Source organism: Pseudoalteromonas sp. 1CM17D (assembly GCF_023161805.1).
Classification (GTDB): domain Bacteria; phylum Pseudomonadota; class Gammaproteobacteria; order Enterobacterales; family Alteromonadaceae; genus Pseudoalteromonas; species Pseudoalteromonas atlantica.
The window spans coordinates 48198-92352 of the sequence record NZ_JALNTP010000011.1 but is presented as its reverse complement, the minus strand read 5'-3'; the positions used below and the strand labels follow the sequence as shown (position 1 = coordinate 92352).

34 protein-coding genes, 1 tRNA gene and 2 pseudogenes are annotated in these 44155 nt (G+C 40.6%); 15 read left to right on the top strand and 22 right to left on the bottom strand.

Annotated features, from left to right (window positions below):
• From MSC25_RS17230 to nth, 9 genes are all read left to right on the top strand, one after another.
• A tRNA-Asn gene (locus tag MSC25_RS17230) sits at positions 1-76 on the top strand.
• Positions 77-224: 148 nt separating this feature from the next.
• Entirely contained in the window at positions 225-2168 is a 1944-nt protein-coding gene (locus MSC25_RS17225; RefSeq protein WP_024034192.1) for a GGDEF domain-containing protein, read from the top strand.
• Between the two features lie 214 nt (positions 2169-2382).
• Complete coding sequence (rsxA, locus tag MSC25_RS17220) at positions 2383-2964, top strand: electron transport complex subunit RsxA (RefSeq protein ID WP_004589478.1); 582 nt, start codon at positions 2383-2385, stop codon at positions 2962-2964.
• A 1-nt stretch (position 2965) separates the two neighbouring features.
• Positions 2966-3520: an electron transport complex subunit RsxB gene (gene rsxB / locus MSC25_RS17215; RefSeq protein ID WP_004589479.1), complete on the top strand. Its 555-nt coding sequence runs from the start codon at positions 2966-2968 to the stop codon at positions 3518-3520.
• 8 nt (positions 3521-3528) lie between these two features.
• Complete coding sequence (gene rsxC, locus MSC25_RS17210; RefSeq protein ID WP_248444038.1) at positions 3529-6081, top strand: electron transport complex subunit RsxC; 2553 nt, start codon at positions 3529-3531, stop codon at positions 6079-6081.
• Entirely contained in the window at positions 6078-7136 is a 1059-nt protein-coding gene (gene rsxD / locus MSC25_RS17205; protein ID WP_248444036.1) for an electron transport complex subunit RsxD, read from the top strand. Before rsxC ends, rsxD begins: the two co-directional genes overlap by 4 nt.
• On the top strand, positions 7133-7771 hold the full coding sequence (gene rsxG / locus MSC25_RS17200; RefSeq protein WP_004589482.1) for an electron transport complex subunit RsxG: 639 nt from the start codon (positions 7133-7135) through the stop codon (positions 7769-7771). The genes rsxD and rsxG overlap by 4 nt, the downstream gene beginning before the upstream one ends.
• Complete coding sequence (locus MSC25_RS17195) at positions 7768-8466, top strand: electron transport complex subunit E (protein ID WP_004589483.1); 699 nt, start codon at positions 7768-7770, stop codon at positions 8464-8466. Before rsxG ends, MSC25_RS17195 begins: the two co-directional genes overlap by 4 nt.
• 44 nt (positions 8467-8510) lie before the next feature.
• A complete protein-coding gene (gene nth / locus MSC25_RS17190; protein ID WP_096739366.1) occupies positions 8511-9143 on the top strand; it encodes an endonuclease III in 633 nt (210 codons plus the stop codon).
• A gap of 289 nt (positions 9144-9432) precedes the next feature.
• On the opposite strand, the gene MSC25_RS17185 is transcribed toward nth, so the two are convergent.
• Both MSC25_RS17185 and MSC25_RS17180 read right to left on the bottom strand, forming a co-directional pair.
• On the bottom strand, positions 9433-10545 hold the full coding sequence (locus MSC25_RS17185) for a nuclear transport factor 2 family protein (protein ID WP_248444035.1): 1113 nt from the start codon (positions 10543-10545) through the stop codon (positions 9433-9435).
• Between the two features lie 102 nt (positions 10546-10647).
• A complete protein-coding gene (locus tag MSC25_RS17180; RefSeq protein ID WP_248444034.1) occupies positions 10648-11676 on the bottom strand; it encodes a helix-turn-helix domain-containing protein in 1029 nt (342 codons plus the stop codon).
• Positions 11677-11908: 232 nt separating this feature from the next.
• Here MSC25_RS17180 and MSC25_RS17175 point away from each other — a divergent pair.
• Positions 11909-12131, top strand: a pseudogene (locus MSC25_RS17175) (endonuclease III); the annotation flags it as partial.
• A gap of 133 nt (positions 12132-12264) precedes the next feature.
• Here MSC25_RS17175 and MSC25_RS17170 read toward each other — a convergent pair.
• Together MSC25_RS17170 and MSC25_RS17165 are read right to left on the bottom strand one after the other, a co-directional pair.
• A complete protein-coding gene (locus MSC25_RS17170; RefSeq protein WP_248444033.1) occupies positions 12265-13347 on the bottom strand; it encodes a serine hydrolase domain-containing protein in 1083 nt (360 codons plus the stop codon).
• 150 nt (positions 13348-13497) lie between these two features.
• Positions 13498-14625 (bottom strand): helix-turn-helix domain-containing protein, encoded by a 1128-nt coding sequence (locus MSC25_RS17165; protein ID WP_248444032.1) that lies wholly within the window; start codon positions 14623-14625, stop codon positions 13498-13500.
• A 252-nt stretch (positions 14626-14877) separates the two neighbouring features.
• Here MSC25_RS17165 and MSC25_RS17160 point away from each other — a divergent pair.
• Positions 14878-15123, top strand: a pseudogene (locus MSC25_RS17160) (endonuclease III); the annotation flags it as partial.
• A 49-nt stretch (positions 15124-15172) separates the two neighbouring features.
• On the opposite strand, the gene MSC25_RS17155 reads toward MSC25_RS17160, so the two are convergent.
• The 3 genes from MSC25_RS17155 to MSC25_RS17145 are packed head-to-tail and all read right to left on the bottom strand — an operon-like array spanning position 15173 to position 16495.
• Positions 15173-15832: a hypothetical protein gene (locus MSC25_RS17155; RefSeq protein ID WP_248444031.1), complete on the bottom strand. Its 660-nt coding sequence runs from the start codon at positions 15830-15832 to the stop codon at positions 15173-15175.
• A 1-nt stretch (position 15833) separates the two neighbouring features.
• A complete protein-coding gene (locus MSC25_RS17150; RefSeq protein ID WP_248444030.1) occupies positions 15834-16340 on the bottom strand; it encodes a sigma-70 family RNA polymerase sigma factor in 507 nt (168 codons plus the stop codon).
• Entirely contained in the window at positions 16337-16495 is a 159-nt protein-coding gene (locus tag MSC25_RS17145; protein WP_248444029.1) for a hypothetical protein, read from the bottom strand. Before MSC25_RS17145 ends, MSC25_RS17150 begins: the two co-directional genes overlap by 4 nt.
• A gap of 346 nt (positions 16496-16841) precedes the next feature.
• Here MSC25_RS17145 and MSC25_RS17140 point away from each other — a divergent pair, with 346 nt between their 5' ends.
• Positions 16842-17345: a hypothetical protein gene (locus tag MSC25_RS17140; protein ID WP_248444028.1), complete on the top strand. Its 504-nt coding sequence runs from the start codon at positions 16842-16844 to the stop codon at positions 17343-17345.
• 87 nt (positions 17346-17432) lie between these two features.
• Here the strand turns inward: MSC25_RS17140 and MSC25_RS17135 are convergent, their stop codons facing one another.
• Together MSC25_RS17135 and MSC25_RS17130 are read right to left on the bottom strand one after the other, a co-directional pair.
• Positions 17433-17798, bottom strand: coding sequence for a DUF4345 family protein (locus tag MSC25_RS17135; protein ID WP_248444027.1), 366 nt, complete (start codon positions 17796-17798; stop codon positions 17433-17435).
• A gap of 2 nt (positions 17799-17800) precedes the next feature.
• Positions 17801-18766 carry an AraC family transcriptional regulator gene (locus tag MSC25_RS17130; protein ID WP_248444026.1) on the bottom strand — a complete coding sequence of 322 codons (966 nt, stop codon included), beginning with the start codon at positions 18764-18766 and terminating at the stop codon, positions 17801-17803.
• A gap of 209 nt (positions 18767-18975) precedes the next feature.
• On the opposite strand from MSC25_RS17130, the gene MSC25_RS17125 reads away from it, so the two are divergent.
• Positions 18976-19926, top strand: coding sequence for an SDR family oxidoreductase (locus MSC25_RS17125; protein WP_248444025.1), 951 nt, complete (start codon positions 18976-18978; stop codon positions 19924-19926).
• 111 nt (positions 19927-20037) lie between these two features.
• Positions 20038-20595: an alpha/beta fold hydrolase gene (locus MSC25_RS17120; protein ID WP_248444024.1), complete on the top strand. Its 558-nt coding sequence runs from the start codon at positions 20038-20040 to the stop codon at positions 20593-20595.
• Positions 20596-21180: 585 nt separating this feature from the next.
• On the opposite strand, the gene MSC25_RS17115 is transcribed toward MSC25_RS17120, so the two are convergent.
• The 12 genes from MSC25_RS17115 to MSC25_RS17060 all read right to left on the bottom strand — a co-directional run bounded on the left by MSC25_RS17115 (position 21181) and on the right by MSC25_RS17060 (position 42020).
• Positions 21181-24138, bottom strand: coding sequence for a TonB-dependent receptor (locus MSC25_RS17115; RefSeq protein ID WP_248444023.1), 2958 nt, complete (start codon positions 24136-24138; stop codon positions 21181-21183).
• 600 nt (positions 24139-24738) lie between these two features.
• Positions 24739-27786, bottom strand: coding sequence for a TonB-dependent receptor (locus MSC25_RS17110; protein WP_248444022.1), 3048 nt, complete (start codon positions 27784-27786; stop codon positions 24739-24741).
• 78 nt (positions 27787-27864) lie between these two features.
• Positions 27865-30600 (bottom strand): poly(beta-D-mannuronate) lyase, encoded by a 2736-nt coding sequence (locus MSC25_RS17105; RefSeq protein WP_248444065.1) that lies wholly within the window; start codon positions 30598-30600, stop codon positions 27865-27867.
• A 525-nt stretch (positions 30601-31125) separates the two neighbouring features.
• Entirely contained in the window at positions 31126-32088 is a 963-nt protein-coding gene (locus MSC25_RS17100; protein WP_029772406.1) for a class 1 fructose-bisphosphatase, read from the bottom strand.
• Positions 32085-33167, bottom strand: coding sequence for a class II fructose-bisphosphate aldolase (gene fbaA / locus MSC25_RS17095; RefSeq protein WP_248444021.1), 1083 nt, complete (start codon positions 33165-33167; stop codon positions 32085-32087). The genes MSC25_RS17100 and fbaA overlap by 4 nt, the downstream gene beginning before the upstream one ends.
• 13 nt (positions 33168-33180) lie before the next feature.
• Positions 33181-33798 carry a bifunctional 4-hydroxy-2-oxoglutarate aldolase/2-dehydro-3-deoxy-phosphogluconate aldolase gene (gene eda, locus MSC25_RS17090; protein ID WP_024034155.1) on the bottom strand — a complete coding sequence of 206 codons (618 nt, stop codon included), beginning with the start codon at positions 33796-33798 and terminating at the stop codon, positions 33181-33183.
• 64 nt (positions 33799-33862) lie between these two features.
• A complete protein-coding gene (locus MSC25_RS17085) occupies positions 33863-34795 on the bottom strand; it encodes a sugar kinase (protein ID WP_248444020.1) in 933 nt (310 codons plus the stop codon).
• 58 nt (positions 34796-34853) lie between these two features.
• Positions 34854-36161, bottom strand: coding sequence for an MFS transporter (locus tag MSC25_RS17080; protein ID WP_055020381.1), 1308 nt, complete (start codon positions 36159-36161; stop codon positions 34854-34856).
• Positions 36162-36164: 3 nt separating this feature from the next.
• On the bottom strand, positions 36165-36509 hold the full coding sequence (locus MSC25_RS17075) for a cupin domain-containing protein (RefSeq protein WP_004589273.1): 345 nt from the start codon (positions 36507-36509) through the stop codon (positions 36165-36167).
• A 5-nt stretch (positions 36510-36514) separates the two neighbouring features.
• Positions 36515-38731 carry a heparinase II/III family protein gene (locus MSC25_RS17070; RefSeq protein ID WP_248444063.1) on the bottom strand — a complete coding sequence of 739 codons (2217 nt, stop codon included), beginning with the start codon at positions 38729-38731 and terminating at the stop codon, positions 36515-36517.
• Between the two features lie 5 nt (positions 38732-38736).
• Positions 38737-40995, bottom strand: a complete 2259-nt coding sequence (locus tag MSC25_RS17065; RefSeq protein ID WP_248444019.1) for a chondroitinase-B domain-containing protein — start codon at positions 40993-40995, stop codon at positions 38737-38739.
• A gap of 146 nt (positions 40996-41141) precedes the next feature.
• Complete coding sequence (locus tag MSC25_RS17060) at positions 41142-42020, bottom strand: NAD(P)-dependent oxidoreductase (protein ID WP_024034160.1); 879 nt, start codon at positions 42018-42020, stop codon at positions 41142-41144.
• Positions 42021-42959: 939 nt separating this feature from the next.
• Between MSC25_RS17060 and gloA the strand changes: the two genes are divergently transcribed.
• Positions 42960-43358, top strand: coding sequence for a lactoylglutathione lyase (gene gloA, locus MSC25_RS17055; RefSeq protein WP_004589277.1), 399 nt, complete (start codon positions 42960-42962; stop codon positions 43356-43358).
• Positions 43359-43395: 37 nt separating this feature from the next.
• Here the strand turns inward: gloA and MSC25_RS17050 are convergent, their stop codons facing one another.
• Positions 43396-43662, bottom strand: coding sequence for a DksA/TraR family C4-type zinc finger protein (locus MSC25_RS17050; RefSeq protein ID WP_248444018.1), 267 nt, complete (start codon positions 43660-43662; stop codon positions 43396-43398).
• Positions 43663-44155 lie beyond the last annotated feature (493 nt).

The following is a 44155-nucleotide window of genomic DNA, read 5'->3' as shown; positions in this document are numbered from 1 at the left end:
CCCCCTTAGCTCAGTTGGTTAGAGCGACGGACTGTTAATCCGCAGGTCCCCCGTTCGAGTCGGGGAGGGGGAGCCAATCATAAGAATTTCATAGACATTTCAGTAATTTTCCACTACTCTTCTGCTTTATAACTAAAACATAATATCTATTCTAATGTGTTGCTATTAGTTGAATGATCAAGGACCTGATTCCTTTCCTTTTGAACTATTAAAAGATTGATAACATGGCTGGCTTTAAAAAACTTATTTTTATACAAATCCTGTCTTGGCTTGTATGTGTTGCGGCTGGAAGCTACTTCATATCTGTAAGCTTTAATAATGCAGTAAGTGAAGCACAAACTTCAGCGCAAACCAGCGTAACACGTTACATTAACAGCTTAACTAGTGATGAGCTTTCGCCTGAAAGTATAAAAAAAGCGATTGGCGATGGTAAAACGTTTTCAAGCTTTATACTAAGAGACTACCAAGGGGCTGAGGTATTTTCAGTTAACTCCCCTACCCAGCTGCCCATGTTTGCTGAATTTATTCAATCTAGCTTTAATTCGGTTCGCCCACAGTTTGCCGTTAACGACGCTGCAGATATAAAAGTAGAATTTACCCTCAACATTGAACGTTTAGCGCAGCAGCTACAAACCTCGTTATTTATAGTTATATTTATTTCTGCCTTTTTAGTGATTATTCCTATCATATTAATGAAGTCTATTTTTCTTAGCTTAAATAAAAATATCAGCATGACCGTTGCCGATGTAATAGACATTTATATTAACCAAAATCAAATTGGCGACGACTTAGACACCGCACTTGATGCAAGTAAAATGAAAAAGCTAGGTAAAGATTTAGTCCCGAGCTTTAATCGCCTTTCGCATTTTTTAAAAAATAAAAATGATGATATTCAAAACGCTGCCCTAAGTATCAAACAAGAAGCCTATAAAGATGTAATTACCGAATTAGGTAACCGTAATATGTTTGTTGAATATTACGAAAAACACATCGAAAACAGTGAGCGCAGTACGTTTGGTTCGTTAGCGCTTGTACGCTGTAGTGAGCTGCAAACTATAAACCAAAGCCGTGGCTACCAAAAAGGTGATGACTACGTTAAAGGTGTGGCGGATATAATTAAGCATATAAGCGGCACTTACACTGGCAGCCAAGTATTTAGGCTAAATAGCTCAGACTTTGCCATTGTACTACCTAATACCCCACTTAAAGAAGCAGAGCGTTTTGGTGAAAACCTGCAATCGCGCTTTACTCAATATCAACAAAATCAAGAGCTAAGCTCTGTGGCTAACACAGGTATTGTGGGCTACGAAAAAGGCAAACCGCTGGGTGAGCTATTATCGGTTGTCGATAACGCAATGAGCATGGCGCAATCTAAGCAAGTAAATGCATGGCATGTGCAGCGCGAAACCGATTTAGTTAATAATGTAAGTGCTGGGTTTGGTAACCAAAACTGGCGTAAAGTGATTAACGAAGTGATTGAATCAAAACGCGTTCACTTAGTAATGCAAAATATTATGCCGCTGGGTAAAAGCATTAAGGCGTATGCAGAGATACAAGTGCGCTTTAAAACCGAAGATAACCAAGTACTTCCTACGGCCTCGTTTTTAGCCATGGCTGAAAAACTCGATATGGCCATAGAAATTGACCGCTTAATTATTGACTCATCACTTGAAAAAATTAAAAGCCGTAACCTCTCTGAAAAGTTTTTTGGCCTGAATGTAACCGCCTCAAGTGCACATAACGATCAATTTGTTATTTGGTTAGAGCGCCGCTTATTAAAAGATACGCATATAGCCTCTAAATTAGTATTTGAAGTAAGTGAGTTTGGCCTACAGCAAAATATTAAAGCCAGTAAACGCTTTATTGATATGGTGCATCGCGTAGGTGCCCGCGTAACGGTTGAACGCTTTGGTGTAGGACTAACGTCGTTTAAGTTTTTCCGTGATTTAAAACCAGACTTTATTAAAATGGATGCAAGTTACACCCGCGGCCTAGAAGATGATAAAAACAATCAATACTTTATGCGCCTAATGGTTGATTTAGCCCACCGCATTGGTGTGAGTGTGTTTGCAGAGGGCGTTGAAAGCCAAGAAGAAAAACACATTGTAGAAACGCTTTGCCTAGACGGCGTACAAGGTTATTACATAGAAAAACCTAAAGATATTTAGCACCTCCCCTTAATGAAAGTAAAAAAGAGCACATGTGCTCTTTTTTGCGTTTAACTGTTTAATTTTTCGCTTACTTTAAAATCACATAAATTTTACAGCTTTGTGATCGCTTAATTATTTTACTGTGTTTATTTAACTGATAACGACTCGCATATGTTGTTTATCGGGGCAGAAAAAAGGATAATACACAGGATTTTAATAGCGCGAGGCACACATGACAGAATATGTCTTGTTATTGATTGGAACCGTTCTAGTTAATAACTTTGTATTAGTACAATTTTTAGGCTTATGTCCATTTATGGGTGTATCAGGCAAGCTTGATACCGCTATTGGTATGTCTTTAGCAACCACGTTTGTGCTTACTCTTGCCTCTGTTACAAGCTATTTAGTTAATCAATATATTTTAGCGCCGCTAGATATCGAATTTTTACGCACCATGAGCTTTATTTTAGTGATTGCCGTTGTGGTGCAATTTACTGAAATGGTTGTGCGTAAAACTAGCCCGACTTTATACCGTTTACTGGGTATATTTTTACCGCTGATCACCACTAACTGTGCGGTATTAGGTGTTGCGCTTCTTAATATAAAAGAAGATCACACCTTTTTACAATCGGCCGTGTATGGTTTTGGCGCAGCCGTTGGCTTTTCATTAGTACTTGTATTATTTGCAGCGCTGCGCGAACGCCTTGCTGCTGCAGATGTTCCTACCCCGTTTAAAGGCGCCTCAATAGCCATGATCACCGCCGGCTTAATGTCGATGGCGTTTATGGGTTTTACCGGATTAGTGAAGTTTTAATATGACCTTAATGTATGCCTTGATAGCGCTTGGCTCGCTAGCGCTTGTTTTTGGACTTATTTTAGGCTTTGCAGCTATTCGCTTTCGTGTAGAAGGCGACCCAATTGTTGAGCAAATAGATACCATTTTACCGCAAACCCAGTGTGGCCAGTGTGGCTATCCGGGCTGTCGCCCCTACGCTGAGGCAATTGCCAACGGGGATGAAATTAATAAATGCCCACCAGGCGGAGAAGCAACGGTTAAAAAGCTAGCCGATTTAATGGGCGTAGAGCCTAAACCGCTTGCCGGTGGCGAACAAGCAGAGCCGATAAAAACAGTGGCCTATATTCGCGAAGACGAGTGCATAGGCTGTACTAAGTGTATTCAGGCATGCCCTGTGGATGCCATTGTCGGTGCTACACGCCAAATGCACACTGTACTAATAGAAGAATGTACCGGCTGCGATTTATGTGTAGAGCCCTGCCCTGTAGATTGCATTGATATGCTGCCTGTAGCCGAAACAAAACAAAACTGGAAATGGCAACTTGATGCTATTCCTGTCACGCAAATAGATTAGAGGTTTGAGTGGAAAAGTTACTTGAACAAATTAAAAAAGGCACTGTTTGGGCATTCCCGGGCGGCGTGCATCCACCACAACAAAAAACACTCTCTAACAGTGCGCGTATTGCTAGGCTTCCTCTACCTGATAAGTTAGTTGTACCAATTAAACAGCACATTGGTGCTAACGGTAAATTGATTGTAGAAAAAGGCCAACAGGTATTAAAAGGCCAAGCACTAACCGTGCCCGTTGCAAATTGGTCTGTGCCTGTACATGCGCCCAGCTCTGGCACCATAACAGATATTGCTTCTATGCCTTCGGCACATCCATCGGCTTTACCTGAGCTAAGTATTATTATTGAGCCTGATGGCAAAGATCAATGGTGCGAACTAACCCCAATACCTAACCCAAGTGAGCTTAGCCACGATGAATTAGTCGATATAATTCATCAAGCAGGTATAAGCGGTATGGGTGGAGCAGGCTTTCCTACTTATGTAAAAGCCGATATAAAACAACCTATTGAGTTTTTAATTGTTAATGCTGTTGAGTGTGAACCATACATAACAGCCGACGATGTGTTAATGCGTGAACATGCCAAGCAAGTAGTGCAAGGCATTGAGCTAATGCAACAAATTTTAAACCCGACACTGTGTATTGTTGGCATTGAAGATAATAAGCCCGAAGCCATAGCGGCTATGAAAAGTGCCGCAGAGCACAACGCCAATATTGTTATTCAAACGGTGCCTACTGTTTATCCATCGGGCGGCGAAAAACAATTAATTAAATTACTTACAAACCGTGAAGTACCCAGTGGCGGTATTCCTGCCGATATTGGTATTTTAGTGCACAACACAGGAACTTTGTTTGCTGTGCAACAAGCGGTGTACGAAGGTAAACCGCTTATAGAGCGCGTTGTTACAGTAACAGGTAACACCATTCATAATGCAGGTAATGTATGGGCATTATTAGGCACCGAAGTTAAGCACCTGCTTGATTGCCAAGGTTTTTCACCCGTACCCCAGCAGCGCGTTGTAATGGGCGGGCCGATGATGGGCTTTACCTTACCGACTGTGCGTATTGGGGTAATTAAAACCACCAACTGTATTTTAGCCCCCGATCATAAAGAGCTGGCTGAGCCTGGGCCTGAAAAAGCCTGTATACGTTGTAGTGCCTGTGCAGATGCCTGCCCTGCTTCGTTATTACCACAGCAATTACAATGGTTTGCAAAATCAAAAGAATACGACAAATTACAAGAGCACAACTTATTTGATTGTATTGAATGTGGCGCGTGTGCGTATGTATGCCCAAGCGAAATTCCATTGGTGCAGTATTACCGCGTAGCAAAAGTAGAAATAAAAGAGCAGCAAGCCGAAAAAATTAAAGCCGATAGAGCAAAAGAGCGCTTTGACGCCCGTAAAGAACGCCTAGAGCGCGAGCAACAAGAACGTCAAAACCGCCATAAACGTAAACCAGCGGCAAAAACATCAGATGAAAAGCAAAAAGTAGCGGATGCCCTTGCCCGCGTTAAGAGCAAATCATCGGATGGCGATGAAAAATCTGCTGTAGCCGCTGCAATTGCCCGCGCCAAAGCGAAAAAACAGCAAGGTGAAGAGCTAGAGCCAGACAACAGCGAAGTAGCTAAAGAGCGTGCACTTCGTAAAGAAAAAGCACGTAAATATAAAGAACAAAAAGCTGCCGAGGGCGAGTCATCACCATCACCTGATGATAAAAAGTCAGCCGTAGCTGCTGCTATTGCCCGCGCCAAAGCGAAAAAAGCGGCGCAAGCTGAGCAAAGCGCTGAGCCACAAAACGATGAAGCAACCGCCCCAGCTGATGATAAAAAAGCAGCCGTAGCTGCTGCTATTGCCCGTGCTAAAGCGAAAAAAGCGGCGCAAGCTGAGCAAAGCGCTGAGCCACAAAACGATGAAGCTCCCGCCCCAGCTGATGATAAAAAAGCGGCGGTAGCTGCTGCTATTGCCCGTGCTAAAGCTAAAAAAGCGGCGAAAGCTGAGCAAAGTGCAGAGCCACAAAGCGATGAAGCGCCCGCCCCAACTGATGACAAAAAAGCAGCAGTAGCTGCTGCTATTGCGCGTGCTAAAGCTAAAAAAGCGGCGCAAGCTGAGCAAGAAGCAGAGCCACAAAGCGATGAAGCCCCCGCGCCCGCAGATGATAAAAAAGCAGCGGTAGCTGCTGCTATCGCGCGTGCTAAAGCTAAAAAAGCCGCTAAAGCGGCTGCGCAAGCCCAGCAATCAGATGAACCAAGTGCTGCTGAGCAAACAGGTGAAATTGAGCCTGAAAACTCACAAACACACTCTCCTGCTGATGACAAAAAAGCGGCCGTAGCTGCTGCTATTGCCCGCGCTAAAGCTAAAAAAGCAGCTAAAGAAGCAGAGCAATCAGCAGCAAGTGAACACAGCGCACCTGAACAAAGCAATGAGCCACAAACCAGCAGCGGTTCAGACTCTGAGAAAACGGCCTCTGAGCAAACTGCAGCAGAGAAGAAAAAAGCCGCCGTGGCCGCCGCAATAGCGCGCGCCAAAGCTAAAAAGTTACAAAAAGAAGGAAATGATCAGTCATGAAATTAACCATGGCCAGTTCGCCGCACAACCATAGCCATAAGTCGTTAACGCGATTAATGCTAACCGTAATTGCTGCGTGTATTCCTGGGCTAATAGCGCAAGTGGTATTTTTTGGGACTGGCGTACTTATTCAGTTAGTACTGGCACTTGTTGCTGTAAGCGTATTTGAAGCAGCCATTATGTTAATGCGTAAACGCCCTGTTTGGCCTGCATTGAGTGATGGTAGTGCTTGGCTTACTGGTGTGCTGTTAGCACTGAGTATTCCGCCGCTGGCGCCTTGGTGGGTCATTATTATTGGCTGTTTATTTGCCATTGTGATTGTAAAGCAACTTTATGGTGGGCTTGGCTTTAACTTATTTAACCCAGCAATGGCCGCATACGTACTACTTTTAGTCTCGTTTCCGGTGCAAATGACCGCTTGGTTACCCGTTACCGATTTACTTAATGCCCCAATTGGCTTTATTGACCAACTACGCCTTATATTTACTGATTTTACCGCTCTGGGCTTTAGTGTTGATCAAGTCCGTGCCGGCGTTGATGGTCTCACCATGGCCACCCCGCTTGATACAGTTAAAACCGATGTAGCACATGGTCTAACCGTTAGCGAAAGTATGCAAAAACCGATTTTTTCTCAATGGGCTGGGCTTGGTTGGCTATGGGTTAACCTAGGCTTTTTAGCCGGTGGTTTATACCTTTTAAAAGCTAAAATTATAAACTGGCATATTCCAGTAAGCTTTATAGGCTCACTAGCGCTGTGCAGTGCCATTGGCTATATTGCCGCGCCGGGTACCGAGCCGGGTATGGTCTTTCACCTATTAAGTGGCGCGACCATGATGGGCGCATTTTTTATCGCAACCGATCCTGTTTCGGCTGCAACTACCAATAAAGGGCGCTTAATTTATGGCGCATTAATTGGCTTGTTGGTGTATTTAATTCGCACCTTTGGTGGCTTCCCTGATGCGGTAGCCTTTAGTGTATTATTAATTAATATTGCTGTACCGCTGATTGATTACTACACCCAACCACGCACTTATGGCCACGGAGCATTAAAATGATTATTTCATCAATGGCTAAAAATGGCGCGATATTAACAGCCTTTGCACTGATAACAACAGGCTTAGTTGCCTCAATTGATGCCTTTACCGCCGATAAAATTGCCGAGCAAGAACGCTTGCAACTAACCTCACAATTACAAGAGGTATTAAACCCAAGCAGCTACGATAATCAGCTCAATACAAATTGCGTAATTATGAGCGACGAACAACTTGGTCCTTACCCCGAGCAAGTTATTTACCGCGCTTATAAAAATCAGCAACCTGTTGCACTTGTAATAAGACACATAACACCTAGTGGTTACAGTGGCGATATTAACTTATTAACCGCCGTACTTGCTGATGGCACCATTGCCGGCGTTCGCACTACTAAGCACGAAGAAACGCCCGGCTTAGGCGACAAAGTAGAAGTTAAAAAGTCGCTATGGATCACTACATTTAACGATTTAACGGTTCAAAGTGAAGACGATGCCCGTTGGGCGGTAAAAAAGGATGGCGGCCAGTTTGACCAATTTACCGGTGCAACAATTACCCCTCGCGCCGTGGTAGGCTCGGTAAAAAATGCCGTATTATTTGCAAAAACTAACTTTGACGCCATTTTTAAACAGCCTAATGCTTGCCAAGAGGTAACCCAATGAGTGAGTTAAAAACCTTATACAAAGAAGGCGTATGGGCTAATAACCCCGCGCTTGTTCAGCTACTCGGTTTATGCCCGCTTTTAGCTGTTACATCAACTGTAACCAACGCGCTCGGCCTAGGGTTAGCCACTTTATTAGTTTTAGTAGGCTCTAATATTACTGTTTCAGTTGTGCGTAATTGGGTGCCTAAAGACATTCGTATACCGGTATTTGTCATGATTATTGCAGGCTTTGTGACCATAGTTCAGCTACTTATGAATGCGTACACCTTTGGTTTGTATCAATCATTAGGCATATTTATTCCACTAATAGTAACTAACTGCGCCATTATTGGCCGTGCAGAGGCGTATGCCTCTAAAAACCCTGTGCACCTGTCTGCATTCGACGGCCTAATGATGGGCTTAGGCTTTATGGCCGTACTGTTAGTGCTAGGTGCAATGCGCGAACTGATAGGCCAAGGTACATTATTCGATGGAGCCGATTTGCTCCTAGGGCCATGGGCACAAAGCCTACGCTTGGAAATATTTAGTTTCGATAGCCAGTTTTTACTCGCTATTTTACCACCCGGCGCCTTTTTAGGGCTTGGGCTGCTAATAGCAGCAAAAAATGTTATTGACGCACAAATAAAATCAAAACAAGTAACGCCGCCAGAAGCCGAAAAAGGCCCACGCGCACGTGTTACTAGCTTAACTTAAGGGGAAAACGCATTAACGCTATTAGCTAATGCGTTTTAAGTTGCATGAATAAAGAAAAACGTCACCAAATACTCTCGCGCTTGCGCGAGCAAAACCCGCATCCAGAAACCGAGCTTGAATACTCAAGCCCATTTGAGCTACTAGTAGCCGTTACGCTCTCTGCACAAGCCACCGATGTAGGGGTAAATAAAGCCACCCGTAAATTATTTCCGGTTGCTAATACGCCACAAGCCATTTTAGATATTGGCCACGATGCGCTTCGCGATTATATAAAAACCATTGGCTTATTTAATTCAAAAGCCGCAAACGTGTACAAAATGTGCCAAATATTGGTTGATCAACATAACGGCATTGTTCCCGAGAACCGCGAAGCTCTAGAAGCCCTACCCGGTGTTGGCCGAAAAACCGCAAATGTCGTACTCAACACAGCTTTCGGCTGGCCAACCATTGCCGTAGACACGCATATTTTTCGTGTTTCAAACCGCACCAAATTTGCGATGGGCAAAGATGTAGTCGCCGTTGAGCAAAAGCTTGAAAAGGTTGTTCCTAAAGAATTTAAAGTAGATGTACACCACTGGTTAATACTACACGGACGCTATACCTGCGTTGCCCGTAAGCCTAAATGCGGCAGCTGTATTATTGAAGACTTGTGTGAGTTTAAGGATAAGACGGAATAGCTTTAATGCGCTTTGGGCAAGAAGCAGTCATTATCATCAGCAATTACTAATGACTTCAAATAGGCATTAGTAATTGCTGATGACTTCAAATAGGCATTAGCTGACATCAGTTTTTTGGTTGATAAAATCAGCTAAATTCTCTAATAATGTATTCAGTATCACTAGGGCACTACAATAGACTTTTAGTACGCTTTATTTTAAGTAGCATTTCGAGATACACAATGTTCATCGTGTGTTCGCTTTCATTTTCGGTTTTAAACACCTATAAAGAACTAACACACCAAATAATTTAATTCTGTTGTAAAATCTCAACCATTTTCTGAGCGACAAGTGATGAGGATAGGTGATTTTGTCCTGTGACTATGCGCCCGTCGACTTCAACATGTGGTGTATTTCTGGCTGAATAGAAAAATTGACCTCCTCTGCTTTCAATGGTTTTTTGAATTAAGAATGGAAACTCTTTGAAGTAAGCGCGTGACTGATTTTCATAAGAATCAGGATAGCCTGATATCCGCTTGCCTGCCACTAGGTATTTACCCTCTTTCGTTTTTAAGTTAACAATCCCTGCGGTTCCATGGCAAACAGACGATACGATCCCTTGTTGCTCTTCATAAATAGTCATGGCGATTTTTTGTATGGCAACATTATCAGCAACCCCATACATCGCATTGCCTCCACCAACATAGTGAACGGCTAGGTAATTAGCTGGGTCAATCTGACTTGGCTGCTTAGTATTTTTGATCGCATACATAAAATCAGGTTCGTATAGATATTGCTTATGTATTTCCTCTGATGTATTTATATAGGCGAGTGGGATAGCTCCACCCTCTGGGCTAACAAAATCGATAGTGTAACCAGCCTTTTTAAAAGTGTCGTACGCTTTAACAATTTCTGAGAAACTAACACCCGTTGGTAATTTTGAATCGCCGTGAAAATGAGCATTGGAAACAATAAAAAGTATTCTTTTACCACTCTGTTCAGACGTTTCACTTGTCGCAGCCTTACTTACCACCTTCCAATTACCCGATATTTTTTTTAATAGGAATAAGTCAACATAACGTATAGATTTTTCGGGTATCAAAATTTCAACCTTAGCGGTAGCAATGTCACCTTCGAAATCAATGGATAGTATCTCTCCTATTCTGCCATTAAATTGTCTCTTATCTTTAAACCATGAAGCATATTTATTTGGGCTAACAGGCCATATTTCTTGGCCTTTTTTACTGAGTAATAATCGAGCCTCTTTTGCAAAAGCCCGCTTGATTAAGTCAGGTTCATTGTACGATGTCCCTGTAATATAGTTTTGTAATGTCTGTGTGATTTGAGCCTCATTATCTATTTGAAGTTTTGCTGTCAAATCAAAACTCAATAAGGTGATCAAAAGTAAGAGTGAATATTTCATTGTTTTTCTCCGTAAAGTAACTGTTTATTAGATTAAGGAAAAAACCAGAGAAAACATTAGCGTAGAATAATTCCGTAGTACGAAATTATAATTCCGAAGAGGTTATAAGGCTTTAAACTGCTTTCGGTATTGTGCAGGTGTTATATTTTCAAATTGTTTAAATGATGAATAAAAAGTAGATTGAGAGTTGTAACCGCAAGCTTCTGAAATTAACTCAATCGTCATGTATGAGTTTTCAACCAACAGCCTTTTCGCTTCTTCGATACGAAGCTCATTAACATACAGGGCAAAAGATTTATTCAAGTTATCGTTTAACAATTGCGATAACTGAGGCACAGATAATTGCAGTTTTTTCGCTAATATAGGTAAGGTTAAATTGGCATTTTTGTAAAGCTGTTCATTAATCATTAGCTCATTTAAACGTGTTATCAGCTGACTTGCTAATTCATGTGCAATTTTTTTATTAGCATAAGTCTGCTCTGAAGGTTTTCCCCCTTTATTAGATATATACCAAAGTGAGAGCGAAACATACAAAATAACTGAAAAAGACAAAGCTCCAGCGATATAAGAAGTATAAGACGCTGTAAAATATGCCAGCCAAATAAAAATCGTGCCGGCAAATACGTTGATACATAACAGTTCTTCTTTTGACAATCGAGTGTTGTCGCCAGCTAAAACAAATAGTTTGGGAAATAATTGAATAGCCGCAGCCATCATATATAAGCCCCAAGTTATATTGATTACTCTATATAACGATCCCCATAGTTCAACATTAGACTGATAAGGGTACAAAACGCCAACACCAAAGATCAAACTAATAAGTAAAGCAAGATGTAACTTCCAATTAAACCTAAGCTTTTCTATATTAGCGGTTTGACTGACGACATAAAAATAAAGCAGTGGACCAATCAAAAAGCATGCAGACAACCCCAGTTGCAAAAACTGCTTGCCTAGCGTTGGATCAAAGTAAAACCAAATTGATTTAGAAATGCGTAAGCTAATAACTAACATGAGCAACGCTAGTAAACGGCGTTGAATTGACGCGGGATTAGAAAAAAGTAAATAGGCAGTCAACAACAGTCCATTAAAGGCACCTAACGCACTGAAGAAAAAAAGTAACTGACTATTCATTTCACGGTATGTTTATTAGTGGCTATATTGAAAGTAGTCTACGTTGCATAAAGAGGGATGTCTATATTCATAACCTTTTGCAAATTGATTTTAATATTTACCTACCTGCTTTTAACAGTGCTACGAACGGCTTAGACTTAAAGCTGCCTTTTTAAATTCAGTAGTCAATCTCCTCTAATGACAAAAAAACAGAAACCACTCTATGAACTCCCAATATCTACCATCCTTATATTTCGGCTTGCCGACCATTTCCGTAGACACGCATATTTTTCGTGTTTCAAACGGCACCAAATTTGCTATGGGTAAAGATGTAGTCGCTGTAGAACAAAAGCTTGAAAAGGTTGTCCCTAAAGAATTTAAAGTAGGCGTACACCACTGGTTAATACTACACGGACGCTACACCTGGCAGCTGTATTATTGAAGACTTGTGTGAGTTTAAAGACAAGACTGAATAGTTCTTCTGCTGTTCGTGAAATTCACATGTGAAGTTTTGACATAGAATCAAAACTTCAAACTGCACAGTAAGGTGGACTATTTAGTTCTAAAAGTTGCGCTTTAACCATTTAGAAATGCCAGTTGATTAAATAACTATTTCAAATTTTTTATAATAGCCATTCCAGTTTTTCTCATCAGCCCAGCTGCCTCAGGAAAACTACTGTTGGTCACAATCGATACAGCGATATTACGATCTGGAAAAATAATCATCCAATTTTGTGTGCCTTCCAATCCACCATGGTGAATGTAATAACATCCTAAGTTTTCATCCTCTGCAGCAATCCATGAATAAGCGATATGATCAGTACCACCTACATGAAACAGCCTTCTATGTGATTCTTTAATGGCTTTATTTTCTTCTTTTAGTTGCAATTTCATATATTTTACAATATCTGACATATTAGTTTTTATATAACCACTGCCCCCCCATAGTATTTCAGGAGTAAGATGGGCTTTTGCTACCTCCCCTTTCTCATTATAACCATATGCAACGTCCTTAAGCTGTTCTTGAGCAAGGTTCACTTTCGTATCTTTCATATTAGCTTCTGTTGACAATACTTGCTGTAATAAATTATCAAATGGCATTTGGTAAACAGTTTCTAAGATATATGATAAAAGCTCTATTCCCGCGCTTGAGTAATGGTATTTACCTTTGTTTTCTGAAGGGTTTACATTATTTAATGCCTTTAAAAACGATGTTTTGGATAATGTTTCAGCCCTTAAACCTAAATCTACATAACCTCTTGGTAATCCTGAACTATGAGTCAAAAGCTGTCGAACGGTCACAGAATTTTTTTCAGTACTTAATTTGTCTAGTTTATTATTAATATACTTATTGATGTTATCGTTCAAAGATAGCTTTCCATCTTTCACAGCATAAGCGGTAATCAACCCTGTCATGGTTTTACTTACAGACCCTATTTCATAAATTGTGTTATCTGTCGGGGTGTTTTTTTTATGCCTTGTGAGTTCACCAAAATGTAAAATAACTGAATCCGTTTCCGTAACGACCCCTATAGATGTAGAAACAAAACGAGAGTCCTGCAAGAGTTGATTAGCGTGCATTGTTATAATGTTTGAAATGTCTTTATTGGAGATTATATCGCTATTTTTAGCTTGCACCTGCCCAAAAAAAGTAAGAAATAAAATGAAAGCTAACGTAATTTTTTTATACATAAAACACCTATTATTTGATTCGCATTAATGTTTTTTATCAAAGCAGTTTTGATTTGATAATAGGGATATTAGTAAGGTTCAAGATTGATTTCGACCGACTATAAAAGTCGAACGTCTTATATTTAAAGGGTTGCGCTAGAAGAGATAAATTTAATCGTTTAAGCGTTCTTTCCTATATTGGGATGGAGTCACTGCAAAATGCTTTTTAAAAGCAGTGTTAAAAGACGATTTTGAATTAAAACCAACTTCTAACAATATCTCTAAAATCGCTTTTTGTTTATTGCTTTTTAAAGAAAGGATATTAGCAGCTTCATTAACTCGATAACTATTTATGAAATCGAAAAAGTGTTGCCCAAGGTGGTGATTGAGTACGATTGAAATTTTTAAGGCCGGTATATTTAATTGCTTTGCCAACGTGTCAATGTTTAGTGATGGATTCAGGTAAGGTTTATTTAGCGACATATGGCACTTAATTGTGGATAACACTCTTTGTGCTTCATTAACATCAACAACGTCACTTGGGTTCTGTGGAGGTTTTTTTGGTTCAAATGATTTAACCTTTGAGCTAATACCTTGAGATATGGAAGGGTTATGAAGTGTTTGCCATAATATCCAACAAACAAAAAATAGTGTGACTACCATCATTAGAGTAGTTAATAAGTTCAATAGTCCTTGTAGCTCGGTAAATTTAATAATATTACGCACCACAACAATGGTGAAATCAATTAAAAAAACCATCATAAAATTGTTTAGCCACTGCTTATTGAGTATTTCAATATCTGAATAGTTATTTAAAACAGTCAATTTATAGCGGTTTAACTTCTTAAAAATCAATGCAAGATAAATGAACATTTGTAAGTAGAGCACTACATGAACAAACAACACTTCAAACAAGGGTTCATGGTTGTTATAAAAGGCCATTTTTGCAATGTCATCTCCAAGATGGAAGCGCGGGATAAAGATTAAACATACAATAATAAACGGGATAGCATGCAGAAGGTCTTTAGCTTTAAGTTTTAAGTCACTATAAACAATTGATTTTACGTAAAAATAAAGTATTGGCGCTGTCAGAACCGAAAAGTTAGCACGAAACATATCTAAATTTAAATGCGCACCATAAAAACTAGTGAAAATAAAATTACTGATATCAAATGCAGTGACGGATAAAAACACAGCTAAAATTCTATTACTTAATTGATTACCGGAATGAATATTGAGCAGAAATACCGCAACTAATAAGTGAGTGAAAAAAACTAGTAATGCAATACTCTCGGTCATTTTAGTTATTTTAGTTATTTTAGTTATTTGGTGAACCATACATCATAAATGACAACCAGGCTATGTTTCAAACTAAGTAATATCAGAGCTATAAATAGAGAGAAAAATAGGCAGGGTTATGCGCTCACTCAATTTAATTAACAAGTTTGCTACTTTAGAAAACAATCAAATTTGCCTTATAAAGTTAATACTAAAACATACTATTTAAGAAATTTCGCTCTAAAATGAACACACCATCTAGTTTACTTATAATTTGGCTGGCCAACCATAGCCGTAGACACGCATATTTTTCGTGTTTCAAACCGCACCAAATTTGCGATGGGCAAAGATGTAGTCGCCGTTGAGCAAAAGCTTGAAAAGGTTGTCCCTAAAGAATTTAAAGTAGACGTACACCACTGGTTAATACTACACGGGCGCTACACTTGCGTTGCCCGTAAACCTAAATGCGGCAGCTGTATTATTGAAGACTTGTGTGAGTTTAAAGAAAAAACAGAATAACCTCGAATAACTCTATTTTGGGTATTTTGAAAGTAAGACAGCTAATTAATTAGCTGTCTGTCGAGTCTATATTATTTATAAATTGCGCCATATTTACTAAACGCTCACCGACAATAAATGCAATGGTGCGTTTAACCCAAGGAGTTGCGATATTTGTGTAGTTTAGTTTAGCTAGTACGCAGCTTGTAATTATTAAAAGTAGTAATGATGACACGCTGTAAAACCAAACCATGTGTTGCTCTAGGTGTGCAAATAAGTCAATTTCAAATAGCACGTCAAAGCCAATAAAAACATAAGCCATATAAAAAGGTGCAGACATAAGCAACAACTTAGTTAGTTGTAATTTATGTGAGCAAAGGCGGTAAACGTCTTTTTGAAGTTGGCTAATTGGCTTTGCATAATCAACGTTAGCAATATGCACTATTTGGCCGATATTACCTGCAAGGCCAGCAATGGAAAATACACTCAGTATCAACGCAGATATTGAAGGCGCTGAAACACTAAAGTTATTTGCAATGTACTGCCCCAATAAAACAATAATAAAAAAGAAGGCTGCGCTTTCAATAATACGTGCCCACTTCATAGTATTAAGCTCTTTCATTTGGTTATTCACTTTTGTTTCGCTCAGCAGTGATTGGTTTATTGTAATGACCGATTCGTTAACACTATTTTGCTGCTGCCATGTGTTTTTAATGTTATCTAAATTCATTTTAAGCCCCCTGTTTTTCAAATTGATTTTTTAGTGTTTCTTTAATGCGGCCAATTCGCGTAGCGACGTTGGTTTTACTTATGCCTAAACTCGTCGCTATGCTTTGATGGGGTTCGCCTTCTAAATACAGCAATACTATGGCTTTATTTAACTTATCGAGCTTTGCTATAAATTCATAAAGCTGCTTAACCTCTTCGCTTTTATCATTGTGCGCTGATAGGTCGGCTATGTGCACAATGCACTGCTCACTTTCATTGGCTTTATCTTCTCGTTTACTGTCTTTGCGGTAATAGGAAATCGCCACATTCAGTGCTATTCGGTACATCCATGTAGAAAACTTATAGTCTTTGTCGTATTTATCATAAGCAAGCCACATGGTGGTGAGTATTTCTTGCGCTAGGTCTTGCCTGTCGTGTTGGTTTTGACAGTATGAGTTAACAACTTTATAAATAATGCCTTTATGCTGCTCCATTGTTTGAGCAAATAGTGCTTTTTTATTGGTGTTCATTTACGCATAAATCCATCATCTAAATTAATCTCATCACGTAGTTGGCTCATCACAGTTTCATTGTGTTTAATTTCTAATGCACCTGTTTTTAAAAGTAATAAAGTGCGGCGCTTTGGCCTATTCAACGAAACCTGTACACGGTTAAATATAAACATTTTAGCTTTACCATAATACTCACCTAACCTTCTTATTTAGTTATTCGCAGTATCGCTGAAATAATCACAACTATTTAAAAAATAATTATTTGAGGGAGTAATAAGCTAAGTAAAAGAGCAAAGCGAGGAGCTAGCTCTTTTTTCTGCTTTGCTATTAAAAGGGGACTCCTAGTTAAAAGATTTTTTTAATATAGCAATAGTTAATATTATTGTATCTCTGGTTATCAAATATGACTCAGGCTAAAGGTGGTAAAAAAACATACAATCTGCTATTAATAGTGAATAATAATTTAAGGAGGTTTCTGCGTTAGCGCTGTAAGAAACCACATAACTTCAAGGATGTATTTTGCAAAGTAATCATTCAAAATTTCAGCCAAATAAGTGGTCATTATTAAATTTAGCTGTTGCGCTTATACTGGCGGGTGCATTTTATTATTTGGGTCAATTTTCTGTATTTCATTCGATTCTTTTAAGCCTAATTTGTTTTATTTCATTTTTAACCTTATTAATTTTAAAGCGTTGGAAAGCATATATTAACTATTTAAAAGCAATAGGAGATGAGATAGAGCGAGACAGATTTCACTTAGGTGAACACATAGTATCGATGGTTCCTTACATGAACTTACAAATAACAGTTCATGCACGTATGGATGAATCAGCTTTATTAATCAAAAAAGCAAATTGTTATATTTCAATTAATTTAAAAGATATTTGCTCATTTGAGCCAACTGAATATTTCGGACGGCCAATCGCGAAAGTAATTTTGGCCGATAATAAAAACTTAACTCCTGCACTCTATGTACCTTGGTCTGAAGAAATGGCGCTAACTCAAAGTAAAGCTCATGGGTAAACGCCTTTGTTTGCTTATCATGCCATAAAGGTATTAAGCGTTACACTCTAAGACGATACTAAGATTTATAGCGGTTTAACTCTGATACTAAGTGCGTACTTTTAAATACCACCAAATTAGAGGCGCGAGTATCACTATTTCAATACCCACATTTAGCCACTGTTTTGCTACCGAGCCATCTAACATAATGCCAATAAGCCTTGCAATTAAAAGCCCTACGAGTAACGATGACAGTGTTGCCGCTATGCTAGCTTGCCAAGGTACAAGCTGAAAATGAAATTGCAGTAATAAGCCAAAACCAATAAATAACCCCCACCAAATTCTGCGCTCTACGGCCTTAAAAATATCATTAGGAACTGGCTTATTGCTTATCAGCTCAGGATTGGCAGCTAACACTATGCCAAAAATAATGAATACCGCACCAACAACCCTAAAAATGACTGTATTATCCATGATCAATCCCTCAGGCTGGTTGTTTGATCAACTGTTTGAACAATCGATTGCTCAACAAGCTCCTGAGGTAACTCCTTTGCTTGGCTCCACTGCTTTGGCGATTGCCCATACATGCGTTTAAATTCTCGGCTAAATTGTGATGAGCTAACATAGCCTACCGACATGGCCGCCGAACTTACGTTCATACCCGCTGCAATTTTCATCGCGGCGGTATTTAAGCGCATAGATTTAACAAATTGAATCGGCGACATACTGGTCGCATCCTTAAATTTTCGATGCAAAACTGCCCTACTTACGCCAATTTTTGCTGCCATATCGTCTATGGTTATGGTCTCATCTAATCGAGATGCCAAATAATCAATTGAGCGTGCTATGTCGTTTCCTACGCCAAAGGCTTGGTGCACACTACTACCTGCCTGTCCGTTTAATATGGCGTAATATAATTCTCGCAGTCGCCCTTCACCTAAAACCGCAATATCTACAGGGTTGCCTACAAGTTGCAGCAATCGTAGTAATGAATCGGTAAATGAGTCATCCCACGCAGCGAGTGTAAGCCCTTGCGTTTTGGGGCCTGATGCGTGTTTTTTTACACCTTGTGCAGCCATGGTAATAGATAATTCGGTCATCACTTTTGTATCTAGCGATACAATAACGCCTAGCAAGGGGTTCTCAGGTGAAGCCGTGGGTGTACCCGCTTCTACCGGCATAGACATAGGGCAGCACATATAATTATTTTCATCGTATATAAAATGCTTACCATCGAGTATGGCTTCTTTAGCGCCACTGACTATAGCAACAATACACGGCTCGTATACCGCAGGTGCACAGCGCATAGCCTGCGTTACTTTAAACAACTGAACACCTTTAATACCCGTTTCTATTAGCCCTTGGGTATAATTTTCATCGTTGTTTACATCGTTAAAAGACAGGCTATTTTGTATAAGTTGCTTAATGTTGTGTTTGCTCATTCACCCATACCTTTTAAATATAGAATAAATCCAATCTAGCACCGTAAATACACATTCTCAATGCAGCGATACAAATAGGCATATTTTAAAGAGGATATCGCCTAGTTACACCTAGTAGCGAGAGTTATATTACCTAACAAGCACTTTAGAGCAATACGCATAACCCTGTACTGCATATTTATACTTAACTATTGATAGGAATTTAACTAATGAGCGCAACTAACCCATTTGGCCCTTCTGGCTGGACTCCCGACCAACTCAGTTCTTTAGTTGGTAAATGCTATCTAATAACGGGAGCAAATACAGGCGCAGGCTTTGAAGCAACCCGACTATTACTCGCTAAAGGCGCAAAAGTAGTTATGCTCAATCGTAACCCTTTAAAATCAGATGAAGCTATTGCTAAGTTAAAACAGGAGTTTGGCAATAGTACCGATGTGAGCTTTATAAAAATGGACCTAGCAGAGCTTGCATCAGTACGCCATGCAGCCAACGAGGTATTACAAACTGTGCCACACATAGATGCACTTATTTGTAACGGCGCTATTGCGCAGGTCGCGACTCAGCAATTTACTAAAGACGGCTTTGAAAGTCAGTTAGGGGTTAACCACTATGGGCACTTTTTACTGTGTGGTTTGCTATTTAATAAAATAGAGCAATCTAGCGGACGTATTGTTGTAGTGGCCAGTGAAGGCTACAAAATGGGGCTTAAAACGATTCAATTTGATGACATGAATTGGAATAAAAACTACCACCCAAATAAGACCTACTGCCACAGTAAACTTGCACAAATGATGTTTGCTTATGAGCTGCAAAATAAAATAGCCGCCGCCAATAAAAATGTGCAGGTGTTTGTGTGTCACCCAGGTGCAGCTAATACCTCTCTTATTGGCGATAATGTTAACTTTGCAACCCGATTTACCTGGTCATTAATAGTAAAAATGGGCTTAGCACAATCGGCAGAGCAAGGTGCATACCCTGAGGTTATGTGTGCCACCGAGCATAACCTAAAACAACGTGCGTATTATGGCCCATCAGGAAGATGGAATTGGAGCGGCCCCGTAGGAACATGCAAACTTGAGCCGTTTGCTTTAGATCAGCCTGTACTTAGCAAATTATGGGCGGTTACTGAGCAGCACACTGCTTTTAAATGGACAATATAATTGCTAATAGCGAACGTGTGTAGGGTGTAAAAGTAATGAAAAAACCATTAGTAATCGGCCTAATACTTTTACTTTCCCTAACCGGCTGTAAAAGTACCAATAATCCTCCCTGTGCAGTATAAACCTAATGATGAGCTGGTAGTACTTGCCCATGGATTAGGCAGAAGCGATTGGGCAATGCCATATTTTGCCCAGCAGCTTAAACGTGCACATTATAAAGTATGCAGCCTAAATTACGCCTCTTTAGGGCAAAGTGTTGAGGCTGTATTTACTCAAACAACCACACAAATTAATGCCTGTATTGCTAATGCGAGTAAAGTACATTTTGTAGGCCACTCCCTAGGTGGCTTAGTTATTAGAGCCTACTTGCAAAATAACCCTCGGGTATTTAATGATAATACACTTGGAAATGTCGTGTTAATTGGTACGCCTAACAAAGGCAGCGAATTAGCTAATCATTTAAATGGTTCATGGTTAATGCATATAGCCGGCGGTGTAAGCCAATCTTTAATTACAGGCAGTAAGAGTTTGGGCAACACCATAAATGAGCTGGACATTAATTTAGGCGTAATAGCCGGTACTAAAGCATCCACCCTGACACAGCATTATTTTAAAGGTAAAAACGATGGCTTGGTGTCTGTAGAATCAGCCAAACTGAGGGCGTGTTGATTTTTGCGGATTGAAATTTGTTCAATCTAGGGGCGATTAAATCGCGGCGCGAGGTTTGTAACCTAGTGGGCTCGATAACTGCTCCTGCGTTATTCTAATGACTTACATCCCTGTAAGAATAAGTAAAAACCAAGTAAAGCTTCCGCGCCCTGCTCACGCCCCTTACCTACATCCATGTAGGCAACAAAGAGTTTATCGCCCCTAGGCAGAACCCAAAGGGCAGCGCATGTTTGGCATTTATGCAGCGTTATCGCCTATTTATGGGGAATAACCACACTTCACAGGCTCTGCCTTGCCTAAAAACCAAACACACTGCTGCAAATTCAACCATCAAATACCAACACGCCCTACTAATATGCGTGATTTTATTACCCTTGATGTAAGCCACACGGGAATGCGCTACAACCAACAAGTAATACAACACACACTTTATTTTTTGCAAACAGGTGCATTTTTCCCCCCAACACAAAGAACCACGGCCCATTATTAACCACCTAACTGCGGCTAATTTTAGGTAAAAAAAAGCAAGCCATGTGGCTTGCTTTTTAGTGCCCGTTCAAAGGCTACACACTCTCAACATACTTTTTAAAAACGGTAACTTGCACCCAGTGTAATACGACGGTCAGTTAAACCTTGGAAACACAATAGTGCGCTTTCGTTTACACATGATTGGCTAATTTCAGATTCAGTAATATTTACTGCCTCTAAGCCAATATTAAGTTGCTCGTTCACATCGTAACTAATACTTGCATTAAGCTGGCCACGGTCTTCTTGTACCACTGGGAAACCCCAAGGGAAGCTAGACGTACTACCAAAGTCATTTGAACGATACCCTTCACGCCACGTGTAACGCATACGTGCTGATAGGCCAAATTTTTCGTAGTACAGCGTAAAGTTATACGCGTTTTCAGAAAGGTTAAGTAAGCCTTGAATTTCACTTACTTCAATACCTGGCGTACCGGTGGTTGCTGCAAATACATTACTTGCTCTTGAGGTTGCTGAATTTTCGGTTTCACCACCTGAGAACTCTTGAATTGTATAGTTAGCTAATACACCAAAGCCAGATGCCCACCCTAGGTCTTTTTCAAAGCCTGATAGGTCATATTGAAAGGCAAACTCAATCCCTTTTTGGGTAGTTTCACCACTATCGTTTACTTTTGTTTCTGTGCCAACACATACGCCACGGCCATTCTCAGGGCCAAATACATTTATATCTGCAATGGGGTTAAATATACCGCCACCTTCACATGGGTCTGTTAAGTCGCGATACCCTGTTACAGGGTCTTCAACTGGCGAGGTTAACTGATTTACGTGTAAGTCTTTACGTGTTTTATGAAAAATACCTACGCTAAATACACTTGCCTCTGCAAAATACCACTCTGCCGATAAATCGTAAGACAGTACTTCTTCAGGTTTCAGTGCTGGGTTACCAAATTCAACTTCGTCATTTGGACTTGTGCTGTAAGTAATAGACGTTGATAAGTCGTTATAATCAGGGCGACGAATATCTTTACCAACACCAAAGCGTACAAGTACATCTTCTGATACATCAGCCACCAGGTTTAAACGAGGTAAAATAAAGTCATAGTCTGATTCATTGGTAATACGCGTTACCAGTTCATTACCACTACCATCTTGAGTAACCGAGTTACCGGTAGACTCTACGTCTGTTTGAATGTAACGCACACCAATATTACCGCGTACCATTTCGTACTCAAAGTTAGCTTGTGCATATAGCGCATGGGTGATTTCTTCTATATCAAAAAAACCTGCAGAACTTGAAGTAGGTGCATTTAATGTTTTGCTTGAACCATGCGCAGTCATCGCTGCTTGTAATGTGGCAAGTACCGCATCAGAGTCTGACGCCACAAGCTCTGGATCAATAAGTAAAAAGTCGCCTATGTATAACGAGCGGCCATCAGCTTCGTTAAAGTTATCTGGGCCTGCCACTAATAAGTCGGCAAATAAATCACCTGTTGGGCTATCAGCCATGGTTCTTAAACCAATGCTTGATGTAATTTCGTTTTGTTTGCTTTGTGATTTACTGTAGCGGTAACCAAAATCAATAGAGGTTACAATTGAGTCTGTGTAATAGGTTGAATCAATACGAAACGCATCTTCAGAGTTTTCAACGGTATCTTGACCAATATTTACATCACGTAGCACTACATTTGCAGGGTCTAGTAGTTGTTCAACCGTTGGCGCGTACTCTGCCCCCTCTGCAATACCAAATGCCAATGCGCCACCAGATAAGTCATACTCAAACGGCACACTATTATCATTACCGCCACCAGCATCTAATGGCACATTAGGGTTAATAAAGTTAAGCGTTGTATTAAAGCTAGGCGTAGTTGTATCTGAAGATGATGATGCAATTTCAGCACTAACAAACCACTTATCGCCTTGCCATTCGCCACCGAGTCTAAAAATATTACTGTCGGTAACACGCGAGTTTGTATCACTTGAAAAACGAAGGTTAGGATCGTCATCATCGTTTTCTAAATTAACCGGAATGACACCGCGTAAGGCCGCTTGAATAGACCCAAGGTTGGTACCACCAAGTGAGCCTAAGTTTACGGTTTCAAATTCATCAGGAACCGAAATATCATTAAGCGCACTTACACCAGAAGCCTGTACACGAGAGCTTTCTTGGCGACGTTCTTGATCATTAACCACAGCATCAAAATAAAACTTTGTGTTGTCGTTAGGCGCCCATTCAATGGTACCTACAAAGTTTTTAGTTTCGTATTCGTAGTTATCGTAATCTTGTACAAAAAATTGAATCGGTAAAAAGTCAAAAGACTGAGCGCTGGCTACGCCGCTATCTGCAGTGATAATGTTATCTCTATCTGCACGTGGGCGAAACGCCGTTACATCTTGCTCTGCGTAGCTGCCGCTCACTAACACACCAAATTTACCGTAATCACCTTCCCAGTTATCAGCAAAAGTTCCCGAAAAACGTGGTTGCAAACCGCTATCAGTGCTTAAGCTACTGTGCTCACCTTGCACTCTAATAGTGGCTAGCTGCTCACCTAAATGCAGTGGGCGAATCGTTTTAAGGTTAATAGTACCGCCTACAGAGCCCTCTATTGTTTTCGCTTCAGGCGACTTTATTACCTCTAAGCTTGAAATAATTGACGCTGATACATCTTCAAAGCTAATACCACTTCGACCAGAGCCTGAGCCCACCGTTGATACACCGTTAATTTCGGTACGGTTAGCATCGGTACCACGAATTTGTACACCTGTGCCTACACCCGCTTGGCGTGTAATTTGAATACCCGTTACGTTTTCTAATACTTCAGCGAGGTTTTGATCGGGTAATTTACCAATATCTTCTGACTGAATAATTTCAACTAGGCTATCTGCAGAGCGTTTTTCAGCAAGTGCATTAGTAAGTGATTGACGAATGCCAGATACTTCGATGATCTCTACATCATCTTCTGCAATTGGCTTGGCTTCCTGTGCGTGTGTGGACAAAGAAAGGTTTAATGCTGTGGCAGATATAACTGCTAGCGTAATTTTTGATAACTTGTGATTCATAGTTTTTCCTGTGTGTGTCAGTGCTATGTGTAACTCGCTATATATTTTTTATTAAACGCCTTACCATTTATCTAAATGGTTAACTTAATATTTACAGCAAAAGCACCAAAGGTCAACCTATTGGTAAACCATTTTTTGTAAAAAAAGCAAAAACAGTCATTACCAATAAAAGCCAATTCGGCATGACAAAAACACTTTTATTACTGACCATAATATAACCACTTGTATTTAATGTGCTTTTAAATCTCAATTAAGGTTAAATAACACACAAAAAAAGATTAAAACCCCCTCAACCTGCCTGATATATTTTTTTTATATATACCGCGTTATTTTTATATTTGGCCGCTTTTACCGAATTAATTGGTCAACCAAGATAAAGATAGTAGACCTTTGGCTAACTAATTCGCTGCCAATAACGCAGCGTTACTAACACTGAGTTTAGTAATGCTGCGCTTTAGGTAAAAAGGTTTAGCCAAAATTTAGTTAAGAGAGTACGTCGCGATTCAAAAAGCTTAGGGTTAATAGCCCACACACATACAAAAAAACCCAATTAGCGGCATACGCTAATTGGGCTTTAAAGTGGGGATCACTGGTTTTGTGTTATAGCTTAAAGCTCATTCCTAAGAATAAACGTGGGCCGTAATCGTTTACTTCACCTAGGTTATCTTCCACAAAGAAGTCTTGTGACTTAGGTGCGCTAAACAAGTTAATGGCTTCAGCTTTAACTCTAAAGTGCTCGTTAATTTTATACGATGCACGCATTTCCCATACACCTACGGCATCAACATAACGTAAGCGGGTACCATTACTGGTATATGGTTGGAAGTATTCACTACGGTATTTATAAATAATGGCCGTATCAAAGTCACCAATTTGGTAATACAGTTGGCTGCTAAATACATGCTCTGAGAAGCCCGGCACCGAGCCAGGTTCAATAATACCGGCAGTTAATTGGGTAGTATTGCCATCTAGGTCGGTAACGTATGTATCGCCATATAAGCTATCTTCAAACTCAAAGTCAGTATCTGCAAAGTTATAGCCAAATTTGACACCAATACCATTATCCCAACGGTACGAGAACGATGCTTCTAAACCCAGTATATCGCTATCATTATCGGTTGTTACCGAATTTGTCACTGGTAGTGATACCGTTTCACCGCCAACCACATAGTCTTCAATCACAGTTTGTTGCTGGAAGCCACCTTGGAACTGTTTGTAGTATAGGCTTAGCGCTAAAATAGAATCTTCATTAGGGTACCATTCAAAGGCTAAGTCGTAGTTCCATGACATTAATGGTTGAGTATCAGGGTTACCTGAACCATCTACGGTTAATAAGTCAGAAAGCGATAGCGCAACAGATTGATCGTCTGTTACAAAGTCGCGATCATAGCCTAAATCAGATGGGTCAGCACGTGACATACCACGGTAAATACCCGCGCGCAGTAAAATGTCTTCACTGTAATCAACTACTAAGTTAAAGCTTGGTAAGTATTTAGTATAACCACCGCCGCTTTCGGTTCTTTCTAGTGAATCCCCTACATCGAGGGTTACAGCGCCTGTAGTTTCATCTACATCTACAGTGTAATTTGTTCTAAAGCCTACTGAGGTTACATCAGTATCAACAATACGCAGGCCGAAGTTACCACGAATAAACTTACCAAATACTTCAGTGTCGTAGTTTGCCATTAAGTACACTGAGGTGGTTTTTTCAGTAACATCTATGGTACCGGCATTTTCGTACTCAACATCAGGGTAACCAAATTCACCTGTATAGTCAGCGTCTGTAGCCGCTACGGCTTGAGAGAAACACACGTTATCGTAGGTCGCCCACGAAGAACCTGTCCCAGAGCTTATTACATTACCGCTACTATCTACATTTGTTACTAAGTTGCCATCCGATACGCTAGATAAAAAATCAGATTCTGGGAAGTCAATTTGACAGCCTTGAAGTATCTCCAATGCTGAGTCATCGCCTATCGTGTACTCAGTACGAGACCCATTACCTTGGCTACCACCAAACTGTATAAAGCTTAGTTCTGAGGCTCTAATACCCCCTTCAATACTGGTAAATATATCGCCCTCTAACGCGTAGTCAAAATCAATACGCGCCGATTTAACTACGTTTTCACGAACGTTTTCACGGTCTAAACGTGTACGTAAGCTATCTGTAAAGTTAGAAATATCAGTTACATCAAAGTCAGTTAACGTGAAGTGAGGAATTTCATCGCCCATATCCCAGCTAAACAAATTACGGTCTGCGGTTCTACCACGGTTAGAAATTTGTAGCTCTTCACGCTCAGTTTTTGAATACGCTAAATCAAGATTTACAGTAAGGCGGTCGGTTACCGTGTGCTCAATATTAATACCATAACCTTGGTAGTTTTCTTCACGTGAGAATTGCTCGCCCGCCGATTCAATACGTTCTTCACCTTCCCAATGTAAAATTCCGCCTACATCGTTAGTAACAAGCGTTGGGCCTGTTAAACCAGGTGTTGCGCGTTTTTGTAAAAAAATTAAATCGTGGCGTGCTTCTCTTTGTGTTCTGTCAGAGATTTGTGCATCAAAGTTAACATCCCACTCAGACGACGGCTGGTATTGCATTGCAATAAATACTGCATCACGCTCATCTGAGGTTTCATTTTGACGATAGCTGCGGCTACTGCCTGTCCATGCGTATGGAGTGCCATCGCTTTCGGCTTTGCCTGTTTCTGGGTCGATGTTTGTTTGATAACCTTGATTGTTACTGCCACTTACTTGGTCTTCACAATCACCTGCGCTGCTTCTGTAAAAGCCTTCATTCGTATTAGTTGGGTCATTTAAACATGCCCAAAGTGAAGAGCCCGATGGGCTTGAGCTTCTGTATTCGGCCTCTGGTTGGCTAATATCTTGGCGCTGCACACCAAAAGACACCCCCACCGCTTGGCCATCGGCAAACTCAAATTGGTCAACATAACTAAACGTACCACGATAGCCTGTATCACTTTGCAGTGAGTTTTCTACATTACTTTCATCTGGATTGTAATTTAGTTTTACTTCGCCTTGTACGCGTTGCTTGCCGTAATCTAGCGGGGCAATCGTTTCAAGTGCAATCACACCAGCTACGCCACCTTCAATCATTGAAGCATCTTGGGTTTTGTAAATAGCGACCTTTTTTACAAGCTCTGATGGAAACTGTGAAAAGTTAACCGAGCGGTCACCACTACCATTGGTAGCTTCACGGCCATTAATATGGGTTGCGCTTAAAAATGGGCCTAAACCACGAATGGTGATTTCGGTAGCGCCCCCGTTTTCACGATGAGATGCGGCACCGGTAATCGACTCAAGCGCTTCACCAATTGACAGCGCGGGTAAATCACCAATATCTTCTGCAGATAAACCATCGACAACTGTTGTTGCCTCACGCTTAATTGCAATTTGATCTTGTATGGTTCTACGAGTACCTGTAACGCTGATGATTTCTACATCTTGCTCTACTTCAGTCACTTTTTCTTGGGCTTCTTGCTGAGCAAAAGCATTAAATGACAATGAACCTGCCATACCTGCAAGTAAACTTGCTCTAATTAACTTAGCAGCAGGTGAAAGTGCAAAATGATTACAAACAGAGCTGTTTGTAGAATGTTGACGTCTTCGATCCATTTTTAACGACATGCCGCGTTCTCCTTTATCATTGTGTGTGTTGTGCGTAGTTTGCTATTTTTATAAATATTAATAATGTGCAGTGTGGGCTTATTCATCTTGTGCCACCCATGTAGAGCCTGCACCTACATCAGTGCTTTGGATGTAGTATAAGTTTCTTGCACCTGCTAAGGCTTGTGCTCCATTTGAGTCAGTCTCAAGCAGCGTACTTGTAGCAGTGACAAACTCTGGGATTTCTTTACCATTTGCTTCTGGGTTTTGGTCAATAGCGCCATCGGTGTCGTATTCACCATTGCCATTTACGTTTCTAATATCAACCCAAAGGTCGCTCGCATCGCCCGACTCATAACTGTCACTAAAGCCAAAGCTGTTAGAGAACAGTGATTCAGTATGGTTAATTAGGTCACAGTCGTATTCAAAAGAGTGATCGCTCGACAGCTCGTTAGGGTAAAAGAAACCATAAACAAGCGCGCTGCTTTCAATGGTGTCTTCATCAGTTTGATCGCCCACCCCATTAGCATTTAAATTACCGTTGAAGTTAATTTCAAATGCATTTTTAGTTAAACCATACAGTACAGGGGCATTTTCTGCGGTAAGCTCATCACAATCTCCAACAGGTGCCTTTGAACCTATTTCTGTACTAAATACAAATGGTTGCTGTGAATTAAGTACCGTATTGTTTGTCACATTAAGGGTAAAGTCGCCTGCGCCATCAAGCACAGCTTGGTTACCTCCATTTGGCACCCCGCCATCAGCTTGTGAAAATGGGTTAGCGGTAAATACAATACCACCGGCTTCTTTATTACCAGAACGAATACCAGCGATGTAGTTATTGCTTACAGTGTGGCCTAAAGGCGTAACTAGCACGCCGGCAGGACGATCGCTTGAACTTGCAATATCAGTGGTACGAATAATAATGTTGTCTGATACCGTATTAAATCCACCATCTTCAAGCGAAATACCGCCATTAGGATTTAAAATGGTATTGCCTTTAATCGTCGCGCCAGAGGTTTGTACGCGCATTAAACGTCGGCCTGTAACAAAGTTTTCTACTCGGTTATATTGAATAGTAAAGTTTGCATCATCAGCAGAGCCTGTACCTGTTGTACTACCTGCGTTAATTAAGTGCAGGCTAGAGTTACCAAAATTTGGGTTGCTGCTGGTACCTGTGAAAAGGTTATATTGAATAACGTGGTTAGTGCTCGATGAAGACATTTTTATCACCGAACCATTTTCTGCTTTATCGCGGTTGGCAAAGGTATTACGCTCAACCATTGCGGCGTCGCCTTTAAGCATTAACCAATGGTAGGTAGAATTATTTAACGTCTCTGCTTCACCATCGATAGTATTTTGTGTAAATGTGAAGTTGTCACCCTCAGAATAAATAACGGCATCTTCTTCGGTTTCACAAAAGCCACCCGATTTAGTATCAATATTTTTAAATGTAAGGCCTTCAATACCCGCGCCATCAACCCCACTGGCTACATGAATACAAAGCTCGCCACTAATTACCGGGCTTTGTCCTTCAACAGCTTTAAGTGTTGCTGCGCTGGTTAGCATAATGGCATCAAGATCGGCATATACACCGGTATTTAAACCAAGCACATCGCCATCACCAAGCCCTGCATTAATAGCACCTAATAGCGCATCCGCATCGCTTATCACTTGCGTGTACACTACTGTATCGGCGGCGCCCGTAATTGTGCTTGAAAAGCCATCGTTATCGGTATAACTCGCAGTGACCGATATAATCGCGCCAGCTTGATTAGTTGGCGTAAATGTTTTGCTGTTGGTATCGGCAATTGCTACGCCATCAGCAAGCCAAGTGTAGGTAACGTTTTGCTCATCTACCCCATTGTTATCGCTAATTTCAGCGGTTAATTCGCTAGTCACTAAATAAGGCGTAGCCCCTGAGATGGTGATACTACCCGCTTCATCTACAGCCTCTGCAGAAACAGCAATGGTTGCCTCAGAAAGGTTGTCTTCGGTAAAACCGTGATCGTCCGTGTAGGTAACCTGCACGGTAATAAATTGCCCTAATAATGACTCATCTACAACGTAAGTGCTTTGCGTAGCACCACTAATTGCAACCTCATCAGCAAACCACTGGTAAGTAATTGTGCCGCTTGCGCCATCTTCATCTGTTATTTCGGCTGTAAGTGTATTACCCACCGTAGGTGTGCCAATAATCGCCACCGACCCTTCTGAATTTGCACGCTCTACTGGCGCTGTGGCAGTTGATGTAGCTGACTCTGCAAAGCCTCTGTTATCTTCAAATGCTGCATTTACAGTTATAACTTTACCTAGTTGCGATTCGGTAATAGTGAAGGTTGCTAAGGTTTCATCGGCAATTTCAACATCATCTGCAAACCATGTATATGCTACAAGCGCCGGATCAAAACCATTTTCATCCGCTACATTAGCACTTAGTTCATTACCTATAATTGCATCACCGTTAATTTCTACCGTGGCCGCAAAAGGAATAGCTGACACTTCATCGGTGGGCTCACTTAAATGTGACTCATTAACACCGCTGTCATCTGTATAAAGTGCTTGTGCTGTAATTGCAAAACCAATTTGCTCATCTGTTAATGTAAAAGTTGCGTCATTAGCGCCACTTATAACTTGTCCGTCGGCGTACCAGTAGTAGCTTACTTCGCCAGAAATACCATCGGCATCATTTACGCTGGTCGACAATGTTTCGCCTGTTAACGCTGTGCCTGATAGAGCAATAGAGCCCAATGTGTTGTTATTATTATTTGAATCCGTGTCACAACCTATAATGGCAGCTGCAACAGCACATAATGCAAAATGTTTTAATTTCATCATGGCTCTATTCTCCTTAATTGTGTGGTTTAGTATTTAGCAGGTGTTATGTGTGATTTACCAAATACCCAGTGTGTTATTACCAAATTATTTTATTTTTACGCTTCATTGTTAACCAACTTGGTAATATAAGCATAATAAAAACACTTTTACCACTATATTCGTTCAAAATTCATCATATTTTATTAACTGAAAGTTAACTTACGTCTACACCTAATAACGCAGCGTTATTACCAATATTAATTTCACGAATAGATAAACAAGCAACCTTTATGAACAATTGGTTTTACCGAAAGAGTTGCTCTGTATTAGTACGTAGCGCGATAAGCACATAAATAATGGAGGGGTGGAAAGCACAGGCGTAAAGCTTTAGCTGTAATAGCCTATAGGTATGAATTTTTGATGTGTATATAAAATAACGTAGCCACTGCGTTTAACTCACTATTAGTCAGCAGTGGCTTACGTTTTATTTAAAAGGCGTAAGAGCACAATAACCGCCCTTTAGTACTGAGGCCTTAGTCAGGTTTAATAAACCGTAGAATTAAAGTAAGTCACAGGTTCACTAGAGCCTAAAATAACAGGCACACGCTGATGCAGCTCATCGGGCTGAATATCTAAAATACGCATGCCTTTAGAGGTGGCTATACCGCCTGCGTTTTCAGTGAGCATTGCCAGCGGGTTAGCTTCGTAAAGTAAGCGTATTTTACCGTTTTCATTACCCGCGCGCGTATCTTGCGGGTACATAAATACCCCGCCACGGCATAAAATTCGGTGCACATCACCAACCATGGCTGCATTATAGCGAATTGAGCTTTTAGCAAATTCTTCTGATGTATACAGTAATTTATCAAAGTAAACTTGTGTTGCTTCATCCCAGTATCGGTAATTTGCCATATTAACCGAGAACTCACGGCTTTTACTCGGTACTGCAAGCTCTGGTTTTGTAAGCAAAAAGCCACCGTGGGTTAAATCGTGTGTATAACAGCGGGTTGGCCCACCTGTACTCATTACTAGTAACGACGATGGCCCATACAGCACGTAGCCTGCACAAACCTGGTTAGTACCGGGTTGATTAAATTGCTCATCACTATCGTAGGGCACATCTGCTTTTGCTGGGTAAATGGTAAAAATAGTGCCTATTTGCCCGTTAACATCAATGTTTGATGACCCATCAAGGGGATCAAATGCCACAATATATTTACCATCAGGGTGGGCGCCTACTGCATTATCTTCTTCTTCAGATGCCACTGTTTTTACAAGATCATCATCAATTAAGGTATCTTTTAACAGTTGATTGGCAATGACATCTAACTTTTTTTGCACCTCGCCCTGGATATTTTCGTTAAGGGTAGAGCCTAAAACACCCGCAAGCTCACCTTGGCTTACTCTAAACGCTATTTCTTTTGTGGTTGCTAATAGCGTGCGAATTAACATAATAAGGTCGGTTTCAACCCCATCTTGCTTTAATACTTTATTCAGTCTTTTCATGCGCTATACCTGTTCACACAATTAAGGTCGTCAAAACATTGGATCAGGCGAGCCACCATATGCTGCTCCGACTGACGTAACCACACACGTGGATCATAGTATTTTTTATTGGGTTTATCTTCGCCATCAGGGTTACCAATTTGGCCTTGCAAGTAGTCTTGTTTTTCTTGGTAGTAGTTTAATACCCCGTTCCAACTCGCCCATTGGGTGTCGGTATCAATGTTCATTTTTACCACCCCGTAGGTTAGCGACTCAGCAATTTTACTGTGCTCAGAGCCACTCCCACCGTGAAATACAAAATTAATAGCGTTATGCTCTAAATTAAATTTTTCAGCTACATAGGCTTGCGAGTCGCGTAATATGGTAGGTGTTAATACCACATTGCCAGGCTTGTATACGCCGTGAACGTTACCAAACGAAGCAGCAATGATAAAATTAGGGCTTATTTTACTAAGTCGCTCATAGGCGTAGGCTACATCTTCTGGTTGAGTGTAAAGCGCAGAGCTGTCGAGGTGCGAGTTATCAACCCCGTCTTCTTCTCCGCCGGTACACCCGAGCTCTATTTCAAGTGTCATGCCTATTTTTGCCATGCGCGCTAAATAACGCTCACAAATTTCTATATTTTCTTCCAGTGGCTCTTCTGACAGGTCAATCATGTGCGATGAAAAAAGCGGCTTACCTGTTTGCGCAAAATACTTTTCGCCTTCATCTAATAAACCATCAATCCAGGGCAGTAGTTTTTTTGCTGCGTGATCTGTGTGCAGCATGACAGCAACGCCATAGTGCTTCGCCACATTATGCACATACTGTGCAGCACTTATTGCCCCAACAACGGCAGATTGCTGGCCCTCTAGTGCTAAACCTTTACCACAAAAAAACTGCGCTCCCCCATTAGAGAGTTGAATAATGACCGGCGACTTCATTTTTTTTGCGGCCTCTAAGGTGGCATTAATTGACGATGTGCTCACCACGTTTACAGCAGGCAATGCATACTGATGCATTCGTGCATGTTTATACACTTCGCTTACTTCATCGCCAACAACAACGCCTGGTGCAATGGTTGGGGCTAAATAATTCATTTTTTGCTCCTTGCTATTTTAAAGCCTCGATACAAGAGTCTGTAATGGCTTGCCAATTACCCTGCGTTACCCATTCTTTTTTAGCAACCCAGGTACCGCCTACTGCAAATACATTGTTTAACGACAAGTAATCCATTTTATTTTTTTCGCTTACACCGCCGGTCGGGCAAAAGCTCACTGCACGAAATACAGATGAGACAGCAGAGACAAACGGCGCACCACCAGCAAGTGAAGCAGGAAAGAGTTTTTGCTCTTCAAAACCATACTCAAGTGCCATTAATATATCGCCGGTATTTGATACACCTGGCAATACTGGCACGTTACACTTAACCAGCTCACTTAATAGTGTAGGCGATACAGCGGGAGTAACTATAAAATCTGAGCCTGCTTCTAGCGCTTGCTTTAAAATTGTTTCGTTAATAACGGTGCCTGCGCCCACTTTTAGCTGTGGAACCTGTTCTTTAATGGCTTTAAGCGCATCAATTGATGCATCTGTTCTAAGAACAACTTCTACCAAAGTTAGGCCTGCCTCTGCCATTGCTTTAGCAATGTTTACACCTTGCTCTGGCGTGTCTGCTTGAATTATAGGTAGCAGAGTTTGCCCTGCCATTAGTTCAGAAAAGCGAGTCATGCGTTATTTCCCTTATTTTAAGTAATCGTGCTACTTAGTGTTATAAATTGAGTAAATTAGCCAGTTAGAGACCTGATTTGGCCATGGCTTGTTGAAAAACATCTTTTGGTGCAATAGCACCGGGTTGCTGAATAACAGCGCCGGCAGCCTGCGCGCCCAGCTTAACCGCTTCGCTAATTGGGCGCCCATCTAAGCGCGCTCCTAAATACACGCCGTTAAAGGCATCGCCTGCGGAGGTTGTATCAACAACGTTTTTAACCGGCGTAATACTGTGGCTTTGCACTGTATTAGCCTCTTTTGTAATGACTGAATCGGGGCCGTTTTTTACTATAATTTCGTTAATGTTGTACGGAGCCAAATAATCAATTACCGCTTCTACACTTTGCACGTTGTAAAGCGTTTCTAAGTCTTCAACGCCGGGTAACGTAATATCGGCTAGGCTAAATGCACTATGGTATTGCGCTTTAGTTTGCTCAACGTTATCCCAAAGTCGCGCACGGTAATTTGGGTCAAATACTATTTTTACACCCGCGGCTTTAAGTTGCTTTACTATGTCCCAAAACTGCGCTCTTGCTTGCTCTTCTATTACGGCTAAAGAAATACCCGAAAAGAAAAACATATCACCCGATGACAGCTGCTTAACGAGCTCAGGGCTGATAAATTCAACCACCTTTTTGGCTGCTGAATCATCACGCCAATAAATAAAACTGCGCTCGCCTAGCTCGTCCGTTTCTATGTAATACATACCTGGGACTTTACTGCTATGAGCAAATACATAGTCTGTATTTAATTGCTCACTTGCAAAACGCTCACGCATTTTTTTACTTAAGTTATCTTCCCCTAAAGCGGTAATAACTGAGGTGGTGATTTGTGGGAAACAACGCTTTAAGTAAACAGCCGAATTGTATACGTCACCTGCAAATGACTGATGCAATGTAGAGGGAACAGTCGCTCTTAACTCAATCATGCACTCGCCAATAAAGTAAATATTTTTCATTATTATCACTTACCTTAGGTAGTAAATGGCTGTGAGAAACACAGCCATTGCCAACAAATTAGTTAGGCTTTTTCAATGGTTCAATTTTTGGAATTAAGATCCATACAGCTGCCATTGCAATAATTGCTAAAGACGCGCCTATCACAAACGCCGGTGTATAATTACCATCCGCTGTTAAAATAGGTACCAATGACGTAAGGCCTACAGCACCTAATTTAGCGGCCATGCCAGAGAAGCCCGACAACGTACCTACCGCTTTTTTACCCAGTAAGTCGCTTGGTAAGGTTTGCACGTTACCAATGGCGGTTTGAAAACCAAATAAAATAACAGCCATAATAAGTACCGCAATTACCGGCTCGCCTGGGTTTGCCATTGCAAGCAGCGCCGGCAACATAATTAGACACCCTAATGTGATGGTCAGCTTACGCGTTTTATCGGTATTCCAGCCTGCTTTAAGGCGGTTTTGGGCAAGTAAGCCACCAAACCAAGCACCAAACATAGCGCCTACATACGGAACCCAGCCATAAATACCAATCGATTTAACATCCATGCCATACACTTCGTTTAAGTAAATTGGTATCCAAAAAACAAATAACCACCAAATAGGGTCGATAGCTGCAGAGGCTATAATTACGCCCCAGCTTTGCTTACGAGAGAGTAACTCGCCTGTAGACGGGTTATATTCTTCTTCGTCATCGCTTGTTACATCGCCGTTATCATCAACGCGTCTTTGTCCGGTAAGAATGTACTCACGCTCTTCTTCACTTATCCAAGGGTGAGAGCCTGGAGGCGCTTTTACCAATATAATCCAAGGAACTAACCATAAAAAACCTAAGGCACCAACAAATACAAACACCATTTGCCAGCTAAAATACACGGTTAAATAAGCAATAAGCGGGATAGCAATAATGCCACCAATGGCTGCGCCAGAATTAAATATACCTTGCGCTAAAGCACGCTCTTTAGTTGGGAACCACTCGGCATTACCTTTAGCTGCACCGGGCCAGTTACCAGCTTCGGCTACACCTAAAATTGCACGGAAAATACTTAAGCTAAGCACCCCTTGTGCAAAAGCATGGGCAACAGTGGCTAATGACCACACACCAATTGAAAGCACAAAACCTAAACGCGTGCCAACCCAGTCAAAAATTTTGCCAAAAATAGCTTGGCCAAATGCATAAGCAAATACGAATACTATAGAAATATTAGCGTAAATTTGTTTACGCTCTAAAGCAGATTCATCAGGGAACATTTCTTCCACAATGTCTGGCCATAAAACGCTAAGCGCTTGACGGTCGATGTAGTTAATAATGGTAGCAAGTGCAATTAGCACTATAACCCACCAGCGTAAGCCTTGAATTTTCATAGGTTATTCCTCAAGAAAGTCTTCGCGAGCTGGGCTAAAGGTATCAATCAGTATACCGCCAGTTGGGCACGTTGCACCGTGATCAGCAAAAGGAGGAATAAAACAGCTATCACCCGCTTTTAAGATTTTAGTTACGCCATCAATGTTAAAGTGAAACTCACCCTCAACCACATACGTTACTTGCGAGTGCCTGTGTGCATGGTTATAACCAATTGCCCCTTCTGAGAACCAAATTTTCACGGCCATTAGCTCTTCGTTATAGCCAAGCATTTGGCGTTTTAAGCCATTACCTAAATCTTCAATCTCGGTTTCGTTACCAAATGAAAAGTGTGCACTTTGCTTTTGCATCCTGTTTACTCCTGATTATTCTTCATCGCATAAACGCCAAGGCGGCCATTTAAGGTGAATGCTTTATTTTGATATGTGAATGTGTGTTTAGCTGCTTTATCGGCTTTGTTGATAGCAACCAAATAGGTATTATTTTTTACTTTAACTTCAATTAGGTCTAAGTGCTCTTGCGCGTCATACTTAAGTGACGATACACGGCTAACAGCCTCTAGGGTATATTCTTTACTTGGGTTGTATTCACCGTGAGGCTCAAGTACTGAAATAAATTTATGCTGTTTTTTACCTTCTACACGGCGAATGTAGCCATTTTCGTTACGAAGGTTAAAGTGTGGATCGTTTGCCCCTATTTGCGTAAATAAGAAAGACTCATCCCCTTTTACTAGGCTAGTTTGTGTATAAAAACGGCCGTTGTCGTTTAACCACGTTACCTTTGCTAGGCCTTCATCTGGTTGCGCTTGTGCTTTTAACCATAAATGTTGATAGCCATTTTTATCACCCAGCGCAGCTAAGCTTTTGGTGTTACCAAGTAACTCAAAGCTGGTATCAATTAATTGGCCTTTGTAATGCAGTGGTAAATCAATTTTATGGGAGGAATCTGCAGTCACATTAAAAATATCAACTGCAAGCGTGCTTTCAAGCATAGGTAAATTAATTAATGCTAAGGTGCGTTCAAGCTCAACACCTTTGTAAGCGGTGCTTATTTGCCCACTTGACACCGTTCCGTATTGGTTTGTTTCAAAGAAATTAAGCGTAGGATGATTGTTATTACCCACTTTAACATTTGCATTAAAATGCGAGGTTTCATCAATCACAACCGTATTGTGTGCCACGGTATGTTTTGCGTAAGTTTCGTTTTCTGGTAGGTAACGACCGCCGTATTTAGCCTCAACATTTAAAAAACGTGCAGCGCCATAATCAGATACAATTTCATTGCCATGATCGTAAAACTGCCATGTTAATTTATCAAAATGTCCATGCCCTAAACCCTGTGCAGCAGGTTTAAATAAAAGTGCTTGGTCGCCGCCAGTTTGCGTACGCATTACTACCAACGCCCCTTGCTCGCCATCGTTACCATCGCCAAACGCTACCGATTTAAATACATAAGGGGTTTGCTTATTTTTATCCAGTGCTTGAGCCACTTTTAGGCCATCGCCAGAGAGTATTATTTGATTTTGCTTTTTAGCTATATCTAAGTAACCAGTATCGTGTGTTAAACCATAAGCGGCTGTTACACCGTGTACCAGCTCTATTGTGTCTATACCTTTACTTTTAATTGCATCGTTTATCGGGAAAAACAAACCGTTATAGCTTAGCTGAATAGTGGTATCAATGGCTTTAAGTAATATGCCATCGCGATATTCAAAAATGTCTCGCTGCGGTTCGTTGTTTTCAATTGCTTTAGCAAAGGTAACAAACGGAAGTAGTGCAAAGCGTTGATAATAAGGACCTTCGTTGTAATAGCCTTGTGGCGAAAACAGCATGTCTAGCTGCTTAATAAAGCCACCCTCGCCCGATTTATCTAAATCGTAAAGAGACTTTTCGACCCACTCAGATTCATCTAACACATACCCTGCCATGCCTACACCGGCTGTAGCCCACGTACCATGGTTATGTACCTTGTTAAAGGTTGATGGCTGGCCTTGTGATAAAAATAACGATACTGGACGCAGTAAGTCATTTTCAATGGTTTTAATATTAGCGGCGCTTAACGCATCATGCACTAAATCGTATGCTTGAATGGTATAAACAAGCCACATGGCCTCATTAAGGCTTTGCCAAAATAGTTTACCTGGGTTTTGCGACTTAACTTTGCGCTTAGGGTGTACATCAAGTGTTGGGTATAATTTGGCATACTCAAGCAACATATCACGTACGTAATGAGCGTATTTATCATCTTGGCTTAGCTGATAAATAACACCGGCGTTATACATAAGCTGATAATTTTTTTTGTGTCGTTCGTGGGTATACCCTCCCCCACCGTCTTTTGGTACAGGCACTGTTATAGGGCTTTTAATTTGCTCATCTACTTGTGCTTTAAGCGCTGCAAATGCGGTGGCAAACTTACCCTGTTCATTGTTGCTAATTGCTTGGCGCATTTGCTTTACATCATCATTGGTTATTACCAAATTTGGATGCGCTGCGTAGGCGTTTATCGATAAAACTAAGGCACTTACAGTAACACCCAGCGTTTTAAATAATGACTTATTTTGGGTTAAATTCATCATTGTTAGTTCACCTTATTTAAAACGTTGTTATTTTTAATCGTTGCCGTGTGCGGGCCCGCTACACGTAACTCTTTTACGCTTGGCGCTTGAGTTGCATCAAAGGTGTTATCTGTAATGGCTGTTATTGGCTCACCAACCGTGTGCTCAATTTTAATCGGTGCCGATTTTTCAAATACGTTGCTTGCAATATTTGTGACTTGTACACCGTGCGCATACACACTCGCTTGCGCCTTGTTGCGCTTACCTAAACCTACTTTAGTTAGGGTGTTATTGGTCATTAATAAATGCGGACCAAAGGTGCTTTCATCACTTCCACCTCGGTATAACTTAACGACGCCACCGGCTACCTCATTAAAGGTATTGCTTTTAAGTGTTACATACTCTGCGTTATAAATACCTAAGTCTTCTATTTCGGTATCAAGACGTAAAATATCGCCAGTTACATTTTTAAAGGTATTATTTACTAACGTGATTTCATCTGCCATAGCCCCTTTACCCGTTACAAAAAAGTGAAATGAGTGATTAATATTAAGATTAGTTAATTGTGAGTTGTATATTTCAAAGCGGTAGTTATCAACCATGCCCCACTTTTTAGTACGTACCACACTATTATTAATGGCATCAGGTGCGTTTTCACCCGAGATAACTAAACCATCTAGCTTTAAGCTACCGCCATCATGAATTTCGAATAAGGTGGAGCGTTGGTAGGTCAGCTTAGCTTTACCAGTATGTTTAGCCTTGAGGGTAAGCACTTTTGTTATTTTAACGAGTTTAGATACATCGTATTGACCATCTGCAAGCTCTAATACATCACCCGTTTGGGCTGCATTGATTGCGTTAAGTAAGGCATCTGCAGTTGCTTTAACCTGGTGAGTTTCACCCGTATCAAATGCCACAACTTGCTCTGTTTTTGGATACCAGCTAACGCCGGTATCGGCCTTTTTTAGCACCTTTAAACCGCGTTTAGCACCTGCACTAATTTTGCTTGATTCAGGATACAGTAAACCGTTACTAGCTCTGGTTAGTGTTACATTTTGCTGTTTAACACCGTAATTTAACTCTTTTAATACCTGGGTATTAGCTACATTTTCACTAAATTTAATACCGCTTACATCATCAAAGGTTGTAAAGGGCTGCTCGCCATTTTGATTAATAATAAGGTTATTTTTCATTACGCTATTAATTGGCGCAGCGCTACGCTCGCTATCGCTACCTGCGCCAAGTTGTATATGACGCACATTTACATAGGTATTGTTTTCAATTGTCGCGTTTTCTACCTGATGGTAGCGATTTATTGGTGAGTTAGGTACGCCGTTCATAACCGTAAAACCACTGCCAAAGCGGTAGCCTGTTAAACCTTCTAAGTAGTTATTTTTTACTGTTTGGTTTTTATTAATGATGCGAATACCACCTGTGTGATCTACACCGTTACCAAAAAAAACGTTCTCTTGAATAATATTGCCATTACCATGGCGCAACGTTAGTGTGCCGCGAGATTCAAAAAACACATTATTGCGGATTTGGTTTTTCCCTGATTTAACCGAGATTATTTCTACTTCGCCGTTAGTACGTTCAAAGTAGTTGTTTTCAACTACGGTAAATGAATCACTTAATGAATAGTGGCTAGTACCAATGCGCAGTGTTTCACCGCCGTTAGATCCAAAAGTAGGACGATAACCAAAGAAATTATGATCAATTTGATGGTGGTTTTGTTGGCTTTGCTCACTATTAAGCCTTACTGCAACCGTAACGCCTTTGTTACGTTTACCTACTAAGTGGCTGTGATCAAAACGATTGTGTTTACCATATAGAGCCACCCAATAGTCTGATTCTCGTTTATCGGGGTTATTGTAGTTATCGATAACAACTTGTGTTACGCGGGAGTGAGTAGCAAGCTCATCTTTATTTTTACGAAATTCAATAACGGCTGAGCTAGGCGTATAACCATTTTTAAATACAAGCCCTGACACTTCTAAATATGAACCCGCCAGTCTTAAATTAGATTGCCCTGATAAAATAACGTTACCCTTGGTTTGCGCTGTAAGCTTTATAGGGGCGTTTTTGGTTCCTTGGCCTTGTAATAAAATTTCGAAATTAGACCACGTTCCGTCTTTGAGAGTTACTTTATCGCCGGCAACGAGTTTGTCAGAGATCTCTTGAAAAGCTTGTTTAGTGTCTACAAAATAATCTTTGGCTGCCAATTGTGTGGATGTGCACCCAATAAGAACTAGGCTAAGCTTTATTATATTAATTAAACGCATAGATAACTCTTTTTCAGTGTGACCGGAAGTAATGCCTTATCAATAGTAATGCTGCACTCATTGCACAAAGCAGGTTAAATCTAGCCAATTGATGTTGTGTGTGTTTTGGTGCTTTAACTACGTTAAAGCACCCAATGTTGTCGGTATTACTTTTCTAGAGTTTTAAAGTAATCAAAAATTTCTGGTACGTTGCCTTGCCCCATACCTGCATCAAATGCCGCTTGTAAGTTAGCAGATGACCCTTCAGCAATTTTTGATTCAGTCCCAAGGTCTGAAACCATTTGTAGGAAGTAGCCTAAATCTTTGTTTGCATTGGCAATTGAAAAACCAAGGTCGCTTACATTGTCTACCGCGTAGTTTTTACAAAATTGCATAAATGGAGAGCTAGAAGGCCCTGTCGACATAATGTCAAATAGTTGCTGGCGGTCTACACCGGCTTTGTCTGCTACAGCAAACGCTTGTGACATAGCACATACTGTGGTCATACCCATAAAATTATTGATTAACTTAGTTGTATGCCCTGCGCCTAGCTCACCTAGGTGAAATACGTTTTCGCCTTGATCTTCAAGTACAGGTTTAACTTTATTGAAGGTGTCAATATCGCCCGCTGCCATAATATTTAATAGGCCGTCTTTAGCATGGGCTGGAGTACGCCCTAGTGGTGCGTCAATCATGCCTGCGCCTTTAGCGGCTAGATCAGCACCAATTTTTTTAGTAGACGAAGGAATTGATGTACCAAAATCAATTAATACCGCGCCTTCTTTAATACCCGCTAAAATGCCATCTTCTGCGTAGACAATTTTTTCAACAACTGCTGATGTTGTTAAACAAAACATAATTATGTCTGCACCTTGTGCAAGCTCTTTTGCAGTGCTTGCTGTTTTTGCGCCTCTGCTAACGCATGCAGCAACCGCATCTTTGTTTAAATCCATAACAATAAGCTCATAGCCTTTGTTCTGTAAGTTTTCGGCCATATTGCCGCCCATTAAGCCAAGGCCGATAAAACCGATTACTGGTTTAGACATGAATAACTCCTAAATATGATGGCGCGTGCTTTTATGAGTACGAGTAATGATTTACCCCATAAATAGGTACGCTGTGTCGTTTAATTCAATTTGCTAAAGTAACCCTGAGCATGTTCGTTTGAATAGATAACCCGCCGCGTTATTACCATTTGAGCGAATAAAAACAGAGTGATTACACGCTGTATATTGTTGACCGGTTACGTATTTATTTCGTTATGCTTAGCATTGCTTTGATTATTTATTAATACCTTGGAGAAGCTAAAACCAAGCAACTTACCAATTGGTATGTAAAAACTGTATTACCATACACCAATCTTGTCAACCAATAAGTTAACTTTGTAAACCAAGGTAATTTACAATTCATTTCAAGTTAACAAAATAACAATAATAAACAATTAGTTATAGGTAGTATGGAAATAAAATTAATTCAACGCACTTTTCCCTTCTTTGGTTAGAGCTTAATAAAAAATAGGTTGACCAATAAGTGCAACAACTTTATAAACTCGTATAAATAGCGTGGCTATAATTACATTGTGCACTAACCCATTGTTGGTAATACCACTAATTTAGTGTGCTAATATTATGGCAATGCGTGGTTGTAAATGCCTAGCCTTGCCCACATTTAGCTTAAATTGCCCGAACTCAGGTTAAGAAGTTTACTTACGTATTAAATCGTACTGATATTTTAATTTATTTCACAAGCCGAGGTTTTCAGTGAAGGCAAAGCCACTTGCGCGGCAATAGCTAGGCTTATTGCAAGTAAATTTGACGCAATGAGTGCGCAAATAGCTGGTTAATATAAACTTATTGTTCACAGTTAAGGTAAAATAAGCCCCTAGGTATATGGCAGGCTCTGGCCTTTGCAATGCGGTTATGGATACCCCATAAAGACGCTATGCTCCACACCTATTTAAATTTAAACTCACAGAGGTAACCTAAATGCGTTTATTACACACAATGTTGCGTGTAGCCGACTTAGAAAAGTCACTTTCTTTTTATACACAGATTTTAGGAATGAAAGAATTACGCCGTTCTGACAACGAAGAGTATCGTTATACATTAGCTTTTGTAGGGTATGGTGAAGAGGATAGTAATACTGTGTTAGAGCTTACTTATAATTGGGATGAGAATAGCTACGATCTTGGTAATGCATATGGCCATATAGCTATTGAATTTGACGATATATACAAGGCATGTGACGACATAAAGGCCGCTGGTGGAAACGTCAGTCGAGAACCGGGGCCAGTAAAAGGCGGCACAACAGAAATTGCTTTTGTGAAAGACCCTGATGGCTATTCAATTGAGCTTATTCAGAAAAAGAAAAACAAAGCTCACTAGGCAATAAAATTTATCAAAAAGGTGCCTAGTCGCACCTTTACCTTAGTTGGCTATCTTTACTTGCTCGGCGGTTTACGCCAGCAACGCCTTTGCCTTTAGCCTCAAGCTCGCTTTGACACGCCACACAGTGCCTAACACCTGGCAGCGCTAACCTGCGTGCCTGTGGTATTTCACAATCACACTCATCACAGAATTCAGCACTCGCGCCTGAGATTAAACTTTGCCTTGCATATTGCACTGCGTCATTAACACTTGCATCGATTTGATCTTGAATTGCGCCATCACGCGCCCAACCACTTGCCATAATTAACTCCTAATAATGAGAAATTAAACTAAAAGGCTAGCAGCACAGCGCTTTATAAATGCTGAATATTTTGTATTGGCTTTATTGAGTAAGCTATTTAAAGGATGAATAAATATGGTTAAGAGTAATTTGTAATTTAGTTGTGCTATCCATTTTATCTACACATGCAGTTATAAGTATGTATTTTTAACGCAGCTAGCAAAAATATTTATCACTGTAAATGAATAATTATTATTGCGGATTGGTCTTGAAAGCCTAAGAAGTTATACGTAGGTGATCATTAATTAAACAGATTGGTTTTTAGATATTGAAGAAAATTAAAAGTGTAAAACTAAAATTTTAACGGATAAACGGTAGAAATTAATGCGCTGGATAGCGCTGAGGAAGTAATAGCTTTATACCCTACTATAAATAGCAAGTGGCGTCCCCAAGGGGATTCGAACCCCTGTTACCGCCGTGAAAGGGCGGTGTCCTAGGCCTCTAGACGATGGGG

Excerpts from the sequence above, each read along its gene's own strand:
- MSC25_RS17180 (WP_248444034.1), bottom strand. The coding sequence starts at position 11,676 with ATGAATAGTCAGTTACTTTTTTTCTTCAGTGCGTTAGGTGCCTTTAAT.
- rsxG (WP_004589482.1), top strand. The coding sequence starts at position 7,133 with ATGATTATTTCATCAATGGCTAAAAATGGCGCGATATTAACAGCCTTT.
- MSC25_RS17130 (WP_248444026.1), bottom strand. The coding sequence starts at position 18,766 with ATGAGCAAACACAACATTAAGCAACTTATACAAAATAGCCTGTCTTTT.
- nth (WP_096739366.1), top strand. The coding sequence starts at position 8,511 with ATGAATAAAGAAAAACGTCACCAAATACTCTCGCGCTTGCGCGAGCAA.
- MSC25_RS17125 (WP_248444025.1), top strand. The coding sequence starts at position 18,976 with ATGAGCGCAACTAACCCATTTGGCCCTTCTGGCTGGACTCCCGACCAA.
- MSC25_RS17060 (WP_024034160.1), bottom strand. The coding sequence starts at position 42,020 with ATGTCTAAACCAGTAATCGGTTTTATCGGCCTTGGCTTAATGGGCGGC.
- MSC25_RS17080 (WP_055020381.1), bottom strand. The coding sequence starts at position 36,161 with ATGAAAATTCAAGGCTTACGCTGGTGGGTTATAGTGCTAATTGCACTT.
- MSC25_RS17145 (WP_248444029.1), bottom strand. The coding sequence starts at position 16,495 with ATGTTTATATTTAACCGTGTACAGGTTTCGTTGAATAGGCCAAAGCGC.
- MSC25_RS17085 (WP_248444020.1), bottom strand. The coding sequence starts at position 34,795 with ATGAAAAATATTTACTTTATTGGCGAGTGCATGATTGAGTTAAGAGCG.
- gloA (WP_004589277.1), top strand. The coding sequence starts at position 42,960 with ATGCGTTTATTACACACAATGTTGCGTGTAGCCGACTTAGAAAAGTCA.
- MSC25_RS17135 (WP_248444027.1), bottom strand. The coding sequence starts at position 17,798 with ATGGATAATACAGTCATTTTTAGGGTTGTTGGTGCGGTATTCATTATT.
- rsxD (WP_248444036.1), top strand. The coding sequence starts at position 6,078 with ATGAAATTAACCATGGCCAGTTCGCCGCACAACCATAGCCATAAGTCG.
- MSC25_RS17185 (WP_248444035.1), bottom strand. The coding sequence starts at position 10,545 with ATGAAATATTCACTCTTACTTTTGATCACCTTATTGAGTTTTGATTTG.
- MSC25_RS17225 (WP_024034192.1), top strand. The coding sequence starts at position 225 with ATGGCTGGCTTTAAAAAACTTATTTTTATACAAATCCTGTCTTGGCTT.
- MSC25_RS17195 (WP_004589483.1), top strand. The coding sequence starts at position 7,768 with ATGAGTGAGTTAAAAACCTTATACAAAGAAGGCGTATGGGCTAATAAC.
- rsxB (WP_004589479.1), top strand. The coding sequence starts at position 2,966 with ATGACCTTAATGTATGCCTTGATAGCGCTTGGCTCGCTAGCGCTTGTT.
- MSC25_RS17115 (WP_248444023.1), bottom strand. The coding sequence starts at position 24,138 with ATGAATCACAAGTTATCAAAAATTACGCTAGCAGTTATATCTGCCACA.
- MSC25_RS17065 (WP_248444019.1), bottom strand. The coding sequence starts at position 40,995 with ATGCGTTTAATTAATATAATAAAGCTTAGCCTAGTTCTTATTGGGTGC.
- MSC25_RS17075 (WP_004589273.1), bottom strand. The coding sequence starts at position 36,509 with ATGCAAAAGCAAAGTGCACACTTTTCATTTGGTAACGAAACCGAGATT.
- MSC25_RS17165 (WP_248444032.1), bottom strand. The coding sequence starts at position 14,625 with ATGACCGAGAGTATTGCATTACTAGTTTTTTTCACTCACTTATTAGTT.
- MSC25_RS17155 (WP_248444031.1), bottom strand. The coding sequence starts at position 15,832 with ATGAATTTAGATAACATTAAAAACACATGGCAGCAGCAAAATAGTGTT.
- MSC25_RS17050 (WP_248444018.1), bottom strand. The coding sequence starts at position 43,662 with ATGGCAAGTGGTTGGGCGCGTGATGGCGCAATTCAAGATCAAATCGAT.
- MSC25_RS17070 (WP_248444063.1), bottom strand. The coding sequence starts at position 38,731 with ATGAATTTAACCCAAAATAAGTCATTATTTAAAACGCTGGGTGTTACT.
- MSC25_RS17105 (WP_248444065.1), bottom strand. The coding sequence starts at position 30,600 with ATGAAATTAAAACATTTTGCATTATGTGCTGTTGCAGCTGCCATTATA.
- rsxA (WP_004589478.1), top strand. The coding sequence starts at position 2,383 with ATGACAGAATATGTCTTGTTATTGATTGGAACCGTTCTAGTTAATAAC.
- fbaA (WP_248444021.1), bottom strand. The coding sequence starts at position 33,167 with ATGAATTATTTAGCCCCAACCATTGCACCAGGCGTTGTTGTTGGCGAT.
- MSC25_RS17150 (WP_248444030.1), bottom strand. The coding sequence starts at position 16,340 with ATGAACACCAATAAAAAAGCACTATTTGCTCAAACAATGGAGCAGCAT.
- MSC25_RS17170 (WP_248444033.1), bottom strand. The coding sequence starts at position 13,347 with ATGTATAAAAAAATTACGTTAGCTTTCATTTTATTTCTTACTTTTTTT.
- eda (WP_024034155.1), bottom strand. The coding sequence starts at position 33,798 with ATGACTCGCTTTTCTGAACTAATGGCAGGGCAAACTCTGCTACCTATA.
- MSC25_RS17110 (WP_248444022.1), bottom strand. The coding sequence starts at position 27,786 with ATGTCGTTAAAAATGGATCGAAGACGTCAACATTCTACAAACAGCTCT.
- MSC25_RS17100 (WP_029772406.1), bottom strand. The coding sequence starts at position 32,088 with ATGAAAAGACTGAATAAAGTATTAAAGCAAGATGGGGTTGAAACCGAC.